The sequence below is a fragment of the Nitrospirota bacterium genome (assembly GCA_016207905.1).
Lineage (GTDB): Bacteria > Nitrospirota > Thermodesulfovibrionia > Thermodesulfovibrionales > JdFR-86 > JACQZC01.
Map to the genome: position 1 here is coordinate 1 of JACQZC010000001.1, position 52,728 is coordinate 52,728.

General features: G+C 43.0%; 72 protein-coding genes. 49 read left to right on the plus strand and 23 right to left on the minus strand.

Going from position 1 to position 52,728, the window contains the following annotated elements:
• From grpE to HY805_00030, 6 genes are all read left to right on the plus strand, one after another.
• Window positions 1-200, plus strand: a 200-nt coding sequence (gene grpE / locus HY805_00005; GenBank protein ID MBI4822603.1) for a nucleotide exchange factor GrpE, incomplete at its 5' end; no start/stop codon positions are given.
• Between the two features lie 4 nt (window positions 201-204).
• Window positions 205-2,100 (plus strand): molecular chaperone DnaK, encoded by a 1,896-nt coding sequence (gene dnaK, locus HY805_00010; GenBank protein MBI4822604.1) that lies wholly within the window; start codon window positions 205-207, stop codon window positions 2,098-2,100.
• A 24-nt stretch (window positions 2,101-2,124) separates the two neighbouring features.
• On the plus strand, window positions 2,125-3,222 hold the full coding sequence (gene dnaJ, locus HY805_00015; GenBank protein ID MBI4822605.1) for a molecular chaperone DnaJ: 1,098 nt from the start codon (window positions 2,125-2,127) through the stop codon (window positions 3,220-3,222).
• Window positions 3,219-3,725, plus strand: a complete 507-nt coding sequence (locus HY805_00020) for a DUF4388 domain-containing protein (GenBank protein ID MBI4822606.1) — start codon at window positions 3,219-3,221, stop codon at window positions 3,723-3,725. Before dnaJ ends, HY805_00020 begins: the two co-directional genes overlap by 4 nt.
• Window positions 3,726-4,469 (plus strand): 16S rRNA (uracil(1498)-N(3))-methyltransferase, encoded by a 744-nt coding sequence (locus tag HY805_00025; protein MBI4822607.1) that lies wholly within the window; start codon window positions 3,726-3,728, stop codon window positions 4,467-4,469. It abuts the gene before it with no gap.
• A 66-nt stretch (window positions 4,470-4,535) separates the two neighbouring features.
• On the plus strand, window positions 4,536-4,955 hold the full coding sequence (locus HY805_00030) for a universal stress protein (protein MBI4822608.1): 420 nt from the start codon (window positions 4,536-4,538) through the stop codon (window positions 4,953-4,955).
• Here the strand turns inward: HY805_00030 and HY805_00035 are convergent.
• The 5 genes from HY805_00035 to HY805_00055 are packed head-to-tail and all read right to left on the minus strand — an operon-like array spanning window position 4,942 to window position 8,566.
• Window positions 4,942-5,820: a complex I NDUFA9 subunit family protein gene (locus HY805_00035; GenBank protein ID MBI4822609.1), complete on the minus strand. Its 879-nt coding sequence runs from the start codon at window positions 5,818-5,820 to the stop codon at window positions 4,942-4,944. The two genes, HY805_00030 and HY805_00035, sit on opposite strands and share 14 nt — an antisense overlap.
• A 13-nt stretch (window positions 5,821-5,833) precedes the next feature.
• On the minus strand, window positions 5,834-6,424 hold the full coding sequence (locus HY805_00040) for a fumarate hydratase C-terminal domain-containing protein (protein ID MBI4822610.1): 591 nt from the start codon (window positions 6,422-6,424) through the stop codon (window positions 5,834-5,836).
• Window positions 6,418-7,263, minus strand: a complete 846-nt coding sequence (locus HY805_00045; GenBank protein ID MBI4822611.1) for a fumarate hydratase — start codon at window positions 7,261-7,263, stop codon at window positions 6,418-6,420. Before HY805_00045 ends, HY805_00040 begins: the two co-directional genes overlap by 7 nt.
• Before the next feature lie 14 nt (window positions 7,264-7,277).
• Window positions 7,278-7,772: a ferritin family protein gene (locus HY805_00050; protein ID MBI4822612.1), complete on the minus strand. Its 495-nt coding sequence runs from the start codon at window positions 7,770-7,772 to the stop codon at window positions 7,278-7,280.
• 14 nt (window positions 7,773-7,786) lie between these two features.
• Entirely contained in the window at window positions 7,787-8,566 is a 780-nt protein-coding gene (locus tag HY805_00055; GenBank protein MBI4822613.1) for a dihydropteroate synthase, read from the minus strand.
• A gap of 132 nt (window positions 8,567-8,698) precedes the next feature.
• On the opposite strand from HY805_00055, the gene truB reads away from it, so the two are divergent.
• The 6 genes from truB to pilQ all read left to right on the plus strand — a co-directional run bounded on the left by truB (window position 8,699) and on the right by pilQ (window position 14,430).
• Window positions 8,699-9,592, plus strand: a complete 894-nt coding sequence (gene truB / locus HY805_00060) for a tRNA pseudouridine(55) synthase TruB (GenBank protein MBI4822614.1) — start codon at window positions 8,699-8,701, stop codon at window positions 9,590-9,592.
• A gap of 87 nt (window positions 9,593-9,679) precedes the next feature.
• Window positions 9,680-10,732, plus strand: a complete 1,053-nt coding sequence (gene pilM, locus HY805_00065; protein ID MBI4822615.1) for a type IV pilus assembly protein PilM — start codon at window positions 9,680-9,682, stop codon at window positions 10,730-10,732.
• Window positions 10,729-11,274, plus strand: coding sequence for a PilN domain-containing protein (locus HY805_00070; protein MBI4822616.1), 546 nt, complete (start codon window positions 10,729-10,731; stop codon window positions 11,272-11,274). The genes pilM and HY805_00070 overlap by 4 nt, the downstream gene beginning before the upstream one ends.
• Before the next feature lies 1 nt (window position 11,275).
• Window positions 11,276-11,863: a type 4a pilus biogenesis protein PilO gene (gene pilO, locus HY805_00075; GenBank protein ID MBI4822617.1), complete on the plus strand. Its 588-nt coding sequence runs from the start codon at window positions 11,276-11,278 to the stop codon at window positions 11,861-11,863.
• Window positions 11,860-12,357 (plus strand): pilus assembly protein PilP, encoded by a 498-nt coding sequence (locus HY805_00080; protein MBI4822618.1) that lies wholly within the window; start codon window positions 11,860-11,862, stop codon window positions 12,355-12,357. The genes pilO and HY805_00080 overlap by 4 nt, the downstream gene beginning before the upstream one ends.
• A gap of 12 nt (window positions 12,358-12,369) precedes the next feature.
• Window positions 12,370-14,430, plus strand: a complete 2,061-nt coding sequence (gene pilQ / locus HY805_00085; protein MBI4822619.1) for a type IV pilus secretin PilQ — start codon at window positions 12,370-12,372, stop codon at window positions 14,428-14,430.
• On the opposite strand, the gene malQ is transcribed toward pilQ, so the two are convergent.
• From malQ to HY805_00105, 4 genes are all read right to left on the minus strand, one after another.
• Entirely contained in the window at window positions 14,414-16,624 is a 2,211-nt protein-coding gene (malQ, locus tag HY805_00090) for a 4-alpha-glucanotransferase (protein MBI4822620.1), read from the minus strand. The two genes, pilQ and malQ, sit on opposite strands and share 17 nt — an antisense overlap.
• Complete coding sequence (locus HY805_00095) at window positions 16,558-17,778, minus strand: glucose-1-phosphate adenylyltransferase (GenBank protein MBI4822621.1); 1,221 nt, start codon at window positions 17,776-17,778, stop codon at window positions 16,558-16,560. Before HY805_00095 ends, malQ begins: the two co-directional genes overlap by 67 nt.
• Window positions 17,779-17,871: 93 nt before the next feature.
• Window positions 17,872-18,192, minus strand: coding sequence for a thioredoxin fold domain-containing protein (locus tag HY805_00100; GenBank protein ID MBI4822622.1), 321 nt, complete (start codon window positions 18,190-18,192; stop codon window positions 17,872-17,874).
• Window positions 18,193-18,219: 27 nt separating this feature from the next.
• A complete protein-coding gene (locus HY805_00105) occupies window positions 18,220-18,681 on the minus strand; it encodes a hypothetical protein (GenBank protein ID MBI4822623.1) in 462 nt (153 codons plus the stop codon).
• An 86-nt stretch (window positions 18,682-18,767) separates the two neighbouring features.
• Here HY805_00105 and HY805_00110 point away from each other — a divergent pair, with 86 nt between their 5' ends.
• Window positions 18,768-19,742, plus strand: a complete 975-nt coding sequence (locus tag HY805_00110; GenBank protein ID MBI4822624.1) for an ABC transporter permease — start codon at window positions 18,768-18,770, stop codon at window positions 19,740-19,742.
• Complete coding sequence (locus HY805_00115; protein ID MBI4822625.1) at window positions 19,739-20,584, plus strand: ABC transporter permease; 846 nt, start codon at window positions 19,739-19,741, stop codon at window positions 20,582-20,584. The genes HY805_00110 and HY805_00115 overlap by 4 nt, the downstream gene beginning before the upstream one ends.
• Before the next feature lie 8 nt (window positions 20,585-20,592).
• Here the strand turns inward: HY805_00115 and pyrE are convergent, their stop codons facing one another.
• Entirely contained in the window at window positions 20,593-21,150 is a 558-nt protein-coding gene (gene pyrE, locus HY805_00120) for an orotate phosphoribosyltransferase (GenBank protein ID MBI4822626.1), read from the minus strand.
• Between the two features lie 58 nt (window positions 21,151-21,208).
• On the opposite strand from pyrE, the gene HY805_00125 reads away from it, so the two are divergent.
• Window positions 21,209-22,237, plus strand: coding sequence for a 7-cyano-7-deazaguanine synthase (locus HY805_00125; GenBank protein MBI4822627.1), 1,029 nt, complete (start codon window positions 21,209-21,211; stop codon window positions 22,235-22,237).
• Here HY805_00125 and HY805_00130 read toward each other — a convergent pair.
• Window positions 22,227-22,706, minus strand: a complete 480-nt coding sequence (locus tag HY805_00130) for a metallophosphoesterase (protein MBI4822628.1) — start codon at window positions 22,704-22,706, stop codon at window positions 22,227-22,229. The two genes, HY805_00125 and HY805_00130, sit on opposite strands and share 11 nt — an antisense overlap.
• A 137-nt stretch (window positions 22,707-22,843) precedes the next feature.
• Between HY805_00130 and HY805_00135 the strand changes: the two genes are divergently transcribed.
• Entirely contained in the window at window positions 22,844-23,203 is a 360-nt protein-coding gene (locus HY805_00135) for a hypothetical protein (protein ID MBI4822629.1), read from the plus strand.
• On the opposite strand, the gene HY805_00140 is transcribed toward HY805_00135, so the two are convergent.
• Complete coding sequence (locus HY805_00140) at window positions 23,200-24,516, minus strand: acyl--CoA ligase (GenBank protein MBI4822630.1); 1,317 nt, start codon at window positions 24,514-24,516, stop codon at window positions 23,200-23,202. The genes HY805_00135 and HY805_00140 overlap by 4 nt on opposite strands.
• A gap of 310 nt (window positions 24,517-24,826) precedes the next feature.
• Here HY805_00140 and HY805_00145 point away from each other — a divergent pair, with 310 nt between their 5' ends.
• Entirely contained in the window at window positions 24,827-25,021 is a 195-nt protein-coding gene (locus HY805_00145; GenBank protein ID MBI4822631.1) for a hypothetical protein, read from the plus strand.
• Between the two features lie 61 nt (window positions 25,022-25,082).
• Here HY805_00145 and HY805_00150 read toward each other — a convergent pair whose 3' ends face one another.
• Entirely contained in the window at window positions 25,083-25,346 is a 264-nt protein-coding gene (locus tag HY805_00150) for a hypothetical protein (GenBank protein ID MBI4822632.1), read from the minus strand.
• A gap of 325 nt (window positions 25,347-25,671) precedes the next feature.
• On the opposite strand from HY805_00150, the gene HY805_00155 reads away from it, so the two are divergent.
• Window positions 25,672-26,085 carry an arsenate reductase ArsC gene (locus HY805_00155; GenBank protein MBI4822633.1) on the plus strand — a complete coding sequence of 138 codons (414 nt, stop codon included), beginning with the start codon at window positions 25,672-25,674 and terminating at the stop codon, window positions 26,083-26,085.
• A 10-nt stretch (window positions 26,086-26,095) separates the two neighbouring features.
• On the opposite strand, the gene HY805_00160 is transcribed toward HY805_00155, so the two are convergent.
• The 8 genes from HY805_00160 to HY805_00195 form a co-directional block, all read right to left on the minus strand.
• Window positions 26,096-26,260: a type II toxin-antitoxin system HicA family toxin gene (locus tag HY805_00160; protein MBI4822634.1), complete on the minus strand. Its 165-nt coding sequence runs from the start codon at window positions 26,258-26,260 to the stop codon at window positions 26,096-26,098.
• A gap of 101 nt (window positions 26,261-26,361) precedes the next feature.
• Window positions 26,362-27,132, minus strand: a complete 771-nt coding sequence (locus HY805_00165) for a hypothetical protein (GenBank protein ID MBI4822635.1) — start codon at window positions 27,130-27,132, stop codon at window positions 26,362-26,364.
• 97 nt (window positions 27,133-27,229) lie between these two features.
• Window positions 27,230-27,481 (minus strand): hypothetical protein, encoded by a 252-nt coding sequence (locus tag HY805_00170; protein ID MBI4822636.1) that lies wholly within the window; start codon window positions 27,479-27,481, stop codon window positions 27,230-27,232.
• Window positions 27,482-27,647: 166 nt separating this feature from the next.
• Window positions 27,648-27,803 carry a type II toxin-antitoxin system HicA family toxin gene (locus tag HY805_00175; protein MBI4822637.1) on the minus strand — a complete coding sequence of 52 codons (156 nt, stop codon included), beginning with the start codon at window positions 27,801-27,803 and terminating at the stop codon, window positions 27,648-27,650.
• Window positions 27,785-28,306, minus strand: coding sequence for a MerR family transcriptional regulator (locus tag HY805_00180; GenBank protein MBI4822638.1), 522 nt, complete (start codon window positions 28,304-28,306; stop codon window positions 27,785-27,787). The genes HY805_00175 and HY805_00180 overlap by 19 nt, the downstream gene beginning before the upstream one ends.
• 64 nt (window positions 28,307-28,370) lie before the next feature.
• Complete coding sequence (locus HY805_00185; GenBank protein ID MBI4822639.1) at window positions 28,371-29,255, minus strand: phosphatase PAP2 family protein; 885 nt, start codon at window positions 29,253-29,255, stop codon at window positions 28,371-28,373.
• Entirely contained in the window at window positions 29,255-29,668 is a 414-nt protein-coding gene (locus HY805_00190) for an NYN domain-containing protein (GenBank protein ID MBI4822640.1), read from the minus strand. Before HY805_00190 ends, HY805_00185 begins: the two co-directional genes overlap by 1 nt.
• 65 nt (window positions 29,669-29,733) lie before the next feature.
• Window positions 29,734-30,276 carry a YkgJ family cysteine cluster protein gene (locus tag HY805_00195; GenBank protein ID MBI4822641.1) on the minus strand — a complete coding sequence of 181 codons (543 nt, stop codon included), beginning with the start codon at window positions 30,274-30,276 and terminating at the stop codon, window positions 29,734-29,736.
• A gap of 221 nt (window positions 30,277-30,497) precedes the next feature.
• Between HY805_00195 and HY805_00200 the strand changes: the two genes are divergently transcribed.
• Window positions 30,498-30,725 carry a hypothetical protein gene (locus HY805_00200; protein ID MBI4822642.1) on the plus strand — a complete coding sequence of 76 codons (228 nt, stop codon included), beginning with the start codon at window positions 30,498-30,500 and terminating at the stop codon, window positions 30,723-30,725.
• Between the two features lie 94 nt (window positions 30,726-30,819).
• On the opposite strand, the gene HY805_00205 is transcribed toward HY805_00200, so the two are convergent.
• A complete protein-coding gene (locus HY805_00205) occupies window positions 30,820-31,032 on the minus strand; it encodes a hypothetical protein (GenBank protein ID MBI4822643.1) in 213 nt (70 codons plus the stop codon).
• Between the two features lie 14 nt (window positions 31,033-31,046).
• Here HY805_00205 and HY805_00210 point away from each other — a divergent pair, with 14 nt between their 5' ends.
• The 23 genes from HY805_00210 (at window position 31,047) to HY805_00320 (ending at window position 45,572) form a co-directional block, all read left to right on the plus strand.
• A complete protein-coding gene (locus HY805_00210) occupies window positions 31,047-32,066 on the plus strand; it encodes a hypothetical protein (GenBank protein MBI4822644.1) in 1,020 nt (339 codons plus the stop codon).
• A complete protein-coding gene (locus HY805_00215; protein ID MBI4822645.1) occupies window positions 32,063-32,335 on the plus strand; it encodes a hypothetical protein in 273 nt (90 codons plus the stop codon). Before HY805_00210 ends, HY805_00215 begins: the two co-directional genes overlap by 4 nt.
• A gap of 280 nt (window positions 32,336-32,615) precedes the next feature.
• Complete coding sequence (locus HY805_00220; GenBank protein MBI4822646.1) at window positions 32,616-32,864, plus strand: hypothetical protein; 249 nt, start codon at window positions 32,616-32,618, stop codon at window positions 32,862-32,864.
• A 69-nt stretch (window positions 32,865-32,933) separates the two neighbouring features.
• Complete coding sequence (locus tag HY805_00225; protein ID MBI4822647.1) at window positions 32,934-33,455, plus strand: SEC-C domain-containing protein; 522 nt, start codon at window positions 32,934-32,936, stop codon at window positions 33,453-33,455.
• A gap of 380 nt (window positions 33,456-33,835) precedes the next feature.
• Complete coding sequence (locus HY805_00230) at window positions 33,836-34,330, plus strand: M15 family metallopeptidase (protein MBI4822648.1); 495 nt, start codon at window positions 33,836-33,838, stop codon at window positions 34,328-34,330.
• Between the two features lies 1 nt (window position 34,331).
• Complete coding sequence (locus tag HY805_00235) at window positions 34,332-34,496, plus strand: hypothetical protein (GenBank protein MBI4822649.1); 165 nt, start codon at window positions 34,332-34,334, stop codon at window positions 34,494-34,496.
• Entirely contained in the window at window positions 34,496-34,837 is a 342-nt protein-coding gene (locus HY805_00240) for a hypothetical protein (GenBank protein ID MBI4822650.1), read from the plus strand. Before HY805_00235 ends, HY805_00240 begins: the two co-directional genes overlap by 1 nt.
• Window positions 34,779-35,078 carry a hypothetical protein gene (locus HY805_00245; protein ID MBI4822651.1) on the plus strand — a complete coding sequence of 100 codons (300 nt, stop codon included), beginning with the start codon at window positions 34,779-34,781 and terminating at the stop codon, window positions 35,076-35,078. The genes HY805_00240 and HY805_00245 overlap by 59 nt, the downstream gene beginning before the upstream one ends.
• Window positions 35,065-35,400 (plus strand): hypothetical protein, encoded by a 336-nt coding sequence (locus tag HY805_00250; GenBank protein MBI4822652.1) that lies wholly within the window; start codon window positions 35,065-35,067, stop codon window positions 35,398-35,400. Before HY805_00245 ends, HY805_00250 begins: the two co-directional genes overlap by 14 nt.
• 79 nt (window positions 35,401-35,479) lie before the next feature.
• Window positions 35,480-36,925 carry a hypothetical protein gene (locus HY805_00255; GenBank protein MBI4822653.1) on the plus strand — a complete coding sequence of 482 codons (1,446 nt, stop codon included), beginning with the start codon at window positions 35,480-35,482 and terminating at the stop codon, window positions 36,923-36,925.
• Entirely contained in the window at window positions 36,922-38,163 is a 1,242-nt protein-coding gene (locus tag HY805_00260; GenBank protein ID MBI4822654.1) for a DUF935 domain-containing protein, read from the plus strand. Before HY805_00255 ends, HY805_00260 begins: the two co-directional genes overlap by 4 nt.
• Window positions 38,160-38,618, plus strand: coding sequence for a phage virion morphogenesis protein (locus tag HY805_00265; protein MBI4822655.1), 459 nt, complete (start codon window positions 38,160-38,162; stop codon window positions 38,616-38,618). The genes HY805_00260 and HY805_00265 overlap by 4 nt, the downstream gene beginning before the upstream one ends.
• Complete coding sequence (locus HY805_00270) at window positions 38,615-39,607, plus strand: phage protease (GenBank protein MBI4822656.1); 993 nt, start codon at window positions 38,615-38,617, stop codon at window positions 39,605-39,607. The genes HY805_00265 and HY805_00270 overlap by 4 nt, the downstream gene beginning before the upstream one ends.
• A gap of 119 nt (window positions 39,608-39,726) precedes the next feature.
• The gene (locus tag HY805_00275; protein MBI4822657.1) at window positions 39,727-40,389 is read left to right on the plus strand and encodes a hypothetical protein; all 663 of its coding nucleotides are present in this window, start codon (window positions 39,727-39,729) and stop codon (window positions 40,387-40,389) included.
• Between the two features lie 10 nt (window positions 40,390-40,399).
• Complete coding sequence (locus HY805_00280; protein ID MBI4822658.1) at window positions 40,400-41,278, plus strand: Mu-like prophage major head subunit gpT family protein; 879 nt, start codon at window positions 40,400-40,402, stop codon at window positions 41,276-41,278.
• 116 nt (window positions 41,279-41,394) lie between these two features.
• On the plus strand, window positions 41,395-41,826 hold the full coding sequence (locus HY805_00285) for a DUF1320 domain-containing protein (protein MBI4822659.1): 432 nt from the start codon (window positions 41,395-41,397) through the stop codon (window positions 41,824-41,826).
• An 11-nt stretch (window positions 41,827-41,837) separates the two neighbouring features.
• Window positions 41,838-42,146, plus strand: a complete 309-nt coding sequence (locus tag HY805_00290; GenBank protein MBI4822660.1) for a hypothetical protein — start codon at window positions 41,838-41,840, stop codon at window positions 42,144-42,146.
• A gap of 20 nt (window positions 42,147-42,166) precedes the next feature.
• The gene (locus HY805_00295; protein ID MBI4822661.1) at window positions 42,167-43,078 is read left to right on the plus strand and encodes a discoidin domain-containing protein; all 912 of its coding nucleotides are present in this window, start codon (window positions 42,167-42,169) and stop codon (window positions 43,076-43,078) included.
• Between the two features lie 265 nt (window positions 43,079-43,343).
• Window positions 43,344-43,673 carry a BppU family phage baseplate upper protein gene (locus tag HY805_00300; protein MBI4822662.1) on the plus strand — a complete coding sequence of 110 codons (330 nt, stop codon included), beginning with the start codon at window positions 43,344-43,346 and terminating at the stop codon, window positions 43,671-43,673.
• Entirely contained in the window at window positions 43,666-43,818 is a 153-nt protein-coding gene (locus HY805_00305) for a hypothetical protein (protein MBI4822663.1), read from the plus strand. Before HY805_00300 ends, HY805_00305 begins: the two co-directional genes overlap by 8 nt.
• Window positions 43,819-43,836: 18 nt before the next feature.
• The gene (locus HY805_00310; GenBank protein ID MBI4822664.1) at window positions 43,837-44,268 is read left to right on the plus strand and encodes a DUF1834 family protein; all 432 of its coding nucleotides are present in this window, start codon (window positions 43,837-43,839) and stop codon (window positions 44,266-44,268) included.
• Window positions 44,269-44,372: 104 nt separating this feature from the next.
• The gene (locus tag HY805_00315) at window positions 44,373-44,534 is read left to right on the plus strand and encodes a hypothetical protein (protein ID MBI4822665.1); all 162 of its coding nucleotides are present in this window, start codon (window positions 44,373-44,375) and stop codon (window positions 44,532-44,534) included.
• A gap of 3 nt (window positions 44,535-44,537) precedes the next feature.
• Window positions 44,538-45,572, plus strand: coding sequence for a hypothetical protein (locus tag HY805_00320; GenBank protein ID MBI4822666.1), 1,035 nt, complete (start codon window positions 44,538-44,540; stop codon window positions 45,570-45,572).
• A gap of 17 nt (window positions 45,573-45,589) precedes the next feature.
• Here the strand turns inward: HY805_00320 and HY805_00325 are convergent, their stop codons facing one another.
• Complete coding sequence (locus tag HY805_00325; protein ID MBI4822667.1) at window positions 45,590-45,823, minus strand: hypothetical protein; 234 nt, start codon at window positions 45,821-45,823, stop codon at window positions 45,590-45,592.
• A gap of 15 nt (window positions 45,824-45,838) precedes the next feature.
• Here HY805_00325 and HY805_00330 point away from each other — a divergent pair, with 15 nt between their 5' ends.
• The 7 genes from HY805_00330 to HY805_00360 form a co-directional block, all read left to right on the plus strand.
• Window positions 45,839-46,783 (plus strand): hypothetical protein, encoded by a 945-nt coding sequence (locus HY805_00330; protein ID MBI4822668.1) that lies wholly within the window; start codon window positions 45,839-45,841, stop codon window positions 46,781-46,783.
• A gap of 17 nt (window positions 46,784-46,800) precedes the next feature.
• On the plus strand, window positions 46,801-47,208 hold the full coding sequence (locus tag HY805_00335; protein MBI4822669.1) for a hypothetical protein: 408 nt from the start codon (window positions 46,801-46,803) through the stop codon (window positions 47,206-47,208).
• A 399-nt stretch (window positions 47,209-47,607) separates the two neighbouring features.
• On the plus strand, window positions 47,608-49,500 hold the full coding sequence (locus HY805_00340) for a hypothetical protein (protein ID MBI4822670.1): 1,893 nt from the start codon (window positions 47,608-47,610) through the stop codon (window positions 49,498-49,500).
• Window positions 49,497-50,231 carry a hypothetical protein gene (locus HY805_00345; protein ID MBI4822671.1) on the plus strand — a complete coding sequence of 245 codons (735 nt, stop codon included), beginning with the start codon at window positions 49,497-49,499 and terminating at the stop codon, window positions 50,229-50,231. The genes HY805_00340 and HY805_00345 overlap by 4 nt, the downstream gene beginning before the upstream one ends.
• A 40-nt stretch (window positions 50,232-50,271) precedes the next feature.
• Complete coding sequence (locus HY805_00350; protein MBI4822672.1) at window positions 50,272-50,694, plus strand: hypothetical protein; 423 nt, start codon at window positions 50,272-50,274, stop codon at window positions 50,692-50,694.
• Between the two features lie 118 nt (window positions 50,695-50,812).
• Window positions 50,813-51,340, plus strand: coding sequence for a hypothetical protein (locus HY805_00355; protein ID MBI4822673.1), 528 nt, complete (start codon window positions 50,813-50,815; stop codon window positions 51,338-51,340).
• A gap of 83 nt (window positions 51,341-51,423) precedes the next feature.
• The coding region (locus tag HY805_00360; GenBank protein ID MBI4822674.1) for a hypothetical protein at window positions 51,424-52,728 on the plus strand (1,305 nt) is incomplete at its 3' end.

Here is a 52,728-nt window from a genome sequence, read left to right on the forward strand (position 1 = left end):
ACCTGGAGTTCCACCATGCAATGAGTCAGATAGAAAGGGAGGATATAGAAGAGGGCATGGTCGTCGAGGAGCTTAGAAAAGGCTATATGTACAGGGATAAGGTTCTCAGGGCATCGCTTGTTTGTGTCTCTAAAAAACCTCGTAAAGAGGAAGAGTCTGAGGACAGTAATAAGATTAATATAGAAGAGATGGAGGAGTGATTATATGGCTAAAGCTATAGGAATAGACTTAGGAACAACTAACTCTGTTGTGGCAGTTGTTCAGGCAGGCGAGCCTGTTGTCATACCCAATCAGGAGGGAAACAGGACAACGCCATCTGTAGTGGCATTTACCGAAAAGGGCGAAAGGCTTGTAGGGCAGATTGCAAAAAGGCAGTCTATAACGAACCCGGAAAATACAGTGTTTTCCATAAAAAGGCTAATGGGAAGAAGATTTAATTCCCCTGAGGTCGAGCATGCAAGAAAGAGGCTCCCATATAAGATAGCTGAGGCTGAAAACGGAGATGCACATGTGGAAATCAGGGGGAAAAGGTATTCTCCACCAGAAATCTCTGCAATGATACTTCAGAAGCTTAAACAGGCCGCAGAGGACTATCTTGGAGAGACCGTAACCGATGCAGTCGTTACTGTGCCTGCTTATTTTGACGATAGCCAGAGACAAGCAACAAAGGATGCAGGAAAGATAGCTGGGCTTAATGTCCTGAGAATCATAAACGAGCCAACTGCCGCCTCCTTAGCCTATGGTATGGATAAAAAAAAGGAGGAAAAGATTGCGGTCTATGACCTTGGCGGAGGGACATTCGACATCTCCATACTGGAAATCGGAGAGGGTGTAATAGAGGTCAGGTCGACAAATGGAGATACATACCTTGGAGGAGATGATTTCGACCTGAGGGTGATGGACTGGATGGTTGATAACTTTACAAAAGAGCAGGGGATAGACCTAAAGAGAGATAAGATGGCTCTTCAGAGACTCAAAGAAGCCTCTGAAAGGGCAAAGATAGAGCTTTCAACTGCAATGGAGACGGATATAAATCTTCCGTTTATCACTGCCGATGCAACAGGGCCAAAGCACCTTCTTATGAAGCTTTCGAGGTCAACGCTCGAACAGCTCGTAGGAGACCTGATTGAAAAGACAGTGGGGCCATGTAAGACTGCATTGGGAGATGCAAGTCTTGAAGCCCGTAGTATCGACGAGGTTTTACTCGTAGGAGGACAGACAAGAACACCAAAGGTTCAGCAGACCGTACAGGGATTTTTTGGAAAAGAGCCTAACAGGTCCGTTAACCCAGATGAGGTTGTTGCAGTTGGTGCGGCTATACAGGCCGCTGTCTTAAAAGGAGAGGTAAAAGAGATCTTACTACTTGATGTTACACCTCTTTCACTTGGAATAGAGACGCTCGGAGGAATCTTTACAAAGATTATAGAGAAAAATACCACTATACCAACAAGGAAAAGCCAGGTTTTTTCCACTGCCTCTGACAACCAGCCTGCAGTGACAATCAGAATATGTCAGGGAGAAAGAGAGATGGCTGCCGATAATAAGCTCCTTGGGCTTTTTGAGCTTGTTGGCATACCGCCTGCTCCGAGAGGCATCCCACAGATAGAGGTCTCCTTTGACATAGATGCAAACGGTATCCTTCATGTTGCGGCAAAAGACCTGGGAACAGGCAAGGCACAGTCTATAAGGATTACTGCTTCAAGCGGACTTGCAGATGATGAGATAAGACGCATGACACGGGATGCAGAATCTCATGCAGAAGATGACAAAAAGAAAAGACACCTTGCAGAGACAAAAAACGAGGCAGATACACTTATATATGCAGTTGAGAAATCCCTCAAGGAATACGGGAATAAACTTACAGAGTCCGAGAAGAAGGATATACAGGATGCATTAGAGGAATGCAGGAAGAAAAAGGATAGCAATGATGTAGGAGAGATAAGGTCTGCCATCGAAAAACTGACCACTTCGTCCCATAAGATAGCCGAGCATATATATAAGGCAGGAGGCGCAAGACCCGAAACAAAGGAGGAGGCTCCAAAAGAAGAAAAGGTGGTCGAGGCAGAGTTTGAAGAAGTGGATAAGTCAAAAGAGCAATAAACTGAAATGGCTGACAGGACATCTATGAAGGACTACTACCAGATATTAGGCATTGACAGGTCTGCTTCTTCAGAGGATATAAAGAAGGCATTCAGAAGGCTTGCCCTTAAGTATCATCCTGATAGAAACCCCGAGGACAAAGACGCAGAGGAGAATTTTAAAGAGGTAAACGAGGCATACTCCTGTCTTAACGATGCGGAGAAAAGAATGAACTATGACAGGTTTGGCACTGCCGAGGCACCTCGTTTTGAGCCATTTGGAGCAGGGTTTGGAGACATATTCGACAACATATTCGGAGACTTCTTTGGGACATTCGCAGGCAGAAAGACTGCAAGGCCTGTTAAGGGCACAGACCTCAGATATGACCTTGACATAACACTTGAAGAGGCTGCATCAGGGATAGAGAAGCTCATCGATGTTCCGAGATGGGAGGACTGCCCTTCATGCAGGGGAGGAGGCTCAAAGGGAAAAGGCACAACTACATGCACTCGCTGTAAAGGCACAGGACAGGTGAGGTTTCAACAGGGCTTCTTCAGCATATCAAAGACCTGCGATAAATGTCATGGACAGGGCAGGGTTATTACAGACCCATGCGATGCCTGTGCAGGCAATGGTAAGGTAAGAAAATACAGGAAGGTATCTGTAGATATTCCTTCTGGTGTGGATACAGGCTCGAGGTTGAAGCTCTCAGGCGAAGGAGATGCAGGGATTCGCGGAGGCCCAGCAGGGGACCTCTATATAGTAATCGATGTCAAAGAGCATCCTTTCTTCAGAAGAGAAGGTGTGAACTTATACTGCGACCTGACCCTGTCGTTTGCTCAGGCAGTATTAGGAACCGAAATAGAAGTGCCAACCCTCTATGGCACACACAAGCTTAAAATAGCTCACGGAGCACAGCCAGGGGAAAGCCTTCGCATAAAAGGCGCTGGGATGCCGAGGCTTGGAAGTAAGGTTAAAGGAGACCAGATTGTAACTATCGGCATAACCGTTCCAAAACATATAAGTGAAAGACAAAGGGAAATCCTCGAGGAATTCGCAAGGCTTAGCGGTGACAACTCAAGCCAGCCAAAAACCCTAAAAGACAGGTTTAAGGATTTCTTTACAGGTGCAGGAACTTCATGAAAGGCATTAAAGGACAGCTTTCTTCCCTGCCTGTTTCAGACCTCATGCAATGGATTGAGATGAACAGAAAATCCGGTATGCTGATTATCTCAGGAGATAAAAAAAGCACCTGCTTTTGCTTTAAAGAGGGAAGTGTTCTTCTTGCCTCATTCAATGAAGACGGAAAAAGGTTTGGAGATTACCTCGTAAGGGAAGCACATATCGAGGCAGGTAAGATAAAAGAGATACTGTCCATTAGCAGGGATAAAAAGGCGTCATTTATAAGTTATCTTGCTGACAATAAGATAGTCTCTGAGGACTTCATAAAGGCAATATTAGAGCAGGTTTCAGAGTTTGTGCTGGTAGATATACTTGGATGGCAGGAAGGCTCGTTTCAGTTCATAGAAGCACTGCCCGACATTATTGGAGACAGTCCAGTTAGGCTTAATACGAGCCACCTCGTGTTTGAATCCGTCAGAAAATACGATGAGTCTTTAAGAGAGAAAAGCTCTTCAGGGGCATGAATGCCTCGTATCTTCGTTCAATCAATCTTAGAGCAAGGTGTAGTAGAGCTCACAGGCGATAATGCCCGCTACATCCTTAGGGTCTTAAGAGCCAAAAAAGGAGACATGCTTCACATCTTTGATTCTCAAGGGAAAACCTGCTCTGCTTCTATTATAAGGGTTGCAGATAAAAAGGTGTATGTGGAGGTCAGGGAGTGTATCTCAGAGGTCAAAGAATCTCCGTTAAGGCTTATACTTCTTCAGGCTATCTTAAAGGGACAGAAGATGGACATTGTGATTCAGAAGGCAGTTGAGCTTGGGGTAGCAGAACTCACCCCTATTATTACAGGTAGGACAGAGGTAAAAGAGACAAGAAAGCATGGAAGGTGGCAAAAGATTGCACTTGAGGCAACACGACAGTCAGGAAGAAGCATTGTGCCTTCGGTGAAAGAGCCTGTTACACTGAAGGAGTTTTTTTCTCTCTCGGGGCATCTTAAGGGTATAGTGCTTTATGAAAAAAGGGGCATGAGCCTCATGGAGGCTGTTGGTAAGATAAGCAAATCATTTGACTTTAAAAAGGATTTGGTTTTTGCGCTCATAGGCCCTGAGGGCGGATTGCGAGATGATGAGGTTTCTATTGCAGAGGCTAATGGGCTTTATGCCGTGCATCTGGGCAAAAGGATTCTTCGTGCCGAGACAGCCACAATTGCAGTTATTGCCATACTTCAAACCCTTATGGGAGATATGGGAGGGAGCTTACAATAAGAGTTCCCACATAAAAAAGGTGGCAGTTAATCGGACTTCCTGATATAATAAGACTTAGGAGGTTTTATGAATAAAATACTCGTTGCGCATGATGGTTCAAAACTCTCTGATGCCGCACTTAGAACAGCAGTAGAGATAGCAGTGAAGTTTAATGCCTCTTTAACTGTGCTCAGTGTGATTCCCGATCTATATCTTACGGAGCTTTCGGATACTGACAGGCAGAAGATAATGGATGCACTTATGGAGGAGACAAGGATTTCAATGGAAAAAATAAGGGTTTCTCTTTCAGGAAAACCCATTGAGGCAAAAACAATAATAAGGCAGGGGTCGCCTGCTGAAAAAATTATCGAGACAGCCCAGAAGATGAAGGTTGACCTTGTAGTGGCAGGCTCTCATGGAAGACACGGGGCAAAAAAATTCCTAATGGGCTCTGTGTCCTCAAAGGTTGTTGACCATGTATCCTGTCCTGTGCTCATAGTGAAATAAAAAGTCTCAGGGCATCCTTAAAGGTCATTGGCTCAAAACCAAAGTTCTTCTTAACACTCTCAGGGTCACAGATATTGTCCACATCCAAAAGCCTTATCTGCTCTACTGTTACAATACCTAAAACAGGAGCAGTGAGCTTTACAAATAAAGATGGTATGTGAACTATTGGCTTTTGAGAGCCCATCGCACTTGCTACTGCTTGAACAATCTCTTTGTATGTTAACTGCTCTGTCCCGCCAAAGGAATATGTCTTTCCAATTGCATCGGGGTTATCTATTATCTTAAAGAAGCACCTGACCCAGTCTTTGACATATATTGGCTGAAACCTTGCCTTTCCCTTTCCAGGCACAGCAATAAGAGGGCTTAAAGAGGCTATCATGTCTTTTATCTTTTTTGTAAAACCATCGTTTTCTCCAACAACGATGGATGGTCTAAATATGGTAAAGGGAATGCCTGAGCCTTTGATTAGTTCTTCTGCCTGTGCCTTTGTCCTTAGATACCCTGCCCATGAATCGAGGTCAGCTCCAAGGGCAGATTGATAAAAGAAGTGCTTTATCCCTTGTTTTTTTGCCACATCGAGAAGGTTTCTGGTTCCCTCCACATGGACAGCCTTAAAGGTCTGAGTGCCTTTTTCCTCTATGATGCCAATAAGGTGAATGACCATACTACAGCCATCCAATGCTCCTTTAAGGCTTTCTCTGTCTGTAAGCTCACCGATAACTGATTCGAAGCCCTGTGCCTTACAGAGCTCTGCCTTTTCAGGTGTTCTCACCAGACAGCGGACATCATATTTATCTTCCCTTAGTGCGGAGACGAGATGTCTTCCAATGAAACCAGTTCCGCCTGCTATGAATATCTTATCCATATAAAGATTGCCCTTATCCCAAAAGTTTAAGGAGGTTTTCGAGGGAGAGTTTCTCTATTTCCTCATGGAGGCTTCTTCCATGAGAGTCCATTGTGACAAATGCAGGGAAGTCCTCGACCTCGATGAGCCACATTGCCTCTGCCATGCCGAATTCCTCGAGCATGAAACTGCCCCTGACTGCTCTAACCCTGTCTGAAAGATAAGATGCCGCACCTCCAATCGTATGAAGATACACACAGCCATATGTCTTTAATGCCAGAAGAGTTTCTTTGTCCATTCCACCTTTTCCCATGACCCCCCTTAAGCCATACTGTCCTATTACCCATGGCTCATACATCTGAACCCTACTACTTGTCGTAGGACCGATTGCTATAACCTCGAAGCCTTTATCTATTTTTTTCACTATAGGTCCTGTATGATATAAAACTGCACCTTCGAGCTTAAATGGTATGTCTTCCTTCGAGGGCTTTTCATGGAAAATGTACTTGTGGATTTTATCCCTGCCTGTTACGAGATCTCCGCTTATAAGAATCATATCGCCTGTATGAAGCCCTCTAACATCTTGTTCTGTGAGAGGAAGTGTTATCTTTCGTGCCCTTACCATATAAGTCTTCCCCTTCTGTTAGCCCAGCAGGCAATAGATATATCGACGAAATAAGATGCAGGATGCCTGTGATTAACCCCTATCTTTATGCCGATTGTAGTTGAGATGCCTCCAAGACCGAGAGGTCCTATGCCAAGAAGGTTTGTCTCTCTGAGGAGTCTTTCCTCAAGTGACCTCAGGGAATCATAGGTGTTTTTGTCAGGCAGTTTTCTAAGGAGCTGTTCCTTTGCGAGCTTAGCCACCTGGTCTTTTGAGCCTCCTATAGCAACCCCAACTGTGTAGGGAGGACAACCCTTCCCCTGTGCCCTCTGAACCGCATCCAGAACGCATTTTCTTATGCCCTCGATGTCTCGCTCTGCATTAAGCAGGGGGTCAGGCAGTTTATATGTATTGCCCTGATTTTCGCATCCAGAGCCCTTAAGCATCAAGTCTACTATGAGGGAAGCATCCTCGGATTCCTCGAAATATATCGTGGGAAACCCAATGCCTGTGTTGTCCCCTGTGTTTTTTTCGGTCATTATATCCACTGCATTTGGCCTGAGAGGGACCTTTTTGGTTGCAAGCCTTACTGCCTCGAGTATTGTCTCTTTTATGTCCTTATGGCTAAGACCCTTTGGGAGTTTCACAAAAAATACAGGCATTCCCGTGTCCTGACATATGGGTCTCGATGTCTGCCTCGAAAGCCTTATACTTTCAAGTATGATTGACATGACCTCCTTTTGCCTTGAGCCTTCCTCTTCCATGCCATAGGCAGACCTGAGGCTATCCTCCACATCAGGAGGCAAGGAGGTCGAGACCTTTCTTATAAGCTCCACTATGCCGTCACGAAGTTTAAGCATAAAATTTCAAATCACTACGAAGTCTCTGCAATCTTATATCTCAGTTTCTTGAGATAATCTATGTGGGATTGTTCCCGTTTCATCATGTCTTTCATGAATTCCCTTGTGCTTGTATCTTCTGCTGTCTCGGAGAGTTTTTTATAGTGGATGTATGCCTTTGCCTCTATCTCGAGGGCAATCGTAAGCGCACCGAGGTCATCGAGGAATAATGGGCTTTCTATTTCTTTTTCAAGGTAATCTTTAAGCACACCGCCTTCGACTGTTTCAGGCTTGATTTTACTTTTAAAGCTCTCAAAGCTGAGCATCTCTTTTTCTTCCCTTATGGACTGATAAAGGGACTGTATATACTGCATGTGTTCCTCTTCCCATCTTGCGAGCTCACCGAATGCCCGTCTTGCCTCAGAGTCTATTGCCTTTATAGATGCCTTTGTGTAAAACTCATTTGTCCCCTTTTCCATAATAAATACCTCAATCATTGCCTGAAGTAGCTCATCTTTTCCTGTAATCATGGCTTCTCCTTTCTTTAAGTTATGTCTGCCGGAGAGAATACTATCTCGTCCCTGAAGGATTTTACGAAGTAAATCGCCTTTTTAATGCTCGGATCGAGCACATCCAGCATACCTGCATCAAGCCCTGCGCCTCCTGCATATAAGAAGAAAGATGCCTCGATACTCTTTCTGAGGGCAAAAGGCATCCCAGAGGATACATTGGAGACCCACGCAATGGTTTTTATCGGAGGCTCTATCAGCTCCTTAAGCAGTTTGATACATTCTGTGGAGTTGGCAAGATGCTTCTGTCCTTCTCCTCCTCCAATATGGATAAGCGAGGGGTCTCCAAAAAGCCTCTCATTAGGGATGTCATGGGCATTTGCCATTTCGAGAAGCTCCTCGATTATCTGAAGCTTTCCCTCGAGGGATGTTGGCGGTGTGCTCCTCGATGCCCTGAGCACCAACGAGGCACCTGAGCTTGCCACAAGGGCAAGAAGCTCTTCTGGGTCCTCTGGCTCTGTATAAGAAATGAAGTTAATAAGCGGCGGTTGGGGGCAAAGAGGAACAACCCTCCTTAGGGCATGGACATTCCTCGAATCCAGAGATATAAGACTGCTAACCGTCTTGAGTGTAACTTCAACGAGCCACGGAAGTGTCTCTTCGTCTTCTGAGCCATCGAGAGAGCATTGAAGATTAATCATATCTGCATGGGAGAGCCTTTTTACAAGCTCTGAGATGGCATTTTCGTTTCTTGCCTTGAGGGCAGACATGAAAGCCCTGTTCCTTGTGTTCAGGTTATCGGCAATGACTATCATCTTGCCTCCGCATAAAAAAGGATTTATTTCACTAAGATTATATCATTAAATGTTGGAAATTGAGATGCCTAAAAGTAAGCATCTCTTTTCCCGTGGCAGATTTTTAGAAAAGTCTTTTGTTAAAATATTTATATGGACTGTGTAATAAATCTCAATAAGCCAAGGGGCATTACCTCGCAGGAGGCTGTAACAAGGGTTAAGAAAGCCCTTGGTGTTAAAAAGGCAGGGCATGCAGGCACATTGGACCCAATTGCAGAAGGAGTCCTTCTAATCTTGATTAACGAGGCAACCAAGATAGCCGAATTCCTCTTTGATATGGACAAGGAATACATTGCCACCTTAAAGTTAGGCGAGCGCACAGATACATTTGACTCCGATGGCAGGGTTATAGAGAAAAAAGAATGCCTCTCCATAAAAATGGATGACATTAGCCGGGTTATTGAAACTATGAAAGGCACACTCAAGCAGGTTCCACCCATGTATTCTGCCTTAAAACATAAAGGCAAGCCTCTTTACAGCCTCGCAAGGAAAGGTATAGAGATTGAAAGGTCCGAAAGGACAGTGAATATATACAGGCTTGACATCAAAAGATTTAATTCGCCATATCTGGAGCTTTCGATTGCCTGCTCAAAAGGCACATATATAAGAAGCCTTGCAGAGGGCATCGGAAATAGCCTCGGAGTCGGCGCCCACATTACTGAGCTTAAAAGAGTAAGAATTGGAGAATTCAAGGTCAGTGACTCTGTCAGCCTAAAAGAGATTGGTAATGAGGCTGTCTGCTTTACTTTGGATTCAGCCTTATCTCACCTCAGGGAAGTTGTTCTAAGTGAAAAGGACTTCTCCTATGCAAGAAACGGTAGACCCATAGCACTTAAAGAGCCACAACTACTGCCTGAAAAAAAGACTTTTTTAAGGCTTAAAAGCCCTGATGGCAAACTCTTTGCTGTAGGTGTTTTGCAAAGAGATGTGGAAGGCACGGTGCCCCTCATAAAGATACAAAAACAACTTCATCTTTCCAAATCTTAAACTAATATTTGAAGGTTTTCTTTGAAGGGTTGGATTTATTTAAAAAAAACACTTGACAAGTTTGCAAATTTTTGTTATTTATATCCTATGCCTTTTGGCGGAAAAGATTCAATAGGGTTAGACATAGGCTCCACTTATATTAAGGTAGTTCAGCTTAAGGAGAAGAAGAATGTCTATTATCTGGAGCTTTTTGATATGTTGCCGATTCCGCCTGACATCATAGTGGAAGGCGCTATAATAGACTCTCTGAGGCTTGTAGATGCCTTGAAGGACCTTATAAAGAAGGCACGCATAAAGCCAAAGAATTGCGTGCTTGGCATTGCAGGGCATGCATCGGTCATTATAAGGAGGATTTCCCTTCCTGAGATGTCAGAAGAGGAACTAAGCGAATCCATCAAGTTTGAGGCAGAGCAGTATATACCTTTTGATGTCGAGGATGTAAGCATGGACTTCCAGATACTTGGTCCAAAGGAAGAGGCTGGTCAGATGGATGTCATGCTTGTGGCTGTCAAAAAAGATATTGTCAATGAATATGTCTCTGTGGCAAAGGAGGCTGGGCTTAATCCAATTATTGTTGACATCAATGCCTTTGCCCTCGAAAACATGTATGAGGTCAACTACGAGGTAGTGCCAGGAAGAAATGTAGCACTTGTCAACATAGGAGCACACACCATAAACCTGAATGTCCTTAAAGGAGGATCTTCGGTTTTTACCAGAGACAGTGCAATGGGCAGTAACCTCCATACAGAGGCACTTCAGAAAGAGTTCAATGTCTCTTACGAGAACGCAGAGAGGCTTAAGAAAGGAGAGGCAGTGGAAGGGGTTTCTCCTGAGGCGGTCTCCTCTGTAATGACATCTGTGTCCGAGGAGATACTGGATGAGATAAGCCGCTCATTAGATTTCTTCAAAACCACAACATTCAATGAAGAGGTAAACGAGGTTGTCTTAAGCGGCGGGGGTGCACTCATAAAGGATTTCCCGATGCTTCTGGCTGAAAAGGTTGGCGTTGAGGTTATAACCGCAGAGCCCTTCAAAAACATACAGATTCCAAAGAAATTCGACATTTCTTATATAGAGGAAATATCTCCGATTGCAACGGTTGCCATGGGTCTTGCACTCAGGAGGTTGGACGACAGATGATAAAAATAAACCTACTTCCTTATAAAAAGAAAAAGAAAAAGCCCAAACCCCTGCCTGGCTTCTTAATAATGTGTATCCTCCTTTTAGCGGTCTCCGTAACAGCAGGGCTGATTTATGACCTTTATTTCCTTAAATCAAAGATAGCCTCCCTTGAGGGTCGCAAGGCTGAGAATGCAAAAAAGATTGTCCAGCTCGGAGAAAAGATTACGGAGGTTCAGGACTTTGAAAAGCTTAATAAGCAATTTACCGATAGGAAAAACATTATTGAGTCTTTAAGGAAGAACCAGAACCTTCCGGTCAGAATTTTAGATGAGATGAGCAACACCCTCACAGAAGGCATCTGGCTTACAGGCATGTCAATAGACAACCTGAACATAAACATCGATGGTGTCGGATTTACTAACCCGGAAATCGTTGCATTTGTGCAGAAACTGAAGTCCTCACCCCTTTTTACAGAGGTTTATCTACATGGCACTACAAAGTCTTCTGCCGAAGGTATAGAGGTCTTTACATTCAAGATAACACTACAGGCAAAGGGTTAAGATGGCTATAAAGATAGATATAAAAAACCTTCCGAAGACAGTCAAGATAATAATAGCAGTTCTTCCTGCTTTGATTTTCATTGGTGTTTATATATACTTTGCCATTCTTCCGAAGCACAAACAGATAAATGGACTCAAGCAGGAGATTTCCAAGCAGGAAAACAATATAACCGAGAGTCAGCGAAAAGCAGAAAAGCTCGATGAGCTAAAGGCTGAAAACCAGAGGCTCAAAGAGAGGCTTACCGAGCTCGGAAAACAGCTTCCAACTGAAAAAGAGATATCCCCACTCCTGACTCTGGTCTCTGACCTTGGAACAAAGTCGGGTCTGAACATAATATCATGGAAGCCCTCTCGGTGGACACCACATCCAAGCGGAATAGTCTTTGAAGTTCCTGTTTCAGTTGAGATTACAGGCTCTTACCATAAACTCGCATCTTTCTTTAGCAAGCTAACGCTTCTTGACAGGATTGTCAACATAATCAATATCAGGCTCGGAGGCCCAAGGGTTGTAGGCGAGGAAGCAATTCTCGGCGTGAGCTTTTCTGCAGTTACATTTACTAATGCGACTGAAGGAGGTGCTCCCAAATGAGAAGGTGGGTAGTGCTGATTGTATCTATTTCCCTTCTGTGCGTTACTGTTACTGTGGCAGAGGAGAGAAAACAGGAGGAAAGACAGACACAACAGCCTCTGGCGCAACAGGCTCAGGAGGAGCAGGAACTTAAAGTGGAAAAACAGCATTATATATATAATGCAGCTGGAAGGCGGGACCCATTCCTTTCCATAATAGTAGCGCAGAGGGATGCGGAAAAAAAGAAACAGGCTGATAAAAGGCTCCTGCCTCCTATGGAAAAGTTTGACCTTAGCCAGTTCACTCTTATTGCCATAGTATGGAACATAAAGGAAGTCTATGCAGTTGTTAAGCTTCCAGACGGAAAGTTTTATAATCTAAAAGAGGGCATGAATGTAGGCGTTAACGACGGCGTGATTATAAGCATTACTCCTGACACAGTGATTGTCAGAGAAAAGACGGTAGACTTTAGAGGGAAAGTAACACCAAAGGATAGAACATTAAAACTCCGATAAGGAGGAGGAAATATGAGAAAAAAAGCATACTTTATTATTTTATTAACCGCTCTGATAACTGGTCTCATGTCAGTTCAATCTGCCATAGCCGAGGAGACCCCTGTCCTTACATCCATCGATGTGAAGGACAATGTAGTAGAGCTGAAGGCAAGTTCTGCCTTTATCTATACAATGTATAAGCCTTCTGACCCATATCTGGTAGTCGTGGAATTGCCAGGTGTTGGTGCTGGAAACATAAGCAAGAGGATAACCTCCGATAAAAAGGGAATCTCGGAGATAAAGCTCTCAGAGATAGGTCCTCCTACATCTGCCCTGAAAGTAGAGATACTCCTTGAATCCCCTGCTGATTTAGTGCCGGTTTATCAGGGCAATTCCCTCATATTGACTGTAAAAGATGCCCCGATTTTGGCTAAAGAGCCTTATCCAGAAACCATGCCCTCTGATGTATCAGGCAAGGAAACAGTGGAAGTTCTTAGTGGCGAGCCTGCAACAGAGATTCAGACCGTAGGGTTTGAGTATGCCGAAAAGACATTGAGATTGGTTATCAAAGGCGATGGAAAAATGCAGCCAGCAGTGTATTCATTCGAGGATAAAATCGTACTGGACATCCCGAATGTTTCCATGAAGGCAACACTACCTGGGACCGTCGTGGCACCTATAAAGAGTCTCAGATATGGAATGCATAAAGACATGGTAAGGATTGTTGTTGACCTGAAAGAAAAGGCAGACTTCAATACACTATCAGAGCAAAACTCCATTGTCATAGCCTTCAGGGTCAAAGAGGCTCCGTTAGGCATGGCACCAGCAGAAGAAGAGATTTCTTTAGTAGAGAAAGAAAAGCTTCCAATAGAGCAAAGGATTCCTCCTAAGGAGACAAAGTATGAAGGGAAGCTCATAAACTTAGATTTTCAGAACGCAGACATAGTGCCTATATTCAGATTACTTGCCGATATGAACAACTATAACAGCATAATACACCCTGCTGTGTCAGGAACAGTAACGCTTAAGCTCATAAATGTTCCATGGGATCAGGCATTGGACATTATTTTAGAGCTTACCAACTTTGACAAGCAAATAGATGGTAATATCCTAAGTATTGCGCCTGGAGGGTTTTTTGCAAAGAGAAAAGATGAAGAAAGAAAACGATTGGAAGCCCAAATAAAGGAGGACCCACTTATAGAGGAGTCCGTACCGCTCAGCTATACAGGTACGGCTGAGATAAAAACGCTGATAGAAGAAAAAAAGCTTTTGAGCACAAGAGGCAGTATTTCTATACATCCAGGGGAAAACACCATTATGATAAGGGACACGGAGAAAAAAATTAATGATGTGAAGGAATTCATCGAAAAGGTAGATACCCCTGTGCCACAGGTTATGATTGAGGCAAAGATAGTAGAGGTAAGCTCAGACTACTCAAGGACTTTGGGCATAAGATGGTCAGGAACACATACACCTACAACTAAGGCTCTTCACGAGGTTGGCACTATGAATTTCTCTGTTAACACGCCTCTGACAGCTGTTACAGGTGAGGGTGGCGTTGCTCAGCTTTCTATTGGAACAGGCAATACAACAACGATAAGTATGTCTCTTGCGGCAGCAGAGGTTGTGGGGAAACTGAAAAAACTCGCAAATCCAAGGGTCCTTACTATGAACAAAAAGTCAGCATCGATTCAACAGGGTGTGCAGATTCCTGTTCAGACAACAACTGCCGAAGGCTCTACAACCGTGTTTGTTAATGCAAACCTGAGCCTTAATGTGACCCCAACTATTAAGGCAGACACTGTCCAGCTTGAAGTCAGTGTGAACAACGATACCCCTGTGAATGTTGGAGGTGCAACTGGAATCAATACCCAGTCTGTTAAGACAGAGGCAGTTGTTAGAGATGGCGAGACACTCGTTATAGGTGGCATTTACACAAACTCGGCTGATAAAGGCGAGGTAGGCGTTCCGTTCCTGAGCAAGATTCCCATCATAGGCTGGCTGTTTAAGACAAAGACAGAGAAATCTACCACAAAGGAGCTTTTGATATTTATAACTCCTACGATTATTAAGACAACTACTCTGATGCAGTAAAAGCCATGTCTTTAAATACACTGGCAAGTTCCATGAGCCTCTCATCCGAGAGGATTGCAGAAACCTCAAGAGGGTGTCTCTGCCGCCAGTTCGGGTATTCATCCACAGTGCCGGGCAGATTTTGCTGGTTCAGAACTCCGATTATATCGTCTAAGCTGACTGCCACTAACTTACAAGGTGTTTGAGCCAGAAATCTATAAACCGAAAGGCAAAGAGGAGAAGTCATCTCAGGAATGGATTCTGCATCTTGTGGAAATCCTTCTGGCAAAAAAAGGTTAACTTCCTCAAGAATCAGAGCCTTATCAGTCTTTCTTTCTTCTATATCCCTATCTCTAAGGCTACTATTGGGGTATAATCCGAGGACTCCTTTAACCTCAATGTCCCTGCCAATCCAGAAGCCATAAAGTGTTGGTAGGTCATGTGTAGTCACGCTTGTTAGTGCCACCTCAGGATAGGACCCAGGAGGAAGGAAATCCCTCGATGGCCATCTCCTTTCAAAATAAAACAACCTGTAGGAAAGCATCTTGAACCTTCTTAAAGCCTCTCGGGCTTCCTCTGTCACTGTCCCAAGGTCTTCTGCTATGATTACTGCTTTGTTCCTTACACTTTCAAGTGCAATGATTCTCAGAAGGTCCTCTGATGGGTATCTCAAATAGGCACCCTCTTTAGGGCTCATCCCCTCTGGCACAAGAAAGACCCTGAATAAGCCCAATGCGTGGTCAATCCTCAAGGCACCTCCGTGTCTTAGGTTTTCCCTGATAACCCTAAGGAAAGGCTCATAACCGGATTCCTTGAGCTTTTCGGGTATGAATGGGCAGACCCCCCAGTCCTGACCATTCGGGTTAAACGAATCGGGTGGAGCCCCAACACTTACTGCCTCTCCTAAGACTTCCCTGTATGCCCATGCATCGAATCCGCCTTTTGCAGAGCCAACTGCAAGGTCATTGTAAAGTCCAATCCGCATACCAAGCTCATTTGCCCTCTTTGAGACTGCCTCAAGCTGTTTGTCTATTTGCCACTGGATATACTGATAAAAGAGGATTTCTCTGCCATGATTTTTCTTAAACTTATGTGTCTCAGGACTCTCAGGGTCTCTTAAGGCTGGATGCCACTGCCTCATATCGTATATATTGCCCTTTTCTTTGCCTATTGCCATGAATACTGAAAATCTCTCCAAAGCCATCCCCTGTTCTTTGACATAGTTTTTGAATTCAAGCCCCCTTAATGTATCTGAAATATAATGATTATCGTAAAAATAAGAAAAACCTTCCCTTAGAGCCTTTTCTTTGAGCTTTGCCACTTCCCTGTAATCGATTAGGTCTGGTAGGTCAGGTAGGTCGGGCTTTACGGTTGAAGGAGATTCTTTGTAATCAGAAACCTCATCCATGCCAATGTAGATAAGATTCCTGTAAAGCCTGCTTATAGGATAATATGGACTTATACCAAAAGGAGGCTCATTCGGGATAGCATGAAGGGGATTGATGCCAATGAACCCGCCTCCTAATCTTACAGTTCCCTCGACAAAGTCCCTCAGGTCTATGAGGTCTCCTATACCCCAATTTCTTTTTGAGCGAAGTGAATAAAGATTAAGTGTAATTCCCCATGTTCTGCCTTCCGGGCTAAAGCATTCATCAGGGCTGATTATAAGCCTCATTACACCTTTAATCCCATTACATTGGACTGCCACATCATAATACCCAATTGCCAATTTATCCTTAAGCGGCAGTTTCACTCTGACATATCTTATGCCATTTATCACATTTATAGCAGTAGGGGAAATCCCCTCGAGGCTCATCTCATCCGTGTTTCCCTTTTCGTCTTTCAGGGAATAAGTAATCAGTAGAGCTTTTTCATCTGCCTCATCACACTTCAGATGGATTGCAATCGAAACCGGTTGGCAGGCAACCGATACGACCATCGAAGGCTCTATGAATCTGTTCCATGGTTTTAACCTTCTCTGAAGGAGTTCATCTTCAGAGACCTCAACATCTATTGCCTTAAGGAGTGCAGACTTTGTTTTAATGGATGTGACATGCTTATTTCCCCACATGTCAAAGTAATAAGGGACAATGCCATAAAGCTCCGAGAGCTCGTTTATGAGTTTATCTGGCGGTAGGTCATTCACACTTATTCGGGTCTTGTTTTTCTTCCGCCTCTGGGAAGTATGGCAATCCCTGAGGGCTCTATATGGCATCTGAATCTGTCTTTGGCAGGGTCAAAGCCAATGTCGTCGCCTTCTTCGATAATGTTTAGCTTATCTATAATCACCCGTTTGAGCTTGCAGTTTTTCTTAAGCACTACATTGTCCATTATAATGGAATCCTCAACGCTTGCTCCATCCATAATAATCACATTGCTTCTGATTATGGAGTTTTGGATTTTTGCCTTATGGATGGTAACACCATCTGCTATGAGGCTGTTTCGGATAGTGCCTTTCAGGATTTTTGTAGAAGTCCCAACATATCCTCCGGGGAATATGGGCCAGTGTATATTATTGAGCTCAAAAGCAGGTGCTGGTCCCAGCATGTCCATATGAGCCTTGAAGAATGCCTCTATGGTTCCAATGTCGCGCCAGTATCCGACCTCTTCATAGGGCTTTGTGCCCGGGATTTGGTTTGTTGCAAAATCATATGCAAAGAGTTTCTCTGTATGGACAAGCTCAGGCAGGATATGAGTGCCAAAGTCATGCTGTTTTTTTCTCTGCGAGGTTGCAAGTGCATGAAGGAGCACATCCCTGCTAAATATATAATTGCCCATTGACACATATGCTCGTGTTGGGTCAGAGGGCATGGGTGTAGGCTTTTTGGGTTTTTCCTGAAACTCGGTAATCCTTCCGTCAGGCAGGGAGGCAATAACTCCAAATGCCGATGCCTCCCTTAAGGGCACAGGTCTTGCCGCAACCGTGACATCTGCGTCATGTTCAACATGGAAATCTATCATCTGGCGAATGTCCATTCTGTATATGTGGTCTGCGCCAAACACTAAGACAAGCTCGGGATTATGCTGTCTTATGAGATTTATGTTTTGAAATATAGCATCGGCAGTGCCCTGAAACCACTCAGGACCCATCCGCATCTGGGGAGGCACTACTGCTACGAAATGATTCCTGATAACAGGCGACAACACCCAGTTCTGTCTAATGTGCTCTATAAGGGACTGGGATTTATACTGCACTAAGAGATATATGGAGTATATATGGGAGTTCACAAGGTTGCTTAGGACAAAGTCCACAATCCTGTATCTTCCTCCAAAAGGCACAGAGGGCTTTGAGCGCATTGCAGTAAGAGGGAAAAGCCTCTCGCCCTTTCCACCTGCAAGAACAAATGAAAGAATCTTTGGGTGTGCCATATCGCCTCAAAAATTATAGGCTTTTAAGGTATCTTAGGTCAACCCAAAAGTTGTTTTGGGGACATGGGAGGGGATTAAATTGAAATGAGTTGCTTACTTACCCCAGTTGCCAGTAACAAGCTGGATAAGCGAATCTGCTGGAACGAGGCTGACAATTACAGAGCCATCTGGAAGGATTATAGCAGGTGTGCCTGTAATGCCGAATTCCTTTGCAAGATTGATATTGTTGTCAACTTCTTCGGATTTACATGTGGCTTTTGGAAGAGGTTTCCCCTCGAATGCATTTTCAAGTGCCTTCAGGGACTTCTCGCACACGATGGACTTTGCCTTCTCATAAGCAGTGGGATGCATTGGAAGTGGATAGAGCTTTATAAAAAACACTATATCCTTTGTTTTTGCCAGAACCTTCTTCATCTCCAGATGAAGTTCCCTGCAGGCAGGTCATTCAGGGTCCGAAAAGACTATCACCTTATATCCGGCAGATGTCTCTCCCATCTGAAGTGCCTCATCGAGTGGAATCGTTGACACATCCACCTTCATGAGTTCCTGTCGTCTTTGGGATGTAATATCTACCTTTTCCTTTACATCTATTATGATGCCCTGTATGATTTTTCCTTTTGAGAAATCAATATATAGAATATCTTTTGGTCCCTGCCCAAGTTTAATATCCACTTCCCAGAGACCCCGTACAGGGCTTAATCGAACATCTATAACCTCTGAGATTACGCCCGGGGCAATGGCATTGAGGATTCCGAATGCCTCCTTTTTTGTAAGTGTATGACACTTCTGGCAGTCAGGCTCGCATGCACCTGCAATCTCTCCGAAGCCAAATGTATTACTGCGGAATAAAATAAGGACTCCAAGAAGGAGTAAAACAGATAAAAGCACTACAAACCGTTTCATGCCGAAATTATAACATAAACTTTGCTTTAGATGTTAAAAAATTCGTAAGGCAACATCCTATGAAATATTCTATGATAAAATACCCTATGCCTATCTATGTCCTTAAAAGGCTCCTTCTGATGGTACCACTTATATTTGGCATTACGCTCATCACATTCGCAGTCATACATCTTGCCCCTGGGGGGCCCGTTGAGGTTCAAACAGAGATGTCTCTTAAGGCATCTGCTCAGGCAAGGGAAAATCTAAAAAGACTCTATGGGCTCGATAAACCACTTCATGTTCAGTACCTCGATTGGCTTAAAAGATTCGTGAGATTAGATTTTGGCAAGTCATTCGTTGACGGAAGATTGGTAAGCACCAAGATTATAGAAAGGATACCCATAACCTTAATCATAAACCTTCTTTCCCTTTTGCTGATTTTAGTTATTGCGATTCCAATTGGTGTTATCTCTGCGACAAGGCAGTATTCTTTGTTTGACAAGGCATCGACAGTGTTTGTCTTTATCGGGTATTCGACTCCTACATTTTGGCTTGCACTTCTCCTGATGCTTTTATTTGGGGTTTATTTAGGGGTGCTTCCAATATCAGGTATTCAAAGCATAGATGTATCAGGCATGGGGACATTCGAAAGACTTCTTGACTGGGTCAAGCACCTCATACTTCCAGTCGGGGTCTCTGCATTTGGGGGCATAGCAGGCATCTCGAGGTATTCGAGGTCAAGCATGCTTGAGGTAATAAGGCAGGACTATATAAGGACTGCGAGGGCAAAGGGTCTTTCTGAGTCAAAGGTCATACTAAGGCATGCCTTAAGAAATGCCCTCCTACCCATAGTGACAATCTTAGGACTTTCGGTGCCAGGGCTCATAGGTGGAGGCGTTATCTTTGAGACAATCTTTGCAATTCCAGGAATGGGACAGCTATTTTATGCATCCACCATGTCGAGGGACTACCCAACTATAATGGGCATACTGGTCATAGGAGCAGTCCTTACGCTGGTTGGAAACCTCATAGCAGACATATCATATGCACTCGTTGACCCGAGGATAAGGGTAAGAAAATGAGGCTTTCGCTTGTCATAGGAAAGAGATTTCTAAGGAATAGACTTGCCGTTTCGGGTGCAATTGCTGTTTTCATATTGGTAATCTGTTCTGTTTTTGCTCCTCTAATAGCTCCGTATGAGCCTACTGCCATAGACATTGAAAATGTTCTTTCCTCGCCGAGCATAAGGCACCCCCTTGGAACCGATGAGCTTGGAAGGGATGTGTTTTCCCGAATGCTCTGGGGAGGAAGGGTGTCCCTTAAGGTGGGATTTGTTGCAGTTGGCATAGCAATATCCATTGGAGTGCTGATTGGCTCCATATCGGGTTTTTATGGTGGGAAGGTGGACACTGTGCTCATGAGATTCGTTGACATAATGCTTGCATTTCCAACATTCTTCCTTATCCTTGCAGTTATAGCAATCCTTGAGCCGAGCATATTCACGATAATGGCAGTTATAGGTATAACAAGCTGGATGGATGTCTCAAGACTTGTAAGGGCAGAGTTCCTTACGCTCAAAGAGAGGGACTTTGTGCTTTCTGCAAAGGCATTAGGCGCAGGCAACCTGAGGGTTATGTTCAAGCACATACTTCCAAATGCCCTTTCGCCTGTTTTTGTATCCGCAACATTTGGCATAGCAGGTGCAATCCTCGTTGAATCAGGGCTTTCCTTCCTTGGCCTTGGGGTTCAGCCACCTAACCCAAGCTGGGGGAATATCTTGACCGCAGGCAAAGACAACATAGAGGTTGCATGGTGGCTTTCCCTTTATCCTGGGCTTGCAATACTCATAACTGTTTTAAGCTATAACCTTGTTGGTGAGGGTCTGAGGGATGCCCTTGACCCAAGGCTTTGGGATATGGAGTAGTTAATCAATTAGTTAAAAAAATCCCTCATTGTCAACACAGAATAAACAGGGTAGCCCATCTTCTCTATATTCTCTTTTCCATTCTGTTCACACCTGTCAAGCAAGACAATGACACAGAGGATATTTAAGCCTTCGGCATTTGCAACCTCAATTGCCTTTATAGTGGACTTGCCTGTTGTAAGCACATCGTCTATGATGACTACATCATCGCCTTTTTTGACATTTCCCTCTATCTGCTTCATCGTGCCATGGGTCTTTGGCTCTTTTCTTATAGTAAATGCCTCAATTGGTGTGCCTCTTAGATATGAGCAGTATGCAACTGATGTTGCCACAGGGTCTGCACCCATTGTAAGTCCTCCGATTGCCTTTGGTTTTAATCCTAATTCTTTGAGTTTATCGCAGATGAGGTTTCCTATGAGGTATTGACCTTCAGGTGAAAGAGTAGTTCTTCTAAGGTCAAAGTAGAAGTTACTCATCTGACCAGAGGAGAGCTTAAAGACAGGCTTATCGCTCTTTAAGAAAGAGTGGGTTTTTATGTATTCTATGAGTCTTTCCTTAAACTCCATGAAGGATTTTAGCTTAGATATGTTTGATTTTTCAAATCCCTATGGTTTAATTTAAATAATGGCACGGGCAATTGCACTTTTATCAGGTGGGCTTGATAGCACACTTTCTGTCGTCATTATGACAAGACAGGGCATAGAGGTTACAGCCATAACATTTCTCACGCATTTTGGTTGTGACATTACCGATAGCTCCTCATGCTCAGGAGATTCATCCCACAATGCAAAAAAATTTGGTTTTGAGCTTAAGCTCTGCCATCTTTCCGAGAAGTTCATAGAGATAGTGAAAAACCCCAGATACGGTCATGGAAGGAACATGAATCCATGCATCGACTGTAGGGTGCTAATGCTCAAGGAGGCTAAAGAGCTGATGCGGATTACAGGTGCCGATTTTATAATAACTGGAGAGGTGATAGGACAAAGGCCAATGAGTCAGAGGCGTGAGACATTTCCTTTTATAGATAAAGAAGCCCATGTCGAGGGATATGTCTTAAGACCACTTAGCGGAAGACTCCTTAAGCCCACTATACCTGAGATAAATGGTCTTGTTAGCAGGGATAAGCTATATGCCATATCGGGCCGCTCAAGAAAGCCCCAAATAGCACTGGCAAAAGAGCTGTGCCTTACTGACTATCCAGCACCTGCAGGCGGATGCCTTCTTACAGAGCCTAATTATTCTCATCGGCTCAGGGAACTTCTATGGCACGCACCTGAGCCATCTTTGAATGACCTTTATCTTTTAAGGCTCGGAAGGCATTTCAGGCTTCCAAGCGGACACAAAGCAATAGTGGGAAGAAACGAAAATGAAAATAAAAGGCTTGAAAGGCTCGCAGGCAGTAGAGATTATCTTATGAAAGTAGAAGATTTTGGAAGCCCAATTACATTACTTGAGGGATTAGGAGATGACAATGACATCCTCATTTCTGCCTCTATATGCTCAAGATACTCTGATGCAAAGCATATAAGAGATGTGAGGGTCAGGGTCATACATGGCAAAGAGGTCTTTTACCTTACTGTTAACCCAGCAGATGATGACCTGATTGAATCCCTGAGAATCGGTAAGAGGCAGTGGGTGCATGCTAAAGTTTAATAATCTCTGCGCACATGCTTTTTAGATTAAGAAGGGCAAGTGTGGATTTTCCCTTATGAAGCTTTGCTACTTTACCGGGATTTATGATAAGTGTGTTTTTTAAATTTCTTATATCAGGCGTATGGGTATGTCCATAGATTACAATATCGAACTCTGAGCTTTGAGCCAATGCCTCTACAAGCTCGGGCTCATGCACCATGACGATTTTCTTATTCGAGATGCTTAGCATATGAGGCTGGTTATAGATATTCCCTTCTGATTTTTCTTTTAGAAGAAGCCTGTCTCCATCGTTGTTGCCAAATATGCCTGTTAGTTTTGCTTTAAGGTCTCTTAGGATTTCAAATGTAAAAGGAGAGACGAGGTCCCCTGCATGGAGCACATGTGAGACACCTTCTTTATTTAAGACGAGGACTGCCTTTTCTATGGCAGACATGTCGTCATGGGTGTCAGAGATGATTCCAATCAGCATAATACCTTCTCCACAGAGGGATTATACCATTAAATACTACTGATAGTATCAGACTGTATTAGGAAATATAAAATCTTGACAATGAAGTGGAAATGCATATAAAATGGGTGAAATAATATTTTCTAAGGAGGTCTGTAATGATTAAAAGGATTGTTGTCGTAGCTATATTATTGCTTGCCCTATTTCAGGGCAAAGCATTTTCAGCGGATACATCAGGAGAGGTAGTGTTTAGAGATGCGATTTATGGTGCAGGTATTGGTGCAATACTTGGAGGTGCAATCTATCTTGCGGATGACGACCACTTTGGCTCAAAGATTGGTATCGGCATTGCAGTTGGAACGATAGGCGGTCTGATATATGGGGTCTCAGAGACAAGGGGAGTCGTAGAGATAAGAAAAGAAAAAGGCAGTATAAAGCTCAATCCACCTATTATCTCTGTTCAGAAAAAAGATGGGGATTTATTCTATTCGACGAATATCCTGAAGATTAGCTTTTAGGGGGAGAACTCCTTTAGCTTAAGCTCTTTTCTTTTGATTTTTCCGCTTACTGTTTTTGGGAGCTCTTTGACGAAGGCGATTTTTCTTGGATACTTATAGGGTGCGGTGTGATTTTTTACAAAATCCTGTAGCTCCTTTACGAGATACTCCGAAGGCTCATAACCTTTTGTCAGCACAATAAATGCCTTAACCACCTCGCCCCTTAGTGGGTCAGGACTTGCTGTGATAGCAGACTCCTCTACAGCAGGATGCTCTATGAGCACGCTTTCTATTTCAAAGGGCCCGATTCTATAGCCTGATGTAAGGATTACATCATCGGCCCTTCCAATGAACCAGAAAAACCCATCCTCATCCTTATAAGCCCTGTCTCCTGTTATATAGAAGTCTCCCTTAATTGTCTCCCCTGTTGCCTTGGGGTTTCCGAGATATTCCCTGAAAAGCCCAACCGGCCTAACAGGCTTGACCCTGATGGCAATGTCTCCTTCTGCGCCTGTCGTAACAGGCAGTCCTGTTTCATCGACGACATCCACATCGAAGCCGGGTGTTGGCACTCCCATCGAGCCAGCTCTCCAAAGGCATCTGAGATTAGCAAGTACATTGACCGTCTCTGTCTGCCCATATCCATCGTAGATGTATAAGCCTGTTTTTTCCCTCCAGAGCTCAATCACCTCTTTGTTAAGAGGCTCGCCTGCTCCTACACAATGCCGGAGTCCTTTAAGCTCTATCTTACCCTGCCACTCCTTGACCATCATCCTGTATGCAGTTGGAGGGCCGCAGAATGTCGTAACCGAATATTTCTCAAGCACCTCTATGGTTGCCTGTGGGTCGAATCTTCCATATCTAAAAAAAGAAAAAACACATGCACCCATATGCCATGGACCAAAGAGGCTACTCCATGCGGCCTTTGCCCAGCCAGTGTCTGAGAGATTGAAATGCAGGTCATCTGCCTTGAGGTCAAGCCAGAACCTGCCTGTTATACGATGAGCAAATGGATAGGATGCCTGTGTGTGCAAAACCATCTTTGGAAGCCCTGTTGTGCCTGATGTGAAAAAAATGAGGGCAGGTGAATCCGAAGACGCTCTTTCCCCGACAAAAGGGCTTTCAGACGCCCTCTCTCTCACATACTCATCGGTAGTTATAAGAATCGGAGGATGCTCTATGTTCTCGGATGCCTCCTTGAACTTCTGAATGTTTTCCTCATCCGTAATGACTGCCTTTATGTCAACTGCCTTTAGCCTGTAAAGGATGTCCTTTGCCGTTAGAAGCGTTGTGGCAGGTATCGGTATTGCATTTATCCTCATAAGAGAAAGCATTACCTCCCACCAGGCAGATGCCTGTCAAAGACATCGAGAGGAAACGAGAAAGTGTCAGGCACAGAAAGGGAGAAAGCCTGTCTTAGTTTTTTATATTCCTCAATTCCTGTCATTGATAGATAATATCACACAGTATCAAAATAAGGGCATTTAGGTTATTATATATGATATAGATTTTAAGGAGGAAGAAATGCTGACAATCACTGAAGGTGCAGTAAAGAAATTTAAGGAGTTTATAAAGGAAATCGGCACAGCCCAAGGGGGCATAAGGATATTCCTTATGCAAGGTGGATGAAGCCCGTCTCTGGCTATGGACATAGCCAATAACTCGATGGAAGGAGATACGACCTTAGAGAAAGACGGTCTCAAGGTATTCCTCGAGCAAAATGCAAACCGCATGCTTTCAGAGGCAACAATAGATTTTTCTGACGAGCAGGGTTTTCTTATAAGCGGAACTCAGAGCGGAACTCAGAGGGACTCATGCGGTGAGTCGTGTTGCAGGTGATGTTTCTCGACATTATCATCTTGGCAGGCTTAGTGCATTTTATTTTTTTAGAGGAAGTCTATCATTCTGTTTCTTTCAGGATGTCAAGCAGGCTTTTCAGTGCAAACAACTTGCCTCTTTTCCTGCCTGAGATTTCAGTAATTATGCCTTTTTTCTCAAACCTTGTGAGAAGATTATAAATAGTTTGATTGCTTACATCTGCAAGTCTTTTTCTTATGGTAGGGAAGGAAACTATTGGCGAGTAAAACAATATGTCAAGTAGTTTAATAGCATGTACTGAAGTAGTAGAGACCTCTGCTTTAAATCGCTCATATAAATCGTACATGTCATAGATTGTTGTCTGTGTCTTAAGAGCCTGACTTGAAAGGGCATTCAGAAAAATCCTTAACCATAAATGCCAGTCCCCTGATTCGTTTACTCTGTTTAAGGCGTCGTAATAAAGTTTCCTGTGTTTGCCTTATGGGTATTCTTATTCTAAGAATAAGCAAAAAATAGAATAAGTCAGGGCTTTATTCTAATTGGTTAGAATATAATCAAGTTTAGGGTGCAGGGCTTCAGCTTACATTAAAAATGAGATTTTGCAGGCATGATGAAAAATCAGGAAGTAGCAAGCAGAGGCATATTTGATTTCTTCATGTTACACTACTGATATGAAAAAAGTCATGTTTCTCTGCACAGGGAATTCCTGTAGGTCTCAGATGGCAGAAGGACTTTTAAGGCACATTGGCAAAGGCTCCTTTGAAGTCCATAGCGCTGGGCTTTTCCCTGCAGGGCTTCATCAAAGGGCAGTTTTTGTCATGAAGGAAATAGGCATTGACATCTCAGAACAGAAATCAAAAGAGATAAATGAAACCCTCCTAAGAAAGATGGATATTGTCATAACCCTCTGTGGAAATGCAGAGGCATACTGCCCTCAAACACCACACGGAATAAGAAGGCTTCACTGGCCCATAGATGACCCGGTTGGAACAGTAGGCGATGAAGAAAAAAAGATGCAGGAATTTAGAAAATGTAGGGATGAGATAAAGGGGAGGATTGAAGAATTCTTAAAAACAGGCAAATAGCCCTCCCTTGTCACCTATACAGTCTCAAAAACTCCTCTACACTTATTCCTGCCTTTGCTATCTGGTCTCTTAAAAGACCCTGCTTTATCGGCTTGCCCTTATGCACAGGGATTGAGAGGATATATGGGATTCCCTCTTTTGTGAGCTTTACGTTATGAATGCCAGTCATCTTCATCTTGCCCTCTATTCTTTTCACATTTTTAGTTTAGAGCAAAGGGAAGATGATTGATATACCCGTATTAAGTGATGTTTTATATGGGAATGGTTATCTGTTTCTTAAAGTTTTTTTATTATTTCAAGAGCTTTATCGTATGATCTTTTGACAGCTTTATAGATTTTATTTACTTCTGGATTATATGTGGGGTTTTCGTCAATTCCTGAAAGTCTCTTTGCTATTTCTACGAAGCTTAGTCTTTCTTTATGGCGCATCTTATAAATTTCCCAAGGGGGATATGTATATCTTTTGTTTCGTGTTTTTTCTCGCTTGACATGCTTTATATAATAATCTATTGTTTCATTAACACCGGCTAAAATAGATTGTTTCTTTTTGGACAGGTCTATTTGAAGCATTAAATATTTGCCATCAAACAGACAGGGACTAAAATCAAATCCTATAAGTTTGCCATTTTTATCTCTTAATTCTCTGTACTTATTTGCCTTAATTACTGTTACTATGGGTGGGTCGTGGAAAAATTCCTTAATGCCCTGCACGTCTAACCATTTAAGCTCTGATTCATCACAGATGGGTGTAGAGATTCTATACTTCTTGCATATTTCATTTTCTTTTTTCCAATACTGTTCCTCATCTTTAGGATTATCGGTTTTAAGGGCAATTCCAGCCAAATCGTCAAGCTCGCTGCAGTCTTTCTGGTATTCTGGCATTATAATCAATACTTGTATCATATCGTAGATTTCTTGAATTCTTGGGTCTTTCTTCGCTTTGGTTAGTTGCTTTAATGATTCAGTTCTTTGTCTATCCATAAGATCTTTTAGTTCATTAGTTAGCCTTTCCGCTTTTTCTCTCTTGGTTTCTACTTTCTTTTTCACTTTCTATTTACCTCTCTACACTCAAATGTCAAATATCTTTACATTCAGAGATACGCTGTTAGAAACTCTTGCTTTTGAGAGCTACTCTCTCCCCTGCTTATTTTTTCTTTCCGATACCCTTTAGTGCATAAAAGATGAGAAATGTTGAACCTATGACAGTAATTGAACGCATTGCAATCGTCCCGATGTCTCTCTGTGGAGCAAACCCTTCAACAAGAGTCCCCTTAAAGGTTTTGGGGTTATACTTTATTTTGTTTCCTTCCACAGAAATGAATTGTGGAGTTGTCCAGAGAACTACAGCTAAAGCAATAGCCCCTAATACAAGAACAATCCTTTGAAAAATATTCATGCCACTGCCCCCTTCGAATGTCACTTTTTTTGAACAGGTTGCTTAAACTTTCAATTTCTCGCCCTGTGAAGTCGCATCTGTTGCACTTCGAGGTTGAATGTAGGTATGCTTCCACTTCATAGTTGCAAATAATATCTTCTTGCTTGACTTAAAGCCTAATCCCTTCTCACCTATACAGTCTCAAAAACTCCTCTACACTTATTCCTGCCTTTGCTATCTGGTCTCTTAAAAGACCCTGCTTTATCGGCTTGCCCTTATGCACAGGGATTGAGAGGATATATGGGATTCCCTCTTTTGTGAGCTTTACAAGAGTGACGAACACTCTACCCAGTACCCGCCATCCTCTGTATCAGGGTGAAGGACAACTGGGTATCTCCTGCCTCTCACCACGACCATATATTTCCTCTCTTTTTGCAAAGCTACTACTTCCCCTTTAATGTACTCCATAATTTCACCGAGTGCGATGGAAAAGACAATTTGCCCGCTCCTAAGGACATCAATAATCTGTCTCTTATCACTTGTAATCACAAAGATGGTTTCCCCGTCTGTTAAAAACCTGAGTTCTGAAAGTGGCTTTTTCACCTCAGGCATATTCTTCTTAAGATAGGTAACAGCCTTTCTTATCTTCTGAAGGCTCAGTCCTTTATCCAGTAAAGTCTTGGCAACCCTCATCTGAATCAGGTCATTAAAAGAGTAAAGCCGTACAGAGCCATAGCCTGAGGCTTCTTTTACAGATGGGTTGATAAAATCCGTCCTGTCCCAGTAGTCAATCTGCCTTATGCTTAAGTTTGTAATCTTTGATACGGTTTTTGTATTGAAGTTCATATCTCACCTCGTTTTAAAATTAAATACATCGCTGTATTTAACTTACAAGACAATGTAGTCAAAGTCAAGAGGAAAGATGCCGACTGTCAAGCCCCGTAATATTTTTCCTCATCCTCATATAAAGGTCATAGTATCTTTCACCAATAACCACTGTCACCACTGTCAGCCCCACACCTGCTATGACATCCACAACATAATGATACCTCATATAAACAGTTGAAAACAAAAGGAGCGCTGTTATAGGCATTAGCACATAAAACAACCCTCTTACATATCTCCTTGAAAGGAAAACTACAAGAAGCGCAACTGCTGTGTGTCCGCTTGGAAATGCATCCCTTTTAATACCCTCAAGCCTGTTAAGGAGTTCCTGAATCGGTGTTGCGAGAAATAAACCTGAAAGTGGCACTTCATGCTTTATTGTAAACCTTGGCCCAAGCGCAGGCATGAGTATATAGCCTACATATGAAAGGAAAAAGCAAAATATGATAAGAAATAGAAACCTCTGAAACTCATCTTCCATGCCCTTAATCTTTAGTGCGATGCCAAGCGAAAGGGGTATAAAATAATATGTAGAGTATGAGACCTGAAGGAGCTCTGTAAGCAGGGGGTGTGTTATACTTTCAAGCATCAAAGTAGGATGCCCTCCAAAAAGAAGGTAATCTAATCTTATAAGAATCGGGTCTATGTCAACAGGGTTTACATAATGCACCAGCCCTCCTAAGCTGTCAAATACAGTTATGACGACAATAAGAGGAAATATAATGTCATGGACGAGGTTTGGCACCTTGTCCTTTAATAAGATAAGGAGCACCTGAAAGGCAATAAGACAGAGATAGATGCTTAATAGTAGGGAAATATCAGGGATTTTCTTTCTATATAAGGTGCTGATACAAAGGAGTGCAAGAAGAAAAATTAGTATAAGGAGCTCGACCAGCCTTAGCCTTTTCATTAAAGCTTGTTAATCGCCTTTCTTTGAGCCTTTAGCTTTTTTGAAAGCATCAGGGGGTTGCCTTTATATCGCCTCTCCGTATTTTCATTAGATGTTTTTTCAGTTTCACCCTCGATAATTCGAAGAAACTCTTCTGAGTCGACAGGGACCGAGTCATGAGACCATGCATATGACTGTATATCCCTGTCTGAGCTGATGACTATGTAGTGCCTTTTGTCCTCAAGAAGCCTTTTTATTACAATATCTGCCTTTTCGCCAAGCCTTGAGTAAACAACCCTTATGCCCGAATCGATGTAAAGGGTCTCTGTGTGACTTCCTCTTTTCCATCCGTCAAAGACAACCGTTATATCATGTGCCTTTTGCTTTTTGTAAACAGAAAGTTTTCCTATGAGTTTTTGCCTCTGAGCCTCCATGTCTTTATGAAGGACACCTATGAGGTTATAGCCATCTATTATAACAGAGGAGATACCTGAGCCTCCTACGATTTATTGCCTATCTCTAATTGATTTACCATATCGACGAGCATCTCCGAAGTAGTTTTTTTATAACGGTCTTCGATGCCAAGAGATGCCCTTAGCTCTTTTTCAAGCTCTGCCAATGCCCTGTAATGAGGTGTCCTGTCTATTCTTACATCTAAGCCCTTCATCTGACTTTGAAACCTGCTACAGCCACCTCCCTCGATAAGCATACCATCAGGCCTTCTGAATACATATGGCATGCCATGAAGCCTGCATATCATGGGCCTTGATTCATAAAGGGAGCATAAGCCGTCAAAATTGGCAGGGCACATGAGATTAGATGTCGTGCCTGTGTCTGAGTCTTTATGATACGAATCTAAGACTGCATTTGCCCTACTCAGTATCTTTTCCCTCAGCGCAGGGTCTTCTTTTTTAATGGCATCGAGGAGGCCATAGTATTCTGTCAAGGTGTGATGATGAAATCTCTGGGCACAGCAGTTTGAAATGCAGTCTTTGCAAGAAAACCCATAATGGGATGCCACTTGCTCGTATGCCCTGTCCATAGTCTCATAGATTTCCCTAAGCCTTTTAAGAAACCTTTCTATTGTAAATTACCTCCTTTGTCCTGTCTAAATATTATAGGTTCTTAGATATTAGAAGGTCAATAAGACTTGGAAATGTATCAGGTGAAGGATTTCAGGTGAAGGATTTCAGGTGAAGGATTTCAGGTGAAGGATTTCAGGTGAAGGATTTCAAGTGAAGGATTTCAAGTGAAGGATTTCATATGGACTGCTTCATAAGCCCTGTAATAAGATTGCTTCTGAAAGGAGGACTTATGAAAAAATCATTTGACAGATGGGCAGTTGAGCAGATTAAAGAGAGGGTTAGATGTAGGGTCGAGAGGTCTATGACATGCCTTCCTTTAAAAGGAGACCCGATTTGCAGTGCATGCTATGAGGCAGATAAGGAAGATGCTACCTCGGAAAGGAGCAGGGCAGAGAAAAAACGATGAGCTTGGTCTGAATATCCCATAGAAAGGATTTTAACATGGCAGTGGTGAAAATCAATATAGGTGCAGAGGATAATGCAACTCCAATAATAAGTTTTTATTTCCTGTGGGCAGATATAAGGCGCCATATAAGGACGAGTCCGAAGTACATGAGCATATATCCTACTGCCCTACTGATTCCTCTGGAAAGAGGCCACACTATGTCAATCCCTAAAATAACTAATATGGTGATAACAGCAATAATTTCCCTGTCAAATTCTTTAACGAATGCTTTAAAAAGTGCCTTGAAATATTTTTCATCGTATTCCATAGGAGGATTTTAACATGGCAGAGGTAAACTTAGCAATAACCGCAAAGGACAATGCAACCAGCAAGCTCAGTGCTATAGAAAGGAGCATAGATAGTTTAGGCAAAGCATTCAATCACTTAAAAGAATCAAGTAGTGCTTCTAAGTATGTAGAAGCCTCAGTATTTGGTAACCCGAAATTCTTGGACTACATATTAAAACTTGCTCCAGCTGCTATCTCGATAATAGACCGTCTTCTGGAAAGGTTCAAGGATAATAAAGTTGAGGAAACTATTAAATCTATAGAGCCTGCTGTTTCAAAAATCAAAGATTTTAAGTCACCAGTGGAAGAACTGTCAGGTGCAATGAAGACGCTCATAGACCATCTTAAACCTGTTAAGGAGCATTTTGAAAGCATTAACAGGCTTATAGCAGAAATCAAAAAGCAAGAGAATGCTATGGCTATATTTAAAGATTTTCAAAAAGCCATAGAAGCCACCGGAGCCTATGTGGATTTCTCTGAGCTTGAAGGTGTAATCTTCAAACTCAAAGAGGAACTCTCCTACAGAACTGGATATGACCCAACTGCATTTGACAGCCTCGACGCCTCTGAAGCAATAAAGAAAATAAAGGAGCTTCATGAAAAGATTAAAGAGCCGATTTCTTTAAACCTTGACCCTGAGAATTTCTTTCACAACCTTCAGTCTGCATGGGATACTTTCAGGAATGTGCGAGAACGAATTATAACACCAATAGCATTAAGCCTCGATATGGTTATTAAATACATGACACTGGCATCTCCTATAAAGCCATTCTCAGAGGGCATTGAATATATAAGGTCAAAGATGGAGTCTCTGCCAATTGAAAGCACACATATCATAAGACATGATGTAAAGGCAGACAATGCAGTTAATCAGGGGCTAACTGTAAACTACAACCCCCAAATAACAATCAATACCCTCTCAAGCAATATAAGAGAGCTTGAAAGGGTTCTATCTGAAAGGCTTTCTTATGAAAGAGGAGAGCTATCGAGGACGCTTAAAAAGGTAGTTTCATGAATGACTGGCTCAAGGAAATCTCAATCAATGACCTGCCTGAGATATATCAGGAGGTTGCAAGGATTGTTGGTCTTGAAAACGCTGTGAGGCTTTCGGAAATCTTTAAGGGACAGGTTGTTTATTTCCCGATGCTTGAAAGCCTAATAAGGGCAAAGCGGGATGAGGCTATAAAGAGGGAGTTTAATGGCAAAAATTATAGGGAGCTTGCAAGGAAATATGGGATTTCGGGAAAACAATTAATAAGAATACTGACCGGAAAAGGCAGGTAGCAATCACATTTTCAGGGACATGTTTTTAAGACACATGTCTAAGACATGTGTTAGAAGACTTCCCCAAGTCCCATCTTTTAAACTCACCTCATGAAGGACGCAAGTATGGATGCCTTGGCAAAGCAGAAGTGTATTATCACACTGGAGGGGGTATGCCAACCAGTTAATTTTATGGGTGGCACGATTTTTGACTTGACAAAAGCACTTTGCAGTATGGTATAACAATGGCACTTGACACAGTGCTCGAACTATCGTAACTTATATTTAAAAGGGGATATTTATGAATGCTTCTTCTCTTGAGAAAGAGTTTAGATTTTATCTTGATAATCAGGCCGAGCTTGTAAAAAAATACAACGGCAAATTTGTTGTTATCAAGGATGCTCAGGTAATTGGGGCTTACGATTCTGAGGTTGAGGCTGTAGAAAAAACCTCAAAGACACATGCATTAGGGACCTTCCTTGTTCAAAAATGTGAACCGGGTACTGAGAGTTATACTCAGACTTATCATTCACGGGTAGTATTTGTTTAAATAATGCCCTTAAACCCATCTCCTCCGCCTCATAGCAGCTTTACTCAACACTATAAGAGAAGAACAAACATGCTTGTAACTCAAATTTTTATTTCACGCCCTTTTTTAGATAGCACACCCAAGACAGAAGTTGATGAAATAATAACCTGTAAAAAAGAATATATGGGGATTTGGGATACCGGCGCGACCAATTCTGTCATTTCACAAAAGGTCATCGATGAATGTGGGTTAAAACCAACTGGGATGACGCAAGTTCGTCATGCAGGTAGCGATACTCCGATTGATGTTGAGACCTATCTTGTAAGTATATTCCTTCCGAATAAGGTTATCATCACCGCTATAAGAGCGACTAAGGGTTATGCAGGGGAGTTTGACATCTTAATCGGTATGGATGTCATCAATCAGGGAGACTTCGCGATAACTCATCATACTGGGAACACAACATTTTCATTTAGACTCCCATCAAAAGAAAAGATAGATTTCGTTAAGCAGAGGCCCGAGCCTATTCATTCCACAAAAGTAAGCCGCAATGCGCCTTGCACCTGTGGTAGTGGCAAAAAGTATAAAAAATGTTGCGGTAAAAACATCTAAAAGCCCCTCCTTTACAGTGCCTCATGTAAGTTGCAGCAGACATTCCTTAGTCCTATCCTTAAAAGCCGACCCCTTTCAGGGACATGTTTTTAAGACACATGTCTTAGACATGTGTTAGAAGACTTTCATTAGTCCCTTTCTTTAAACTCTCTCTCATGAAGAGAAGAACCTTTGATGGATGGGCAATCACACAACTCAGGGAAAAGGCAATCTGCAGGGTTGAGAGGTCTATGACCTGCCTTCCTTTAAAAGGAGACCCGATTTGCAGGGCATGCTATGAGGGGGATACTTCACCCTCCCCCAACCCCTCCCATCAAGGGAGGGGAGATATATCAACCCTCTCCCCTTGCGGGAGAGGGAGAGGGTGAGGGGTAAATTCTATGCCAAGTAGAAAAATCGAAGACCTTAATTTAGTAGTTCGAGAGAAATGTAGACAGTTTATTTCTCTCTGCAAAGAAAAAGGCATAGATGTCATCATCACATCTACCTTAAGGACAGAGGCAGAACAGCTTGCTTTATTCAGTCAGGGAAGAAAAACACTTAAGGCAGTTAATGAATTAAGAAAGTCTGCTGGATTGCCACCAATCACTGAGAAGGAAAACAAAAGAAAAGTAACAGGGCTTCTTACATCTACACATCAGTTTGGGTGTGCATTTGATTGTGCAATAGGGGGGCAAAAGGGGATTACTTATGACATAAAGGCAGATATAAATAAAAACCATATTCCTGATTATGAGGAGATTGGAAGAATCGGTGAGTCCATAGGTTTAAGATGGGGAGGTCGTTTCAAATTCAAAGACTATGTTCATTTTGAATATACAGGAGGCATAACGCTTTCTGAATTAAAGGCAGGCAAAAGGCCTGAGGAGGTTTAAAATGAAAAACTGGAGAACCACTGTTTCAGGTTTAATAGGCTCGTTGGGAATATTAGTCCCAATATTTGGATTGCCTATGGAGTTGGGCAATGCCCTAACAACGGTTGGCATATTTTTCTTGGGAGTATTTTCTAAAGACAGTGCAGTAGTAGGTAAGGGGCTATAGTGGAACAGGAGCTTCTGAAGGCACTCATAAATGCAGGTGTGGGGGCGGTGATTGCCCTGATAATTCTTGTGGGGCTTTACAGAATCACAAGCAGGTTAGGGCTTAAATTCATCGAGGCACAGGAGGAGCAGGCAGGTGCCCTCATAAGGCAGGCTCAGTCCATGGAGGGGCTTACAAAGTCCATTCAGGATTTTGTTGGAAGGGATTCAGGAGAGCACAGAGAGATGCTTGTGCTTCTTAGGTTCATTGCACAACAACAGCAAGCATTCGAGGAGGTAAGGCTTGAACACAGAGAGCGTAAAGAACAGACGCATCCGCATTGCCCTGTTAAACCTTCTTAAGACAGAGTATCCCGGGGCATTGGACTTAAAGGCAATCCGTTTTGCATTAGACAACCTCGGCTATCCGATGCTTGAAGGAGCACTTGAGGCTCATTTGAGATACCTCGAGGAGAAAGGCTATGTGAGCCTTGAAAGAAAAAAAGGATTTGGCTTTGACATCGCATTTGCAGAGCTTACTGCAAAAGGCTGGGACCTTATAGATGGCTATCTTAGAGAAAGAGGTATCGATGAAAAGCTCTAAGAAGAAGCCTGCCCTTGAAGAAAAAATGCTAAGGGCACTCCTCAGACAGAAAAGGAAATACGAAATATACCTGAGCTCCAGAGCAGACATCTCAAAAAGCGACATTGCCAAAGAGAACGGAAAAATCAAAAAGGGTAAGAAGGATGAAAATAATGAGAAAGCTGAATTAGACCACAAGGCAGAGCATGCTTACACGCATATCATAAAAACCATCATAGAGCTTTCAAGAAAGCTCTCACTTTCCGAGGAAACCGACCCCGAGGAGATGAAGAGAAGGGCAGAGGAGATTTTAGAAAGTGAATTTGGCATTAAAAGAAATTAAAGTCCCGACCACCCACCCTTACTTAAGCATGGGGGAGACACAGTCTCCCCCATGCCCCCCCTCCAAAGAACTGAAGGCTTTGCCTTCTGCACAAACCACATTCGAGGGGACTCTTATTCTCCTTCCATATCAGCAAAGATGGGTCAATGATAAATCCCCTCTTAAAATCTGGCTTGCAGGAAGACAGGTCGGAAAATCCTTCTCGATTGCAATGGAGGCTATGACAGAGGCACTTGAAAGCAAATGCAATAATCTGATTCTCAGCTCCTCAGAAAGACAGTCTAAGGAGGTCATGCAAAAGGTTTATTCCTTTCTTAGATATTTCAAGGTTCGCTCTGATGAGATTATCAAGGCAGAAAGAGAAACAAAGGAAGAAGTCCAACTTCCAAATGGCTCTCGCATCATCTCACTTCCAGCAAACCCTGACACTGTGAGGGGCTTTTCAGGAAATGTCTTCCTCGATGAGTTTGCATTCCATAAAGACAGTAGGGAAATCTGGCGTGCAATGTATCCGACTGTTACAAGGGGCTATAAGGTGAGGGTTACATCAACACCAAATGGAAAACAGAATATGTTTTATGAGCTATGGAATTTAGGGGGACAAAAGGGGGATTTAGAAAAAGAAGGACAGGGAGGATTTTCTAAACACAAGACCGACATTTATGATGCTGTGGCTGAAGGGCTTAAGGTAGACATAGAGCAGTTAAGGCAGGGCATAGGAGACCCTGATTCATGGGCAGGTGAGTTTGAATGCCGGTTTGTGGATGAGGCAACTGCATTTATCACATACGAGATGATTACAAGCTGTGAGGATGAGGGAGCGACAAAGGAGATAACAAATCCCCCTATATCCCCCTTTACTAAAGGGGGACAGGAGGGGGATTACTTCCTCGGCGTTGACATTGGGCGTAAGCACGACCTCACAGTATTCTGGCTATGGGAAAAAGTAGGGGATGTTTTCTGGAGCAGAATGGTTAAGGAAATGAAAGGTGCGACATTTAAAGAGCAGAGGGATTTTCTTTTTTCACTAATGGAAGGGGGCTTTTCCCTGTCATTCCCGCCCCATCTGTCATTCCCGCTTGTCGGGAATCCTTCCGAAGAAGGATTGCGAACAAGTCGCAATGACAAAAAACAAGCCGGCATGACAGTGAGACGTTGTTGCATTGACTCCACAGGTCTTGGCATGCAACTCAGTGAGGAGGCAGTAGAGAGATTCGGCTCTCGTATAGAGGCAATTACATTTACAGGAAAGGTCAAGGAAGATTTAGCAATCACCATGAGAAGAAAATTCGAAGACCGTCAGGTTCGGATTCCCATAGATAAAAACATCAGGGATGACATCCATTCTGTAAAGAAATTCACTACTTCGGCAGGCAATATCAGGTTTGATGCAGAGAGAACAGAGCAGGGTCATTCGGATAGGTTCTGGGCATCCTCTCTGGGGATTCATGCAGGTCAGATGCCTGAGGAAGCCATATCTTACGAATCCCTTTCAAAAAGAAGTTTTCTTAAGGAGCTGATATGAAAAAAGACAAACCCATTCTCGATGAGATTGGCATTATAACCGTAAGAAACAGATATTCGTCCTATCCATCACAGGGACTCACGCCCGAAAAGCTTGCACTGATTTTCAAAGAGGCTGATTTGGGAGATGTGGGAAGACAGGCAGAGCTATTTGAAGAGATGGAGGAAAAAGACGCTCATCTCGGCTCTGTCATGCAGACAAGAAAGCTTGCAGTTTCAGGACTTGGTTGGGAGATTATATCTGCATCTAAAGACAAAGAAGACGAAAAGATTGCAGGATTCATAAAAGAGGCTCTCACATGGTGTGAGAACTGGGACTCTGCATTGCTCGATATGCTCGATGCAATCGGAAAAGGATTTTCTGTCTCAGAAATCATGTGGGAGATTGTAGATGAAAGGTGTTGGCTTAAAGAGCTTAAGTGGAGACATCAGAAGAGATTCACATTTATCTCAAATCTCAAATCTCAAATCTCAATCTCTGACATCCCTCGCCTTCTCACAGACTCAGAGCCTGTTTATGGAGAAGACCTCGTCCCGAATAAATTCGTTGTCCATAAATACCGTGCAAGAAGCGGTATTACGCCAAGGGCTGGAATCTTGAGACCCTGTGCCTATATGTATCTATTCAAGAATTACTCAATCAAAGACTGGCTCATATTCAATGAGAGGTTTGCAATGCCAATGAGGATTGGAAAATTCTCCTCGTCCACATCGGAGGCAGATAGAAGGGTTTTAAAGAATGCAGTCTATAACTTAGGTGCCGATGCAGCCGCAGTTATATCGGATTCGACTGTTATAGAGATGATCGAGTCTGCAGGAAAAGTGCCATCTGCAGAGATATACGAAAGGCTTATCAGGGTTTGCGATTCGTCAATGTCAAAGGCAGTCTTAGGACAGACCCTTACAACAGAGCAGACCTCTGGAACATATGCAACTGCAAAGGTCCATCAGACCGTAAGGCAGGACATACTTGAGGCAGATGCAAAGGCACTTCAAAGGACGATTCAGATGCAGGTCATTCGTCCTCTAATCGAGTATAACTTTGGCATAGACAAAAGTCTTCCTGTTTTCAAGTTCCATTATGAGGAGGGCAAAGACCTCAAGGCACTGGCAGAGACCTATGGCGTCCTTGTGAGGGATATGGGCTTCGATGGAATACCAAAGTCCCATATATATCAGAGATTCGGAATCCCCATGCCTGAAAATGGTGAGGAGACAGTAAAGGGAGAGATTAAATGAGAGTTAGCCTGACAGTTAGGGTTGATGCCTTAGAGGCAATGGCGGCACTTGGAAGTATCAAAGAGCGGATAAAGGACATGAGCCCAGCTATGCAAAGGGTAGCGAGTATTATGCAGTCTTCGGTAGAGAAAAACTTTGATGCCGAAGGAAGACCTAAATGGCATCCCCTTCATCCCCTGACGATACGGGATAGGATGAGACAGGGCTACTGGCCCGGCAAGATTCTGCACAGAACCGGAGCCCTCAGGGCATCTATCGCTCAATATTTTGACAGTCGGAGGGCAGGTGTTGGCACAAACCTTAAATACGCTGCAGTACATCAGTACGGAGAACTTACGAGTATCAAAGGAAGAAGGGCTCTTATCCCTGCAAGACCCTTTTTAAAACTAACGGATGAGGAGATGGGCGAGATTACCAATGTGATTAACGATTACTTATTAGGAGGTCTTAAATGATTTCTGAGCTTTTAAATTTGAAATCCGAGATTACAGGTATTCCATCCGAGATTCAGGTTTTACCATTAGGCTCTCATAAGACAGACAAAGGGGACTTTATCCTCGATAAGGAATCCGCAGGTGCAATCATCGAAGATTTCAACTCTCATCAAAACGACATGGTCATTGACTATGAGCATCAGACGCTAAGTGGTAAAGAGGCACCTGCCGCAGGATGGATTAAGGGGCTTGTAAATAAAGGCAAGGATGGGGTGTGGGCAATAGTTGAATGGACTGAGAGGGCAAGGGAGTATCTCAAGAATCGTGAATACAGATATCTCAGCCCTGTATTTTTGAAAAGGCTTTCAGATAACAAGATAGTCAGGCTTATCAATGCAGGATTGACAAACCAGCCGGCAATAGATGGAATGGTTCCTATAGTAAATAAGGATTCCGAACAAGTCGGAATAACAGAAATAAGAAAGGAGGTTTCTATGGAGAAACTACTTGAGGTATTGGGACTGAATCCCGATACAACCGAGGATTCTGCAATCTCTGTAGTTCAGACACTGAAGTCTCAGATAAAAGAAATCTCGGATTTCAAATCTAAGATTCAGAGTGCCCTTGGACTTAATGCGGATGCAACCCTTTCAGAAGTCACAGGCACAGTCATGGCTATGAAGCAGTCTCAGAGGTATGCAGATGACCTCGTGAAAAGGGTCTCGGAGCTTGAGACTCAGCTCAGAAAGAGGGATGCCGATGAGCTTGTAACTCAGGCAATGAAAGAAGGTAAGGTTACTCCTGCACAGAAAGACTGGGCAATGGATTATGCAGAAACAGACATTGAAGGGTTCAAGGTCTTTGTCTCAAAGGCACCTATAGTCATTGACACATTTGAGTATGCAGGCGAAGACATGCCCGGAGATGGCATCTCAATCGATGAGATTCAGATTCAGGTGAACAAAACACTCGGAGTTTCCGAGGAGACATTTAAAAAACACAATAAATAGTTTTGTCATTCTGGCTTGGCCTACTTCGCCGAAGTGGCTACGAAGGCTGAATCCAGAATCCTTCTTAGGAAGGATTCCCGACAAGCGGGAATGACGGAAAAAAAAGAAAAGGAGGAAATATGTCTGCATTAACAGCTGACAGGAAAACACCTTATAGAGAAGACATTACATACTCTATAGGTGTGGCAGGAGCGTCTAAGATTTTCGCAGGCTCGATAGTTGCCATTAACTCCTCAGGTTATGCCGTGCCTGCCTCAGATACGGCAGGGCTGAGGGTTATAGGCAGGGCTGAGGAGCAAGTGGACAACTCCGCAGGTGCAAACGGAGACAAGTCTGTGCTTGTCAGGAAAGGGGTATATAAGGTTGCGAGCTCAGGGCTAACGATTGCAGATGTTGGCAAGGTTGCCTTAGTCTCTGATGACCAGACAATCTCAATACTGGATACCACGAACAACATCGTTGCTGGTGTCATAGAAGCAATTGACTCTGCAACTGAAGCTTGGGTGAGACTTGGGCTTTCAATCGGAGTAAGGGTTGTGAAGACAAGCCTAAGCTATAAGGCGGTTGCCGTAACCGTTGCCGCATCTGCAACATCGGGCTCAAGTGCAGCAGATGCTGATCTTGAAGGTGGCGAGATTCTCGGCATCTACTCCACAGGCAACCAAGACCAGCTAATTGACAGCGTAGTGCGGAATGCAGATGGCTCTGTAACTGTAACACTTGCTGTAGCTGCAGTTGCAAATAACACATTCAAAGTCGTTGTCCTTAGGGCAACAGGATAAGGAGGAAACCATGATAATCAATCAAGCATCGCTAAGTGCAATCTACAAGAGCTTTAAGACAATCTTCAATGAGGCTTTTACAGGTATAGAGCCACTCTTCGCAAAGGTGGCTATGGTTGTTCCATCATCAGTAAGAGAGGAGACATATGCATGGCTTGGCGCATTCCCCAAGATGCGTGAGTGGGTAGGAGAAAGATTTATTAAGAATCTTTCTTTGAATACTTATAACATCAAGAACAAAGACTGGGAAGTCACTATCGAGCTTGACAGAAACGACATCGAGGACGACAGCATTGGTGTCTATAAGCCAATCATAGCAGAATTAGGTAGGTCTGCGGCACAGCACCCAGATGAACTCGTATTCAGCCTTCTTTCGCAAGGGTTTCAAACCTCTTGCTATGACGGACAGTATTTCTTTGACACAGACCATCCGGTTGGAAGTGGCAGTGTCTCAAACTATGGAGGTGGCGCAGGCACAGGGTGGTATCTCTTAGATGTAGGAAGGGCAATAAAGCCCCTTATATTCCAATCGAGAAGGGATGTGGAGTTTGTCTCAAAAGATATGCCTGACGATGAGCATGTCTTTATGAGAAAGAAATATATCTATGGAGTAGACAGAAGGGATAATGCAGGGTTTGGCTTATGGCAGATGGCTTATGCCAGCAAGGATACCCTTAATGCCACAAACTATGGAAACGCCCGCTCTGCCATGCTTTCGTTTAAAGACGAAGAGGGAAAGCCACTGGGCATTATGCCAAACCTCCTCGTTGTCCCCCCAACTCTCGAAGGTGCAGCACGGGAGATTCTTATGAATGAGCGTGATGCCTCGGGTGCAACCAACAAATGGAGAAACACAGCAGAGCTTCTGGTTTCACCGTGGTTAGCATAAAAACCTGTAAGGGGGACTTGTGTCCCCCTTACATATCCCCCTGCGGGGTCTAAAAAAAGACAAGATGCTGAATCCCGAAGCATCGGGACAGCATGACATAAGAAAGGACAATTAAATTGTCATACTCAACACTCGCTGACATAAAAAAGCTCATCCCAGAAGAAACACTCATTCAGCTTACTGACGATGAGGGATTGGGTGTTGTCAATCAAACTCGGATTGACGAGGCAATAAAGGGTGCTGACTCCGAGATAGACTCCTACTGTGGAGGGCGGTATAAAGTTCCGCTCTCCACGGTCCCTGATATTGTAAAAAAACTTTCTATTGACATTGCAATCTATAACCTTTACTCACGAAGGGTAGAGGAAATACCGCAAACAAGGGCAGAGCGATATAAGAATGCAATCAGACAGTTAGAGGCAATATCTAAAGGCGTAGTCTCTCTGGGCATTGACCCTCAACCCTCTGCAAGCATTGATGGAAGGGCAGAGACGAATAAGGAGACAGATGAGAATGTCTTTTCAAGGGATAAACTGGAAGGATTTTAAAGGAGGTTTTTATGGGACTTAAAGAGATAGTATCAGCAGGTGATATGGCTAAGAAGCTAAGTAATGCATGTCTTACCATGAATAGCATCAATAATACTTATAAACCTGATTATGAAGAGCTTTTAAGTGCAATTCATCAGTCCATTGGTGCAGGCAAGACACTAAGCACCCTGACAGATGACGAGGTTAATACCTTCTTTTTTAAGGGGCTTGGCGATTTACAGGCAGTAGCAGATGCACAGGTAATTCTCATGGAATGGGAAAAGAACATACTTGCATTGAGCAAAAGCGTGGCAGTCTTGCCTGCGAATAATATATGAGCATGAGTAGGGAAGGGTAAATGTCAATAGCACTTCCTAAAATAGCTGACTGTGCGATTGCATCAGGGCTTGAGAAGGTCTATACTGTTGTTAAGCCCACCTGCATAAGACTCAGTAGAAACGACATAATACCTTTAATGACCTCTGACACAACGCCTTCTCCTTATGTAATTTCGGCAAGCGAATATTTAGGTGACAACTATAGACCCTATATGGCTTTCGATAACAATAGCGATTCTATTTGGCATACTAAGGGAACATCAAGCCCATGGTGGATAAAGGTTGATTTAGGAGTTGATAATGGAAAAGTTGTAATTGGATATACGATTAAACAGCAAATAGATAACCCAACAAGAGCCCCTAAGATTTGGGAATTTCAAGGCTCAAACAATGACACTGATTGGATAGTTTTGGACGGACAAAATCAAATAAATTGGATAAATACAAAAAGAACTTATATTTTCGCTAACAGCACAAGCTATAGATATTATAGGCTCTACATTACAGCTAATAACGGAGACACTTACTTAACGATTAGTGAAATTGAATTTCTTCAATATCCAACTACCTCCCCTTCTATTGAATCCCTATGGGTGGCAATTCCCTACAACACACTCGGCACAAATCCATTAAGTCTTTTTGAAAACTCCTTTGGAGGAACAGGCTTACTTAAATACCAATATGCCTTAAATAACGGTGCATATAATGGCACATGGCTTACACTATCAGAGCTTAATACTGCCCTTTCAGGTGCAATTATAACAGACTATACGAATTCTCTGAGGCTCAAGGCACAGTTCATAAGTAATGGCTCAGAGCAGGCAGAGCTGATTATTGCAGGTGAGTTGATGGCAAGTGGCTATATCGCAAACTACTACCTTCCGCTTGAGCCTACTGACATCTCAACCGAGTATGAGGTGGTGGAGATATGAGAATCTTACCCACCCACCCACCCTTTTTAGGTAAAGGGGACAGAGCCCCCTTTGACCCTTCTTATTGTCATTCCGACTTGTTCCTTACTTGTCATTCTGGCTTGTCCCTCTGTCATGCCGACTTGTTCGGCATCTTTCTGAAGAAGGATTCCCGACAAGCGGGAATGACAGAGGGGGCAGGAATGACAGAGGGGATTGGGGACGAAGTCCACAAAATAATATCTCCTCTCCCCTTGTGGGAGAGGATTAAGGTGAGGGGGATTATATGGCACTTAAATCATTGACATTTACCAAAGGCGATAAGCGCATCTTACGCATTCAGGTAAAAGAAAACGGCACTCCTAAAAATATCACTGGCATGACTTTTAAATTCGGAGTGAAGGAAAACCTTGCAGATGCCTCTTATAAAATAGGTCCTGTAACAGGCGTAATAGACGATGTCTCACAGGGGCATGTCTCATTTACATTTAATGTTGGAACAAATGTTTTCTCAGGTGTCTATGAAGTGGCAATGTATGATGCAGCAGAAAACAGAACGACCTTAACCCCTGCCGGAGGATTATCCTTCAGGGCGATGGAGAATATAATTGATTAAAAAAAACAACAAAAGTCACCCTCCCTCAATCCCTCCCGTCAAGGGAGGGAAGACATTGAAAGAACTCTCTCTGCCAATGGAGAAGATATATATAATCCCCTCTCCCCTTGCGGGAGAGGGCGAGGGTGAGGGGGAATATAATTGATTAAAGAGGAATTAAGTTATGGACTTTGAACAAATAGAAGACAAGCTCATCGAGACCCTTAAGAGTATTCCTTATCTTAAGACAGTCGAGACCTATGCAGGTCAGCTTGAGGCTGAAATCGAAAGCCTTCCTATCAGGTTTCCTGCCTGCTATGTTGTCTATGGAGGCTCTAACTTCGATTGGCTCGATGGTCCAAATCATCAGGAGACAGTGGATTTCACCGTGCTTGTTGCAGGTAAAAACCTAAGAGGCAGTTCATCTCTAAGAAAAGATTCAGGTGGTGCATACGACCTTATAAACGATGTCACTGCCACCCTCACGAATAAGAATTTCGATTTAGACATAGAGAGGCTTAAGCCTATGAAGGTCGCATTGGTCTTTATATCAAAGACAGTGGCTGTTTATGGAATAGATTTTCAAACGAGTTTTGATGGGACATACGATTGGTAAAGGATTGTCATTCTGGCTTGTCCCTCTGTCATGCCGACTTGTTCGGCATCTTTCTTGGGAAGGATTCCCGACAAGCGGGAATGACGAAACTGTAAGGAGGATATATGAAGGTTAAGGCAAAGATAACGACAATCCATCCGAAGTATGGGCAGGTCAATGAGGGCGATGTAATTGACATCGAGGAGAGAGATTTCGGTGAGGAAATCTTTGAAAAAATGGGAATCCGTCCCGATTCATTCGGGATGAAGAAAAAAAAGGAGGAATAAAAAATGGGTGTATCAGGTCCAGAAATCAAGGCAGGAGTTAAGAAGGCATCCGCATGGGCAACACCGGTTGCCTGTGGAGCAAATAACGGAGTGCTTCTTACAGGAGATAATCTTAAAAAGGCAATTGAGTCTATCCTTGACGATTCATTAGGCATGCCTTTTTCAGAGCAGAGGGACATGGGTCAGGTTAAAGTGGAAGGCTCTCTCAATGCCTTTATGAGGTATGATGGCTTAGACACCTTGATTGCCCTCGCAATGGGCGCAACAGGCGGAGCACCTACACAGCAAGGGACAACGACTGCATATGCACAGAAGTTTACACTATCAGATATTCTCGATGGTCTTTTTGCAACGGTAGCCATAAACAAGAAGGTCAATGTCTTTGAGTATCCGTCTGTGAAGGTCTCAGGTTGGACATTGAGGGCAGAGATGGGCAAGCCTGTTGAGATTGACTTTGATGTCATCGCTGACAATGAGGACTTCAACTCCTCTATCAACAACCTTACGAGCTTTGCCAATGTAACATACTTTGAGAAGGAAAACCGCATTCTCATGTCTCAAGGTGTATTCAGGCTCAATGATAAATCAGGAGCCGCACTTGCAGATGGAGATAAGGTCTATCCATCAGGCTTTGAACTTTCATATAAAAGGAAGGTGACAGGTGCATATATCGTTGGTCAGAGTAACAGGATAGATGAGCCACAGACAGATGGACTTCCAGAGGTCAAGCTCAAGCTCACATTCCCAAGATATACTGCAACTACATACCTAAGTGCATTAGGCTCTGATACGAGAAAGAAAATGGATATAGTATTCACAGGCTCTTTGATTGAGGCAACATACTATAGGACATTTAAGCTTCAGTTTCCTCACCTTGCCCTTTTGAATGCCGAGGCAGTAACAGACAAAGGACAGGTCAAGCATCCGCTTGAGTTTGAATGTCTTGCCACTCCAACGGCACCAACGGGAATGACAGGCATACTCAAGCCATTTCAGGTGGATGTGATAAACAGGCAGAGTTCAAATGTTCTTTCATAAGGATGATAGAGGCCCCCTCACCCCTTTCTATGGAGGAGAACTTTTTGAGTTTCTATTCCTCGAGGGAAGGGCTGAGGGGAGGGGTATATCATGGCAGAGGTAAAAAAAGCTATATAAAGAAGTCCAAGACCATATGCCCAGTAGGAAGAAAATATGAGTTCAATTGACAACATAGATAACAACGCGGCGACTGTAAGTAAAATCCATTTAAATTCTTTGAAGAATTCCCTAAATAAATCTTTTGGCTCCATAGAAAGGAGTATATCATGGCAGAAGTGAACTTAGCAATAATAGCAAAAGAGAATATAACCAGCACGTTCAGTGCTATAGAAAAGAGCACACATAGTTTAGGCAAGGCATTTGATTACTTAAAAGAATCAAGCAGTGCTTTAAAATATGCAGAAGCCTCAGTGTTTGCTGATCCAAAGTTTTGGTTAAATCTTGCTTTTTATATAGGCACGGCAATAAAGGCTCTCTGGGAACTACGGAAGGAAAACCAGATTGAAAAAACAGCAAAGTCTATAGAGTCAGCTGTTTCACAAGTCAAAGATTTAAAGTCACCAGTAGAAGAACTGTCAGGTGCAATGAAAATACTCCTTGAATATCTTAAGCCTGTTAAGGAGCATTTTGAAAGCATTAATTCTCTTATATCCGAGATAAAGCGTTACGAAAATTTTATTTCCGATCAAAAGAGAGATTTAAAGAATGCTCTATTTACGCCAGACTTTTCAGAACTCGAAGGTATAATTGCCACCGCTAAAAAAGAACTGTCTTACCGAACTGGATATGAACCAACTGCATTTGACGGACTCGACACCCCTAAAGCAATAAAGGCAATTGAGGAGCTTCATGAAAAGATTAAAGAGCCGATTTCTTTAAACCTTGACCCTGAGAATTTCTTTCACAACCTTCAGTCTGCATGGGATACTTTCAGGAATGTGCGAGAACGAATTATAACACCAATAGCATTAAGCCTCGATACATACATAAAAGAAAAGATGTTCTCTTTGCCCTCTGAGACAAGACACACTGTAAGGGTTGATAGAGCAATAGCAGAGAAGGGCAGTAAAGGAAACATCAACTTTTCTCCAACCATAAACATCTACGGTACAGAAGGTAAAAGTGGAAGGACATTAGCAGAGGAGATAGAAAGCGTTCTTGCCCAAAGATGGAGGTCAGACCGCTCTGAATTGAAAAGGGCGATTTCATAAAAAACAAAGGAGGCATTGTGGAAATAAGTGGATTAAAAGATGACTATCATGTGTGGGTTTCATTCATGGATGCAGAGGTTTTTATGCGTTATGTCTCGATAGATGAATTAAGACAGATTCTAAAGAAGGCAACTAAAACCTCATGGGACAGAAAGCATCAGAAGGCAGATGAGCTTGACCCTGTAGAGGCAAACAGGCTTCTGGGCAGGGCATGTGTCCGAGACTGGAAGGGCATCACCATGGAGGGCAAGGAATATCCTTATAGCCCTGAGAACTGTGATTTTCTTATGAGCAAATGGATGGAGTTTTCAAGGTTTGTCAATGAGACCTGCACAGACCTTCAGGCTCTTCAAGATGCCGAGAAAGAGAGAAAAACAAAAAACTCCTTGCTCACATCCGGGCAAGACGAGACTATCCGGGTGTGAGCTGTGAGCAATGCAGGGACATCGAGGAGAAAGATGGGGTCATACCACCTTGTAAACCCTCTCCCCTTGCGGTTCAGAGAGATATTAAAATCCCCTCTCCCCTTGCGGGAGAGGGTGAGGGTGAGGGGGGCTGTCCCATTCCTCCTCTTACCCCTGATGAGCAGAGGATTCTTGAGATGAGGAGCTTACTTGTAAGCCTTGCAGAGCTTCATATAGGAGGAGAGATTTTGAGGATGTATGGGGCAACGAAGGAGGATTTGGAGATGCTGGCAATAGTGGAAGAGGAGCTTAAGGAGAATAAGCAAGCATGAATGCAATCATGAATGCAAGAAGACCTATTCCAGTGAGTATAAAATATAATTTTAAATATATCCTCATAGCTAAATTATGGGAGGTTTTATGGCAGAAGTCAAGCTAATAATAAGTGCAGAAGATAAATTTTCTACTATCTTTGATAAATGCAAAACACATTGGTTTGGTATGACAGCGGCTATAACAGCATCGCTCGGGACAGTTTATAAAGCAATTGATTTTGCAAAGCTTGGCGCCTCGGCACTTCAGGCAGAAGAATCTTTTAAAAATGTCACTTCGGCATATAGAGTTCATGCCGATATGATGCTCCAAAAAATGAAGGAGATTTCGGCAGGGATATTGGATAACTCGGAATTGATGCAAAGGGCGGTTAGATCCCTTCAACAAGGCTTATCGCAGACACAGATAGTCCAACTACTTGAAGTCGCCCGTTCCTCTGCAAGGGTGGCTGGCATAGACATCGCTTCTGCATTTGACCAAATAACGACTGCAACTGCAAATCAAACAACAAGAGGACTCAAATCACTCGGCATCGTTATAGACCAAGGTAATGCTTTCAAAGAGTATGCCAAAAGCATAGGCAAGTCTGCCGACCAATTAACAGAGCTTGAACAATCACAGGCATTGGCTAATTTGGCAATTATAGAGGGACAACGGCAGATGAAGGCAATGGGGGAGATTGCAATAAATGCTAATGAAGCTATTCAAAAAATATCTTCACAGTGGCATGAAATTAAAGAAAAAACAGGCAAAGAAATACTCACTACATTTGAAAATCTATGGAAGGTTTTAAAGGCTTTTCCCGAAGGAGTTATAGGTTATTTTAAAAATCTCCGAACTGAAATGGATAAGACAAAGGATTCGGCAGTGGAACTAACAGATCCCAGCCCATGGCAAAAATTTTGGATATTTATGGGTGAATTTGGACAAAATATACTTTATACTTTCGAAGGTATTTTTAATTCTTTAGGCGATATTATAAGTTTATTTGTGATGGATTTTATAGCTGTATTTCAAGGCATTTGGGATATGCTTAAGGGTATCGGTAATTTACTAATTGGAATTTTCACTCTTGATGTTGATAAAATCAAAAAGAGCTTCAAGGAAGTAATAGAAGATACACCGCAACGATTTTTTGAAAGAACAAATCGTAATTATGAAGCATTCAGCAAGGGCATCTATGACACATGGACCACGACCGCAGAAAATATGCAATCTACTTTTGACAATGCTTACAGTAATATTAGAGAGAAAGCAAAACTCCCGCCCCCTTATACCCCTGACCCCGCCCCCATCAAGACCTTAACCGATGTTTTTGGCGCCCTCGGCACATCGGCATCTACTGCAAAGACCGAAATCAAAGGTGTTGCTGAGGCAGTAGCAGACCTTAGTATGTTTGAGCCAAAGACTGAGACTGTTGGAGGCGTTACTCTTATTTCAGCCCCAACCGCAGGCTATGAAGATTACGCAAAAAAATGGCAAAAAGACATGGGGATATTGCCTCAACCAAAAACGCTATTGGATATTAAGACAGAATACATGGGTATTGTCTCTGAAATTCAAAAAATTCAATTAGCAGGCGGAGTCTCTCTCGGAGATGTAACGCATCTCAAAGAACTCCAAGATAAACTCTCAGGCATCAGTACAGAGCTTGAGAGACTTGCCGAGCCTCAACGATTACTGGAAAGTTTTCCTACCGCAATTAAAGACCTCGATGAAAAATTCGCAGCACTTGGAAGCACTACAATTGCAGGGGTTATAACTGGAATCGATGATCTTCAAACTGCAATTAACAAAGACAAAACAATCCATATTTCAAATGAAGCAGGACTTCAGAGAATAAGAGATGTGAAAAACGCAATCGGCGAACTCAAAGACAAAACCATAACCATTACGGTAAATGCAGTTGGGATACAGGAATCAATCGCAAAAGATATAGCAACAGGTAGAAGTCCAATCCCTGAGGCTCTCGCTAAATGATTAAATCCTCCTATAAAAACATCCTTGAGACAGGAACGGTAAGTCTATCCGCAGGAACTGAGGATTCAAACTATCCCCTTTACCGTCTTTATGATAGGAATATAGGAAGATTTTTCAAGACAACCTCGGCTATAACAACCGAGATAAAAATAGACCAGGGTAGTTCACCACAGGCAGTTGACAGGCTTCTAATCCCTTCAGGGCATAACCTTAATGGTATGACATTGGATATTAAATATTCAGACGATGATATTACATACACGCCTGCTATTTCACAGTGGACAGGTGCATCAGGGCTTATTGATAAGTCATGGGCATCTATAACAAAAAGATATTGGAAGTTCATAATCACGACTCCTGCCTCTATTCCCCAAATTGCAGAGCTTTTTTTGACTCAAACATATGAATGGGAAAGGAATCCATCTCGTCCCGGAGAACACCTTGACCCACTGTTTAATATAGAGCGTGAGGAGTCATTTGGAGGTCAGGTAAGGTTTCTTATAAAAGGAGACCCTCGGAAACAGAGGTTCTATCATGTCAGATGTGTAGGCGAGACACAGAAAAACAATATTCTTACTCTTAATGATGTATGGAGTGGTGGAAAACCATTTTGGTTTTATGACCATGAGGGAAATTGGCTCTTCGGAGAGCTTAAAAATCCAATAAACATAAAGGAGGTTTCATATCAGAAATATGATTTTGATTTTGAGTTTATGGAGGTAATTCCATGATTTGTCGTGACAGAATAAAAAACTAAAAAGGAGATAAAAAATGGCAAATGTAATTTACAATTCATTCAAGAAAAAGATAGCGGATGGTAACATTGACCTTGACACAGACACAATCAAGGTCTTACTCGTAACCTCTGCTTATGTGCCTGACCAGGACCTTCACGATTTCAAAGACGATGTAACGAATGAAATCACAGGCACAGGTTACACAGCAGGAGGACAGGCATTGGCAAATAAGACCGTTACTCAGGACAACACAAATAATAAGGCAGTATTCGATGCAGATGATGTTGTCTGGGCAAGCTCATCTTTAACAGCGAGAGGGGCTGTGATTTACAAAGACACTGGCACTGCCGGAACATCACCCTTGATTGCCTATATCGATTTTTCTGCGGATAAAACATCCTCAAATGGAAACTTCACGATTCAATGGAATGCATCGGGAATTCTAAGCCTTAGCTAAGGACAGAGAGGGTCATTCCCGCTTGTCCCTCTGTCATGCCGACTTGTTCGGCATCTTTCTTCGGAAGGATTCCCGACAAGCGGGAATGACATAGAAATGACAGAAAAAAGGAGGCAATATGAAAGTCAAACATGCATTTCAGAGTGGCTTAACAGATGGCAGTGATACTGCTGTAGTTAGGCCCTCTAATTGGAATGCAGACCATGCGATTACATTCAGAGGGGCGCTTGTTGGCAAGTCAGGCAATGTAAGCTTACCTGCAAGTGCATGGAGCACAATAGCCTATGACACAGAGGTATATGATACAGACAATATTCATGACAATGCTACAAACAATTCAAGGCTTACGGTTCCCTCTGGAGTTACGAAAGTAAGATTAACCTCTGTAGGTGCATTTACCGCAACGGGCTTTACTTTTGCATGTCGCCTAATTAAAAATGGCACTACGGTTATCTGTTGCAGTTTAACAGATGCACCAGTAGCCCCCGGTGGAGAAGGGCCACCATATTCTCTTGTATCACCTGTAATAGAAGTAGCCGCAGGAGATTATTTCGAGTTTCAACTTAATATGAATAATGCAAGAGACCTTGCGGCAACCTCATCGGTTCATGGTCCAACACAGTTTGGAATGGAGATAATAAATTAACTTTAACTGTCATGCCGACTTGTTCGGCATCTTTCTGAAGAAGGATTCCCGACAAGCGGGAATGACAGGTAAGGAGAGTTAAGGTGGCATTTCAGCCAAGTGCATTTCAAAACAATGCTTTTCAGGTAAGCACGAATATAACGATTCTGCCTGATGTGCTTGTCCTTATATCTGCAAGCCATGACCCTACAATCTGCCTCGATGTTGTCCTAACACCCTCTGTTCAGGCGCTCACGCTTGAGCAGTACTCTCCATTTGTTATTGCAGGCGTCTCTGAAACTATAATACCTGCTTCATCGAATATCTTGATTGAGCTTTATGGGGTAACAGTTCCTCAGAATGAGGCACGCATAATTCCTGAGACCTTGAGCCTCGTGTTTAATGAGCAGTCTCCTGATGTCCTCTCGGACAATATACTCACACCAGAGGCACTTAGCATCTTACTCGATATTTATCAGACATCGGTCCTGACAGAGATAAAAATAACCCCTGAAACCGAGAATATTTTAATCCTTCTTCATGCACCTTTTATTAAAATAACCAATGTTGAAGAAATCAAGCAAAAGCCCTACCTTAAGCCCATCTATCTAATTGAGATTACACTCAAAAACAATGGTCCCACTCTTTATCTTTCGGACAGAAACATTCAAGTTAGCTCCCTACTCTACGAAGACTATCTAAGTAGTCTTTCAGGCATAGAGGATGAACTCAGGCGTGCTGATTCAGGGGCTTTGAATTCAGATATCACGTTAGATTTTAAAAACGACAAGTGGCGAGCTTATACCTATCTCATAGAGGCAGGAGACACTTATCCATTTGAGGGTGCAGAGTGTGTGATCAAAGAGACATATCTCGATGCAGGCAATAACCCCATTGGCATAGAGACTGTGTTTAAGGGAGTCTTAGATGAGCCATATGACATAGACCTCATGTCCTTTAAGGCAAAGGCATCGAGCATGCTCTATGCAAAAGACAGATTGTGGAAGCAGGATGTGATTGACACAATCACTTATCCAAATGCCTATGAGGATGTTGGAAGATACGAGCCAATCGTTTATGGGAAAGACATTCGCATCCCAGCCCTTCGTATAGACTGGGGGGCAAAGACAACACTTAAGGTAGATATTAGTTCGGATGCAGTAAGCCTCGAGCTATCCGATGGAAGTAGATTTCCCGCATCAGGCAGTATATGGGTCGATGGCGAAAAAATGGGCTATGTTTCTAAATCGGGAAATGTTTTAAATAACCTTCTAAGAGAGCAGGCAGGTGGCACACCCAAAACCTCTCATAGGGCTGGTGCAGAGGCATGGGAACATAAGACACAGTATGACAGTATTTTAGCTGGACATGAGCTTCACAGTGTTGGAGACATCTATGCAGAGATAGGC

What these genes read in the sequence shown, in the direction of transcription:
- dnaK (MBI4822604.1), top strand. Translation starts at nt 205, where the DNA reads ATGGCTAAAGCTATAGGAATAGACTTAGGAACAACTAACTCTGTTGTG.
- dnaJ (MBI4822605.1), top strand. Translation starts at nt 2,125, where the DNA reads ATGAAGGACTACTACCAGATATTAGGCATTGACAGGTCTGCTTCTTCA.
- HY805_00020 (MBI4822606.1), top strand. Translation starts at nt 3,219, where the DNA reads ATGAAAGGCATTAAAGGACAGCTTTCTTCCCTGCCTGTTTCAGACCTC.
- HY805_00025 (MBI4822607.1), top strand. Translation starts at nt 3,726, where the DNA reads ATGCCTCGTATCTTCGTTCAATCAATCTTAGAGCAAGGTGTAGTAGAG.
- HY805_00030 (MBI4822608.1), top strand. Translation starts at nt 4,536, where the DNA reads ATGAATAAAATACTCGTTGCGCATGATGGTTCAAAACTCTCTGATGCC.
- HY805_00035 (MBI4822609.1), bottom strand. Translation starts at nt 5,820, where the DNA reads ATGGATAAGATATTCATAGCAGGCGGAACTGGTTTCATTGGAAGACAT.
- HY805_00040 (MBI4822610.1), bottom strand. Translation starts at nt 6,424, where the DNA reads ATGGTAAGGGCACGAAAGATAACACTTCCTCTCACAGAACAAGATGTT.
- HY805_00045 (MBI4822611.1), bottom strand. Translation starts at nt 7,263, where the DNA reads ATGCTTAAACTTCGTGACGGCATAGTGGAGCTTATAAGAAAGGTCTCG.
- HY805_00050 (MBI4822612.1), bottom strand. Translation starts at nt 7,772, where the DNA reads ATGATTACAGGAAAAGATGAGCTACTTCAGGCAATGATTGAGGTATTT.
- HY805_00055 (MBI4822613.1), bottom strand. Translation starts at nt 8,566, where the DNA reads ATGATAGTCATTGCCGATAACCTGAACACAAGGAACAGGGCTTTCATG.
- truB (MBI4822614.1), top strand. Translation starts at nt 8,699, where the DNA reads ATGGACTGTGTAATAAATCTCAATAAGCCAAGGGGCATTACCTCGCAG.
- pilM (MBI4822615.1), top strand. Translation starts at nt 9,680, where the DNA reads ATGCCTTTTGGCGGAAAAGATTCAATAGGGTTAGACATAGGCTCCACT.
- HY805_00070 (MBI4822616.1), top strand. Translation starts at nt 10,729, where the DNA reads ATGATAAAAATAAACCTACTTCCTTATAAAAAGAAAAAGAAAAAGCCC.
- pilO (MBI4822617.1), top strand. Translation starts at nt 11,276, where the DNA reads ATGGCTATAAAGATAGATATAAAAAACCTTCCGAAGACAGTCAAGATA.
- HY805_00080 (MBI4822618.1), top strand. Translation starts at nt 11,860, where the DNA reads ATGAGAAGGTGGGTAGTGCTGATTGTATCTATTTCCCTTCTGTGCGTT.
- pilQ (MBI4822619.1), top strand. Translation starts at nt 12,370, where the DNA reads ATGAGAAAAAAAGCATACTTTATTATTTTATTAACCGCTCTGATAACT.
- malQ (MBI4822620.1), bottom strand. Translation starts at nt 16,624, where the DNA reads ATGCCATATAGAGCCCTCAGGGATTGCCATACTTCCCAGAGGCGGAAG.
- HY805_00095 (MBI4822621.1), bottom strand. Translation starts at nt 17,778, where the DNA reads ATGGCACACCCAAAGATTCTTTCATTTGTTCTTGCAGGTGGAAAGGGC.
- HY805_00100 (MBI4822622.1), bottom strand. Translation starts at nt 18,192, where the DNA reads ATGAAGAAGGTTCTGGCAAAAACAAAGGATATAGTGTTTTTTATAAAG.
- HY805_00105 (MBI4822623.1), bottom strand. Translation starts at nt 18,681, where the DNA reads ATGAAACGGTTTGTAGTGCTTTTATCTGTTTTACTCCTTCTTGGAGTC.
- HY805_00110 (MBI4822624.1), top strand. Translation starts at nt 18,768, where the DNA reads ATGCCTATCTATGTCCTTAAAAGGCTCCTTCTGATGGTACCACTTATA.
- HY805_00115 (MBI4822625.1), top strand. Translation starts at nt 19,739, where the DNA reads ATGAGGCTTTCGCTTGTCATAGGAAAGAGATTTCTAAGGAATAGACTT.
- pyrE (MBI4822626.1), bottom strand. Translation starts at nt 21,150, where the DNA reads ATGGAGTTTAAGGAAAGACTCATAGAATACATAAAAACCCACTCTTTC.
- HY805_00125 (MBI4822627.1), top strand. Translation starts at nt 21,209, where the DNA reads ATGGCACGGGCAATTGCACTTTTATCAGGTGGGCTTGATAGCACACTT.
- HY805_00130 (MBI4822628.1), bottom strand. Translation starts at nt 22,706, where the DNA reads ATGCTGATTGGAATCATCTCTGACACCCATGACGACATGTCTGCCATA.
- HY805_00135 (MBI4822629.1), top strand. Translation starts at nt 22,844, where the DNA reads ATGATTAAAAGGATTGTTGTCGTAGCTATATTATTGCTTGCCCTATTT.
- HY805_00140 (MBI4822630.1), bottom strand. Translation starts at nt 24,516, where the DNA reads ATGCTTTCTCTTATGAGGATAAATGCAATACCGATACCTGCCACAACG.
- HY805_00145 (MBI4822631.1), top strand. Translation starts at nt 24,827, where the DNA reads ATGGACATAGCCAATAACTCGATGGAAGGAGATACGACCTTAGAGAAA.
- HY805_00150 (MBI4822632.1), bottom strand. Translation starts at nt 25,346, where the DNA reads ATGTACGATTTATATGAGCGATTTAAAGCAGAGGTCTCTACTACTTCA.
- HY805_00155 (MBI4822633.1), top strand. Translation starts at nt 25,672, where the DNA reads ATGAAAAAAGTCATGTTTCTCTGCACAGGGAATTCCTGTAGGTCTCAG.
- HY805_00160 (MBI4822634.1), bottom strand. Translation starts at nt 26,260, where the DNA reads ATGAAGATGACTGGCATTCATAACGTAAAGCTCACAAAAGAGGGAATC.
- HY805_00170 (MBI4822636.1), bottom strand. Translation starts at nt 27,481, where the DNA reads ATGAATATTTTTCAAAGGATTGTTCTTGTATTAGGGGCTATTGCTTTA.
- HY805_00180 (MBI4822638.1), bottom strand. Translation starts at nt 28,306, where the DNA reads ATGAACTTCAATACAAAAACCGTATCAAAGATTACAAACTTAAGCATA.
- HY805_00185 (MBI4822639.1), bottom strand. Translation starts at nt 29,255, where the DNA reads ATGAAAAGGCTAAGGCTGGTCGAGCTCCTTATACTAATTTTTCTTCTT.
- HY805_00190 (MBI4822640.1), bottom strand. Translation starts at nt 29,668, where the DNA reads ATGGAGGCTCAGAGGCAAAAACTCATAGGAAAACTTTCTGTTTACAAA.
- HY805_00195 (MBI4822641.1), bottom strand. Translation starts at nt 30,276, where the DNA reads ATGGACAGGGCATACGAGCAAGTGGCATCCCATTATGGGTTTTCTTGC.
- HY805_00200 (MBI4822642.1), top strand. Translation starts at nt 30,498, where the DNA reads ATGGACTGCTTCATAAGCCCTGTAATAAGATTGCTTCTGAAAGGAGGA.
- HY805_00205 (MBI4822643.1), bottom strand. Translation starts at nt 31,032, where the DNA reads ATGGAATACGATGAAAAATATTTCAAGGCACTTTTTAAAGCATTCGTT.
- HY805_00210 (MBI4822644.1), top strand. Translation starts at nt 31,047, where the DNA reads ATGGCAGAGGTAAACTTAGCAATAACCGCAAAGGACAATGCAACCAGC.
- HY805_00215 (MBI4822645.1), top strand. Translation starts at nt 32,063, where the DNA reads ATGAATGACTGGCTCAAGGAAATCTCAATCAATGACCTGCCTGAGATA.
- HY805_00220 (MBI4822646.1), top strand. Translation starts at nt 32,616, where the DNA reads ATGAATGCTTCTTCTCTTGAGAAAGAGTTTAGATTTTATCTTGATAAT.
- HY805_00225 (MBI4822647.1), top strand. Translation starts at nt 32,934, where the DNA reads ATGCTTGTAACTCAAATTTTTATTTCACGCCCTTTTTTAGATAGCACA.
- HY805_00230 (MBI4822648.1), top strand. Translation starts at nt 33,836, where the DNA reads ATGCCAAGTAGAAAAATCGAAGACCTTAATTTAGTAGTTCGAGAGAAA.
- HY805_00235 (MBI4822649.1), top strand. Translation starts at nt 34,332, where the DNA reads ATGAAAAACTGGAGAACCACTGTTTCAGGTTTAATAGGCTCGTTGGGA.
- HY805_00250 (MBI4822652.1), top strand. Translation starts at nt 35,065, where the DNA reads ATGAAAAGCTCTAAGAAGAAGCCTGCCCTTGAAGAAAAAATGCTAAGG.
- HY805_00260 (MBI4822654.1), top strand. Translation starts at nt 36,922, where the DNA reads ATGAAAAAAGACAAACCCATTCTCGATGAGATTGGCATTATAACCGTA.
- HY805_00265 (MBI4822655.1), top strand. Translation starts at nt 38,160, where the DNA reads ATGAGAGTTAGCCTGACAGTTAGGGTTGATGCCTTAGAGGCAATGGCG.
- HY805_00270 (MBI4822656.1), top strand. Translation starts at nt 38,615, where the DNA reads ATGATTTCTGAGCTTTTAAATTTGAAATCCGAGATTACAGGTATTCCA.
- HY805_00275 (MBI4822657.1), top strand. Translation starts at nt 39,727, where the DNA reads ATGTCTGCATTAACAGCTGACAGGAAAACACCTTATAGAGAAGACATT.
- HY805_00280 (MBI4822658.1), top strand. Translation starts at nt 40,400, where the DNA reads ATGATAATCAATCAAGCATCGCTAAGTGCAATCTACAAGAGCTTTAAG.
- HY805_00290 (MBI4822660.1), top strand. Translation starts at nt 41,838, where the DNA reads ATGGGACTTAAAGAGATAGTATCAGCAGGTGATATGGCTAAGAAGCTA.
- HY805_00295 (MBI4822661.1), top strand. Translation starts at nt 42,167, where the DNA reads ATGTCAATAGCACTTCCTAAAATAGCTGACTGTGCGATTGCATCAGGG.
- HY805_00300 (MBI4822662.1), top strand. Translation starts at nt 43,344, where the DNA reads ATGGCACTTAAATCATTGACATTTACCAAAGGCGATAAGCGCATCTTA.
- HY805_00310 (MBI4822664.1), top strand. Translation starts at nt 43,837, where the DNA reads ATGGACTTTGAACAAATAGAAGACAAGCTCATCGAGACCCTTAAGAGT.
- HY805_00315 (MBI4822665.1), top strand. Translation starts at nt 44,373, where the DNA reads ATGAAGGTTAAGGCAAAGATAACGACAATCCATCCGAAGTATGGGCAG.
- HY805_00320 (MBI4822666.1), top strand. Translation starts at nt 44,538, where the DNA reads ATGGGTGTATCAGGTCCAGAAATCAAGGCAGGAGTTAAGAAGGCATCC.
- HY805_00325 (MBI4822667.1), bottom strand. Translation starts at nt 45,823, where the DNA reads ATGGAGCCAAAAGATTTATTTAGGGAATTCTTCAAAGAATTTAAATGG.
- HY805_00330 (MBI4822668.1), top strand. Translation starts at nt 45,839, where the DNA reads ATGGCAGAAGTGAACTTAGCAATAATAGCAAAAGAGAATATAACCAGC.
- HY805_00340 (MBI4822670.1), top strand. Translation starts at nt 47,608, where the DNA reads ATGGCAGAAGTCAAGCTAATAATAAGTGCAGAAGATAAATTTTCTACT.
- HY805_00345 (MBI4822671.1), top strand. Translation starts at nt 49,497, where the DNA reads ATGATTAAATCCTCCTATAAAAACATCCTTGAGACAGGAACGGTAAGT.
- HY805_00350 (MBI4822672.1), top strand. Translation starts at nt 50,272, where the DNA reads ATGGCAAATGTAATTTACAATTCATTCAAGAAAAAGATAGCGGATGGT.
- HY805_00355 (MBI4822673.1), top strand. Translation starts at nt 50,813, where the DNA reads ATGAAAGTCAAACATGCATTTCAGAGTGGCTTAACAGATGGCAGTGAT.